Genomic DNA, 56,241 nt, shown 5'->3' with positions numbered 1-56,241 from the left:
AGGGCCACGGGCACGGCGGGATGGATGGCGGCCAGCGGTGTGGCGGCCAGGAAGCCGAGCATGCCGCCGGCTTTGCGGAGGCCGTTGAAGCCGTCGGCCACGGTGGGCTGGCCGCCCAGGATGTGCGCCATCCCGCAGCCGGCGAACGTCATGATCAGGAAGCCGATGCCCACCCTGTTGTTGCCCCGGCCATCGGAAGGCTTCCGGAACAACCGGAAGGCACAGACGAAAAGCATGAGCGGAAGCAGCAGGGAAATCCAGCCGAAGGTGCCGTTCACCACGGCGTAGACGGCGTCCGGGAACCAGCCCGTCAGCCCCCACCAGGCGAACGTGGCGATGAAGACCCCCAGCGCCAGGTTGAACAGCGCGGCGCCGTCGCGGCGGTCCCCGGCAGGAAGGTCACTGACATCGTGGCCGATGCGGCGCACTCCCCCGCCCACCACATGGCCAATTCCCAGCCAGGCTCCGCCCACCACTCGCAACAGCCAGGGCTCGTGGTGTTCGACGGCGGGAAGCTGGCGGGTGCGGGCGGTAGTGGATGAGCCGCCGCGCCCTGCCTTGCCGGCGGTGGAGCCGGTTCCGCGGCCGGTGGAGCTCCCGGGTTTGCTGCCGGAGCTGCCCCTGCCGGTACCTTTGGGCGCGGAAGTAGTACGTGTGGCCATAGTAGCCACGCTACCGGAAGCATGCTGTGATTCCGGGGATATCGGGGCCGGGACGGTCCCCAACCGCGGCTAAATGCGTCCGGCCCGCACTCCTGCCTGCAACGGGAGAACGGGCCGGAGCCGGCGGCAAGGACGGTCAGGCCTCGAGCACCACCGGGATGATCATGGGCTTGCGGCGCAGCTTGCGGTTGACCCACGTGCCCGCAACCCGGCGGACCACCTGCTGGAGCTGGTGGCTGGTGTGGTCGGCGTGGTTCTGGACTGCCTCTTCCAGTGCCGCATTGATCTTGGGGATGATGTCGTCGAACACCGAATCATCCTCGGCAACGCCGCGGGCATGGATTTCGGGCCCGGACACCACCTTGCCGGTGGCGCGGTGGACCACCGTGATGATCGAGATAAAGCCTTCGTCGCCCAGGATACGGCGGTCCTTGAGGTCCGCGTCAGTGATTTCACCCACGCTGGAGCCGTCGACGTAGATAAAGCCGACCTCCACCTGGCCCACAATGTCTGCCTGGTGGTCACGAAGGTCGATGACCGTGCCGTTGTCCGCGAGGATGACGCTGGCGTCCGGGACACCGGACTCGATGGCGATCTTGCCGTTGGCGATCAGGTGGCGGGTTTCGCCGTGCACGGGCATCGCGTTGAGCGGCTCGAGGATGTTGTAGCAGTAGAGGAGTTCGCCGGCCGCTGCGTGCCCCGAGACGTGGACCTTGGCGTTGCCCTTGTGGATGACGTCGGCGCCCAGCTTGAGGAGGCCGTTGATGATCCGGAATACCGCATTTTCGTTGCCGGGAATAAGGCTGGAGGCCAGGATGACGGTATCGCCGTCGCCCACCACCACCCGGTGGTCGCCGTTAGCCATCCGGGACAGGGCGGCCATGGGCTCGCCCTGGGAGCCGGTGGACATGAGTACCACGCGATTGTCCGGCAGGTTGTCGATGTTCTTGATATCCACAACGAGCCCGGCCGGGACGTCCAGGTAACCCAGTTTTTCCGCGATGGCCATATTGCGGACCATGGAGCGGCCCACGAAGGCAACCTTGCGGTTGTGCTTGGCCGCGGCATCGAGGACCTGCTGCACGCGGTGCACGTGGGACGAGAAGGACGCCACGATGATGCGCTTGGTGGCCTGCCCGAAAAGCCGCTCCAGCGTGGGGCCGATTTCCTTCTCGGCGGTGGTGAATCCGGGCACGTCAGCGTTGGTGGAGTCGGACATGAAGAGGTCCACGCCCTCTTCACCGAGTTTGGCGAAGTGCCGAAGGTCGGTGATGCGTCCGTCCAGCGGCAGCTGGTCCATCTTGAAGTCGCCGGTGTGCAGGACCGTGCCGCCGGCGGTACGGATGAACACGGCGAGGGCGTCCGGGATGGAGTGGTTGACGGCGACGAACTCGCATTCGAACGGCCCGAATTTCTCCACCTGGCCCTCTTCGACCGTTAGCGTGTACGGCCGGATGCGGTGTTCCTGCAGCTTCGCCTCGATCAGGGCGAGGGTCAGCTGCGATCCCACCAGCGGGATGTCGTTGCGGAGGCGCAGCAGGTAGGGCACTGCGCCGATGTGGTCCTCGTGGCCGTGCGTGAGGACCACGGCCACGACGTCGTCCATCCGGTCCTCGATGTAGGAGAAGTCCGGCAGGATCAGGTCAACGCCGGGCTGGGTCTCCTCAGGGAAGAGGACGCCGCAGTCCACGATGAGCAGTTTGCCGTCGATTTCGAACACGGCCATGTTCCGGCCGATCTCCCCCAGCCCGCCAAGCGGGACGATCCGCAGGGTGCCCTGGGGCAGTCGTGGAGGTGTAACAAGGCCGGTAAGGGCAGTTTGGGTCATAGTGCACTTCTTTCCAGGCGGAAGGATGCTGGTCTTAGCCTCAGGAGAAGACCAGCCCAGCTTCCGCCAAATCCCCGCGGATGGTTTCGATCTCGGCTTCGTCCGGCTCCACGAGGGGCAAACGGACAATCGAGTTGGGCAGGACTCCCTGCCATTTAAGAATCTGTTTGGCCGCCACGGCGCCCTGGACGCGGGTCATGGTTGCGCGCACCACAGGCTGCAGCTCGAAGTTGATCTTGCGTGCAGTCCCAAGGTCGTTGGCGTTCACGGCGTCGATGAGCTCACGGAAGCGGCGGGTGGCAACGTGGGTGGTGACACCGACAAGGCCGACGGCGCCCAGCGCCATCCAGGGAAGGGTCAGCCCGTCATCGCCCGAGTAGAACAGGAGGTCGGTTTCCGCCATGACGCGCGTGGCTGCAGTGAGATCCGCCTTGGCGTCCTTGACGGCGACGATGTTGGGGTGCTGTGCCAGCCGGATCATGGTGTCGGCTTCGATCGGGATGGAGGAGCGGCCGGGGATGTCGTAGAGCATGACGGGTACGTCCACGGCGGAGGCGATGGTCTCGAAGTGGGCGCGGACGCCGGCCTGGCTGGGCTTGTTGTAGTACGGGGTCACCAGGAGGAGGCCGTCGACGCCGAGGGCAGCTGCCTGCTGGGAAAGGTGGACCGAGTGCGCGGTGTCGTTGGTGCCGGTACCGGCAATGATGGCCGCCCGGCCGCCCACGGCGTCTTTGACGGCGCGGAACATACCGAGGTTCTCTTCGTCCGTCAGCGTGGAGGTCTCGCCGGTGGTGCCGGTGACCACCAGGCCGTCACAGCCGTCGTCGACCAGCTTGCTGGCCAGCGCTGCCGCCTGATCGTAATCCACTGCGCCGTCCTTGGTGAACGGCGTGACCATGGCGGTCAGGAGGGTACCGAGGGCAGGGATGTGCGCGGAAGAGTCAGCCATGGAAAAAACGTTACCCTGTCCCTGGCTGGTTAGGACAATGCCACGGGCGTGACGAGCGTCAAATACTGCGCCGCCCTGGCCGTGGCGCGTCCACTCCGGCATGGCAATAGCGGCCGAGAGCGGACTGCCGGAGGCCCTCTGCCCAGGATGCGAGCCGCTGCGCCGCCCGCACGTAGTGGAACAACTCCGTGGGCGTCAGGGCGTCGAGATCCGTTTCCGCAAGCCGGCGCGCCAGTTCCGCTCCCTCCGGCTGGGCAGCAAGGCTGATGCCTTCCCGCTCCCACGCGACATCCTCGGCCGGCCGCCCGGAGACAAGCTGGCGGAACAGGTAGTCCACGACTCCCGGGCTCATAGCCCTCAGCGGCCCCGCTGCGGCGTCAGGATCTCCAGGTGGACGGCCGGCCGGGCTGGGTCCGTCCGACAGGCTCCCCGGCTGCAGGTTTCCCGGCTGCAGGTTTCCCGGCTGCCGGCGCCCCTGGGGTGCGGGCGCTCCCGATGATGTCATCTCCATACAGCCATGCTATTCGAACATATATTCGAATACAAGGCCCGCGGTCCCTCGACCTCAGCCTCGAGCACTGTCGTTCCCTGCTTGGCAGCAAGGCCGCCACTGCATGTGAGACGATCTGCTCATGACGTCCCGAACCCCGGCCACCCGGTCCCGCAAGGCCCCGGGCCGGCAACAACCGGGACGCCTTCGGGGAATCGACGCGGCCCGGGGCTTGGCGCTGCTGGGCATGATGGCCACCCACCTGCTGCCGACGTTCGAATCGAATGCAAACCTCACGCCAACCTGGATCGGCCTCACCTTCTCAGGGCGGGCCGCAGCTCTCTTCGCCGTGTTGGCCGGCGTTGGACTTGCCCTGTCCACCGGCAAGAACAAGCCGTTCGACGGCACCGAACTCTCCGCGGCCCGTCGGGGCGTGGCGCTGCGCGCCCTGGTGATTGCCGCCGTCGGACTTACCTTGGGCGGCCTGGAAGTGAATGTGGCCATTATCCTGGTCCACTACGCCGTGCTGTTCCAGTGCATCCTCCCCTTCCTGGGGCTTGGCGCGAAGCCGCTGTGCGCATGGGCTGCTGGCTGGATCCTTGCCGCGCCGGTGCTGGCATACCTGTTGCGGCCCTGGTTGCTTGCCCCTGAACCACCCCTGAAGCTGGGCCACAACCCAAGCTGGGAAGACCTGGGAACGCCTTTCCGGCTGCTCGCGGACGTTTTCTTCACCGGTTACTACCCTGTGTTCCAGTGGCTGTCCTACCTGCTGGTGGGGCTCGCGATCGGCCGCCTGGTCCTCGCCAAGGCGCTGGTCCCCGTGCTGTTGCTGGTGGGCGGAACGGTGGTGGCCGTGGCGGCCAAGACCCTGGGTACCGCGGCTATGGAGGACTGGGGCGGCCGGGCAGCGCTGGAGAAGGCCCTCAATTCACCGGGTTACCCGCTGGGCAGCGTTCTGCAGGTGAACCTGACCGGCATTTCCCAAGAGGGATCGTGGTGGTGGCTGGCGTCGGCCGCACCGCATTCGGCCACTCCGCTTGACCTGCTGCACACCTCAGCTGTGGCGGCGGCCGTCATCGGCGCATGCCTGCTCCTGGGGCGCCTCGCTGAGTGGGTGGACCTGGACCTGCTGCTGCCGCTGCGGGGAGCCGGCGCCATGACGCTGACCCTGTACACCATCCACGTCTGGGTGGTGTCCGGCTTCTACCTGAAGCCCCTGCCCGCCGGCTGGACCGAGGACGGGATGTTCTTTGCCCAGGCTGCCGCCGCCATCACTGTCGGCATTGTCTTTGCCCGGCTGTCGTGGCGCGGCCCCCTGGAGTGGGCAGGCCATGCGGCGAGCCTGGTGGGCCGGGGCGGCCTCAAGGCCTTGTCCTGACACGGGTTTTGGACCTGGCCTGCGGGCGTCACCTGGAATGAAAAGGAACCCGTGGCCCACCACAAGGTGGGCCACGGGTTCCTTCCTTTATCCGGGTGCCTGCGTGGCCTGCTAGTGCGGAGTCAGCGTGAAGGTGGCCGTCTTGTCGCCATAGTCATCGTTGACAACAACCTGGACAGGCCCCTTCGTCACGTCAAACGCGATGACGCCCTGGCGCAGGTCGCCGGCACCTACCTCATCAGAGGGCAGGGCCCCCAGCCCATCGTCCAGGTAGACCAGTTCACCCTCTTTGCCCTCGGCGTCATAGACCTTGAAATTCGATGGGCTGGAGAAGCTGCTTCCGGTCAGCGTCTCCCACGAAACCTTGACCGCCAGGAAACCGCCATTCTTCGGCTGCATGTAGGTCATGCCGGGTATTTCGGCCGTGTAAATGGAGTCGAGGACGCTAACCTTCACCGTGTTGCCTTCAGACACCGTGGCCACGAAAGAGTTTGCACCGGAACCGCCCGGCGTGGTTCCACCCGGCGGGGCGGAACCGCCCAGTGTGGATCCATTTGACGGGGCGGGCGCAGCCTGGGAGGCCGACGGAAGCTGGGGAGCCGCCGTGATCTTTCGGTGCTCAAGGGCGGCAGCGACCATGGCCATGGACATGATGGTCAGCAGGATTCCGGTGATAATGCTCACGAGCCAGACGACGCCGGTGATGATCCAGGCCTTCTTTTTGTTCTCCGGGTAGCCCGCCAGCGGGCGCCCATCCTTGTCCCTGGTGTTTCCCGTCAATGTCACGACCAAATCCACGATGGCCCAGATGCCAAGGCCGCCGGCCGTCAGCAGTTTGGCGACGCCGGAGCCGATCTTGCCAAGGTAGAAGCGGTCCGCACCGAATGTACCCAGCAGGAGCGACAGGATCCAGGTGGTCATAAAGGACTTCCGCGGCCCGCCGGCGGAGGGAGCACTGCCGTGGGGCCCCGGGTGGTATTCCGCCTGCGGGCCTGTGGGGTACTGCCCGCCAAAGGTGGGCTGTGCCCCAAACGTGGACGGTGGCGGAATTGGCGGAGCGGCAGGTCCGCTCTGCGGCGGGCGGGGGAAATTCGGGTGGCTCATGGATGGTCCTTCTGTCCAGGGATGCGGCTGCCCGGGATCGTTGCCCGAGGAGCCGCTGAACCACGCCCATGGCATGGACACCGCCAACCTCATGCTTTCCCCCAAAGCTAAAGAGTTTTACTGAATGAACCTACCGGGGGCGGCACAGAACTGCGATGGGCAGAAATGCCCATCGCAGGAAGCCAGCCACGGCGAAGCCTGGAACAAGCCTCGCGAAGGACCGGTTCTAGGACGCGGTGGTGTAAAGCCTCATGGCGTCACGCATGGATGCCCGCGCACGTTTGCGGTCCCCGGCGGCATCGTAGGCGCAGCTCAACCGGAACCAGGAACGCCAGTCGTCGGGAGCTGCCTCGGCTTCGGCCCGGTATTTTTCGAACTCGGCATCCGCTGCGGCCCGGACTATGCGGCCGCCCGGCGTGCGTGGGAGTTCGTCCACCGGAAGGCCGCCTTCAGCCTCGAGGACCTTGGCCATCTGTTCTGTGCGGGCACCGAACATCAGCTCGCGAATCAAAGCCCAGGCGCCAACAATGGGCAACACCAGGTAGGCGGCGCCGATGGCCTTGGCGGTCAGGTTGCTGTCCGTCAGGAGCAGGAGGGAGCGCTGGAAGGACACCACCAGGTAGAAGACCAGCAACAGCGTTACCGCGCCCACCCAGATCTTGGTTCGGTTCATCCGGAAGCCGGCAAGGAAACTGTTCAAGGCCTAGAGCCCCAAATCCAGGTAACCGTCCAGGCCGACGGTCAGGCCCGGGTGTGCCGCGACGTTACGTACGCCCAGGAGCACCCCCGGCATGAACGAGGCGCGGTCGAAGGAATCGTGGCGGAAGGTCAGCTGCTCACCGGGGCCGCCCAGCAGCACTTCCTGGTGTGCAACGAGGCCGCGGAGCCGGACGCTGTGGACCCGTACGCCGTCCACTTCACAGCCGCGCGCCCCCCCACGTTCGCTGGTGGTTGCATCGGGGCTGGGCGGAACGTGCGCTGCACGGCGTTCGGCGGCGATCAGCTCTGCGGTACGGACCGCGGTCCCGGAAGGAGCGTCCACCTTGTCCGGATGGTGCAACTCGATGATCTCCACCGACTCGAAGTACTTGGACGCCCTCGCAGCGAAGGCCGAGGCCAGCACCGAGCCGAGGGCGAAGTTGGGTGCGATGAGCACGCCGGTGTCCGGGTGCCCTGCCAGCAGGGACTCCAGCGCGGACAGCCGCCCCGCGTCCCAGCCCGTGGTTCCCACCACGGCGTGGATGCCATGCTCGACGGCGAAGCGGACGTTCGCTTCGGTGCTTTCGGGAACCGTCAGGTCCACCATGTACCGGGCACCTGAGGCTTGCAGCTGCTCCAGCGAGTCACCCCGTCCCAGGGCTGCGACGAGCTTCATGTCGGGCGCGGCATCGATGGCCTTGACGGCCTCGGCACCCATGCGTCCATTGGCGCCAAGGACGGCCACCAGCTTGGGAACGGAGTGTTGTTCGGTCATGGCATTAACCCTACCGGCGCCGGTGGTGGGTGCAGGAACCGGGCCGCCTGCATTACCTCGCAATCCGGAGAACCGCCCGGCCGGTGCGGGACAGCCTGGACCGCTGCCCGGCATGGTGCAGCGTCAGCTGCCGGCGCCAACCCATTCCACCGTGCCGTCCGAGAAGAACTGTTCCTTCCAGATGGGCACCTGCTCCTTGATCCGGTCCACCAGCTCGGAGCAGACGGCGAACGCCTGCCCGCGGTGCGCAGCGGATACCGCGCATACCAGGGCCGGGTCCCCGATTTCCAGCATTCCGATCCGGTGCGCCGCCCAGATGCGGACGGGCTGCCCGGTCCCGGTCGCCCGCGCGGCATCCCCGGCAGTGTCCTGCTCGGCAACCAGGCGCGCGACGACGTCGGCAATCACTTGGTGCGCCGAGGGGTGCGCACTGTAGCTGAGGCGCTCGACGGCCTTGCCGCCGTCGTGGTTGCGCACCACACCGCTGAAGCTGACCACTGCGCCGGCCGTGTCGCTTTCCACCGCGGCGATGGCCTGGTCCACGGAGATGGGGTCCGGGCTGAGGACGGCCCGTACTACCTCGAATGCTTCAGTGCCCATGTCCACCTTCCAACTGGTCGCAGAGATGCCCGATCACCGGGTCCAGGACGGTAAGGCCGTCCATGACGCCCTTCGGAGACCCGGGCAGGTTCACGACGAAGGTCCGGCCTGCGGCCCCGGCGTGCCCCCTGCTGAGGGCGGCCAGCGGGGTCTTGGCGGCACCGGCGCGCCTGATCGCCTCCATGATGCCCGGTATTTCCCGGTCCAGCAGCGGCAGGGTGACGTCTGGCGTCCGGTCGTCCGGGCTGAGCCCGGTGCCGCCACTGGTAATGACGACGGCGGGGTGCTGGGTGAGGAGCGCGCGGATGGCAGCGCCCACGGAATCGCCGTCGGGAACCACCATGGCCGGGAACACGTCGAAGCCGTGCTCGGTAAGCCAGTCGGTGATGATGGGCCCGGTTTCGTCGTCGTAGATGCCCGCGGCGGCGCGGGTGGAAGCGATCACGACGCCGGCCTTCCGCCCCTGCGCGTCGCCGTGCCGGTGGGGTTCGGCGGCGCTGAAGGTTGTGGTCACAGGGCCCAGTCTCCGCTCTTGCCGCCACTCTTGGCCAGCACCTTGATGTCGGTCAGGACGGCATGTTTGTCCACGGCTTTGATCATGTCGTAGACGCTGAGGGCTGCCACCGATGCCGCGGTCAGGGCCTCCATTTCCACGCCGGTGACGCCGCGGGTCTTGACGGTGGAGCTGATGGCCACGGCGTCGACGGCGAGCTCGAAATCGACGGTGACTTTGGAGAGGGGCAGCGGATGGCAGAGCGGAATAAGCTCCGGGGTCTTCTTGGCGGCCATGATGCCGGCCACGCGGGCAACAGCCAGGGCGTCTCCTTTGGGGAGCCCGCCGGTACCCAGCAGCTGCATGACTTCGGCTGTGGTTCGTACCGTGGCGGTGGCCGTAGCCTCGCGGGTTGTTTCTGCCTTGCCGGAAACATCCACCATCTGGGCGCTGCCGTCCTTGCGCAGGTGGGTCAGTGCGGGGGTCTGTTCTGCGTTCACAGCATCCATACTTCCACCTCGTCGCCGGCGGCGAGGTCCGTTACGCCGACAGGCACGTGAACCAGGACGTTCGATCCCGCAAGGGCGTGCATCAGGTGCGAGCTCTCGCCACCTTCCAGCCGTACCATCCCGTCCGGCTGCAGGATTCCACGCCGGACCTGGTGCTTGGAGCCGGGGGACGCGAGCGGCTGGGCGAGCCGGGCCCGCAGGGGCAGCCTGGGTGCCGGTGCCCCGAGCAACGCCGACAGGGCTGGACGGAGGAACATCTCGAAGGACACCAGGCAGCTGACCGGATTGCCGGGAAACCCAAGGAAGGGGACGCCGTCGAACATGCCGATCCCCTGGGGGCCGCCCGGCTGCATGGCGACGTGCAGGAAGTCGACGGGCTGGTCCGCCATGGCCTGCCGCACCACCTCATACGCGCCTTTGCTGACCCCGCCGGTGGTGACGATCAGGTCCACGTCTTGGCCCGCGGTTCGCAGCAGTGCCTGGAGTTCTGCCGGGTTGTCGGTGGAAATACCCGCGCGGCGGACAGTGACGCCCGCCTGCTTCATGGCCCCTTCCAGGAGGGTTCCGTTGGAGTCGTAGATCTTGCCCTCCGGCAGCGCACGGCCCGGTTCAACTACCTCGTCCCCCGTGGTGACGAGCAGGACGGTCACGGCCCGGTAGACCTCCACCGCAGACATGCCAAGGGCTGCGAGCAGCCCCAGCTGTGCCGGCCCCAGGCAGGTCCGGGCGGCCAGGGCCCGCTCCCCCGTTGCAATGTCGCTGCCGGCCGCGCGGACGTACGTCCCTGGCGCGGTGGCAGGCAGTTTCACTGGTCCGGTGTGGCCGGGTTCCAGGAAGCGGTCCGGTGCGGCCTTTTCGATGGGCACGACGGCGTCAGCCCCCGCGGGGATCATGGCACCGGTCATGATGGGCACCGCACTCCCGGGCTCAAGCGGCTGCGGGCTTGACCCGGCGGGAACGGGGGGCATGATGCGAAGGTCGGCGCCGCCGTCGGGAATGTCCGCGGAACTGACGGCATAACCGTCCATCTGGGAATTGGCGAAAGGCGGAAGGCTGAGCGGCGCCAGGAATCCATGCACCAGCGCCCGGCCCAGGGCATCAGGAAGGGGAACAACTTCAGCACGGGATTCTGCCGCGAGCGGGGCCAGAAGATGCGTGACGGCAGCCAGATGCCCGGCAACGGAGCGGGCACGGTGGGCCGTGCCCGCTGGGGTGGCGTGCGTGCTGGTCATGGATACGCCTTTGGTCGCGGCCTTCAGGATTTCACGTCCACTCTAACGGTGTGGAATCCCGTGGCTCCATCGGGTGCCGGCGGCCGCGATGTTTCATCCTGGGGCTGGCCGTTCAGGTCCGTGGCGCGGACCTGGACCTCGTACTGCCCGGGGGTGAGGTCGACGCCCAGCTTCCACTGGTACCAGGTGTCCAGCGAGATGCCGGGGGCCAGCTCAGCTTCCTGCCACGGCCCCCTGTTGATCCGCAGTTCCACTTTCCGGATGCCCGTGTGCTGGGCCCAGGCAACGCCCGCCAGCACCACTGTTCCTGCGCTGACCGGGCGCCCGCTGCGGGGCACGTCGATGCGCGACGACGTCTTGATGGGCCCGCGCGCGGACCAGCCGCGCGGAGTCCAGTACCCGGCGTCGTCGGCGAACCTGGTGACCTTGAGTTCCGTGACCCACTTGGTGGCGGAGACGTAACCGTAAAGGCCTGGGACTATGAGCCGGACCGGGAATCCGTGCTCCAGCGGCAGCGGTTCCCCGTTCATGCCCACCGCCAGCAGGGCGTCCCTGTTATCGGTGAGGACCTCCAGCGGCGTCCCCGCGGTCCAGCCATCGGAGCTTCGGGAGAGGACCATGTCCGCCCCCTGCTGGGGAACGGCCAGGGCCAGCAGTTCGCGCACCGGCCAGCCGAGCCAGCGGGCATTGCCGATCAGGTCCCCGCCCACGTCGTTGGAGACACAGGCGATGCTGACGTGGCGTTCGGTCAAGGGCTTTGCCAGGAGGTCGGCGAAGGAGAGCTGGACTTCCCGGGCTACCATGCCGGTGACTTTGAGGACCCAGGTGTCCGGGTTGACGGCGGGGACGGACAGGGCTGTGTCGATCCGGTAGAAATCCGGGTTTGGCGTAACCAGCGGCGGCATGCCGGCCACTCCAGGCTCCGCAGCAGCCGGAATGGGCGGGGCCGGTGACGCCGGCGCGGGAAGGACAATGCGTGCCCTGGCTTCACTGACAGCAAGGGCGGCTCCCCGCCAGATACCCGCCAGCACTCCGCCCAGGGCAGTGGCGGCGGCGGTGATGGCAAGGGTCTGGAGGAAGTTCCGGCGGGACCCGGCGGCTGCGGCGCTGTCCCCGGGTGCGGCGGTTTCCCACTCCTGCAGCCTGCGGACCAGGAACCGCAACAGCAATGCGGCAACTGCCGCGGCCAGGAGCGGAAGCGTGAGGGCCACAGGGGTCACCTGGGACCGTGTCAGGACCGCTGCAGTTCCGGCCAGGCCGAAGATTCCCATCACAGCGGCACCAGTGAACCGCCGGCGGCGCTCAAGGACACCGGCAAATGCGGCCAGCACGGCAATGCCCAGGGCCATGCCCGTAAGGAGCGCAGCCTTGTCAGCCGTGCCGAAAAGGGAGATGGCCCAGTCCTTGACACCGGGCGGGACGGCATCGATGACGGCCCCGCCCACGGCGGTCAGGGGGGAAAGGGAGGGACTGATAAATCCGGCGAGCAGCTCCCCTGCTGCTACGCCGCCGGCCGCTGCAACTATCCCGGCAGCCGCGGCCCGCCCGGCCCCGGCGCGCGGGACTGCCGGTTGCCGGCCGGGACTTTCCGGGCGCTCCCCAAGGCCGGCGCCGTCGTCGTCCGTCCCATGCTCTTGCCGGGGAATCTTCACAACTTCAGCATATGTTCGTTGGCGGTCCCCGGCGCCGGTGCAGCCCATTGACCGGGACCTGGCCGATTCCGGGCCCCGGGTGTGATGCGCGGCGCAACGTGGCGTAGCCTGAATTCATGAGTGTCCAGCTAGGCATGCCCCAGCCGCGCGAGGAAGCAGCACCGGCGATGCCGGGCGTTCCCGCACGCCGGCCCGCGGATGCACCGGCGGGGCTCGCGGACCGGTATGGCCGCCGCGCCACGGACATGAGGCTCTCCCTGACGGACAAGTGCAACCTCCGCTGCACCTACTGCATGCCGGCGGAAGGCCTTGAATGGCTCGCCAAGCAGGCAGTAATGTCCGCCGCTGAAATCATACGGATCGTCAGGGTCGGCGTGGAGCAGCTGGGAGTCCGCGAACTGCGACTGACGGGTGGCGAGCCGCTGGTCAGGCATGACCTGGTGGACATCGTCGGAGCACTGCGGGCCAACCACCCGGACCTGCCCATCTCCATGACCACCAACGGCGTGGGCCTGGCGAAGAAGGCGGCGGCGCTCAAGGATGCCGGGCTGACCCGCATCAACGTGTCGCTGGATTCCCTGCACGAGGAAACCTTCGCCAAGCTCACCCGGCGCCCGTTCCTAAACCAGGTCCTGGCCGGCGTGGACGCTGCCTGGGCCGCGGGCCTGGGCCCGGTCAAGTTGAACGCGGTCCTGATGCGGGGCATCAACGACGTAGCGTCGCCGCAGCTGCTGGCCTGGGCGCTGGAGCGCGGGTACGAGCTGCGGTTTATTGAGCAGATGCCGCTCGACGCCGACCACGGCTGGACGCGCCGCAACATGATCACCGCAGCCGAGATCCGCGGGCTGCTGTCCCGGGATTACGTCCTCAGTCCCGATCACCGGGCCCGAGACGGCGCGCCTGCGGAGCGCTTTGAAGTACGACGGCGGGTGGCAGGCCCCGCGGACGGCGGCGGTTCCGCTGACGGTCCCGGTTCCGCGGACGGCGGCGGTTCCGCGGACGGCCCCGGTTCCGCGGACGGCGGCGGTTCCGCGGACGGTCCCGGTTCCGCGGACGGCCCCGTCCTGGGGACGGTGGGGATCATCGCCTCCGTCACCGAACCTTTCTGCTCCGACTGCCGGCGGACCAGGATCACTGCCGAGGGCAAGATCATGGGCTGCCTCTTTTCACGCGAGGAGTTCGATCTGCTGGGGCTGCTGCGCGCCGGGGCCAGTGACGTCGAGTTGGCGCAGCGGTGGCAGGACGCCATGTGGATCAAACCAAAGGCCCACGGCATGGACCACGTGGGACTGGACGCTCCGGACTTCGTCCAGCCGGACCGCAGCATGAGCGCCATCGGGGGCTGACCCAAATGCTTGTACGTTATTTTGCTGCCGCACGCGCTGCAGCAGGCTTCGAGGAAGAAAAGTTCCACCTGCCGGAGGGCGCCACCGTGGCGGACCTGCTGGCAGCCGTTGCCGCAGTGGAGCGCGCCGAGCCTCCGGCCGGGACGCCGCCGCTTCCCCGCCTTCTTTCGCGGAGCAGCTTTCTGCTCAATGAGGTGGCCGTGCGGGACCAAACAACCGTTCTTGGCCCCGACGACGTGGTGGACGTGCTGCCTCCCTTTGCGGGCGGGTAAAACAGCCGGGGTCTGCTGCCCCAAATCTTGAATGTCACACCCTCGTTGGATGATGTCCTTATGGGAATCGGCAGCGGTGTTGGGGTGGCTTTGGCGGTGGTTTCTGCCTCTGTCGCAGCCCTCGATGCCCTGGAGCGTGAGGATGCTTTCCTTGCTTCCGGGGCTGCTGTTGGTGCAGGTGTTGACTTGCTGCAGCGGCGGTACCAGATCCGGCTGGAACGGCTGGAGCTTGCATCCCGGCTGGAAGCGCGGCTCTCCGCGCTGAAAGCCCGGGACGCTGCCGAAGCCGTGGGGTTCCAGCAGGCCATGACCCCGCCGGACGCCTCCGTGCAGGACCGCACCTACGCGCAGATGTCCGTTGTGGAGGAGATCGCAGGCGTCCTTACTATTAGCTCCGCAGCATCCGGAGCGTTCGTGGATCAATCCCGGCAGGTCTGCTCCCTGCCGCCGGTCTTCGAGGCCCTGTCCACCGGTGCCATGTCCTGGCAGCACGCCAAAATCATCGCAGATGAGACCGAAGGCCTCACGCCTGAAGGAGCGGTGTCGTTGGTTGCACATTTCTTCGACCCCGATGCGCCGAATCCCGCCCGCGGCGCAGCCCCCGGCGAACTCATTCCGTCGCGGTTCCGGGCCAAGGTCCGTGGCTGGCGGGAACGGCACCACCCCGAATCCATCGAGAAACGCCACGCCAAAGGTGTGGCCGACAGGCGGATGGAATACACCCCGGACCGCGACGGCATGGCCTGGCTCTCCCTCTACCTGCCCGGCGACACCGCCTGTGCCATCTGGAACCGCACCACCGCCACCGCCCGCGGACTCCAAGGCCCCAACGAACACCGCACCCTCACCCAACTCCGCCCCGACATCGCCGCATCCCTGCTCCTCGGCGCAGGGAACACCGCCACAGCCGGTAGCGGAAGCAGCGAAGACATGGGCGCTGGCATCACCACTGGCATTGGGAAGGTTCCTACGCTCAGAGCCGACGTCCTGGTGACAGTGCCGGTGTTCTCCCTTCTCGGCCTGACCGATGAGCCCGCCATGCTGGACGGTCTGGGACCGATCCCGGCCTCCATGGCACGTGCGCTCGTCGCCGACGGGGCCAACTCGTTCTACCGTGTCCTTGTCGATCCGAGGGACGGAGCACCACTGGAGATCGGCCGGAAAAACTACCGGCTTACGGAAACCATCAAACGCTGGATTCGGATGCGGGACCTCAAATGCACCTTCCCCGGCTGCACCAACCGCACCCCCGACAACGAAACCGACCACCTCAAAGCCTGGGAACACGGCGGAACCACCGGGACCAGCAACCTCGGACAGCTGTGTCCGAAGCACCACCGGCTCAAACACCACAGCCAATGGACACCAGACCCGGCAACCGAGAAAGATCCACCCGGCTGGACCTCACCCACCGGACGACACTACAAAGCCGAACACCCCGACAGCGAAGCAACTCACTGGCCGTCGTTGCTGGGCCTTTCCATGGCCTTGACGGGATTCGACGAGATACCTGAAAACTTCAACGCGGTGCCGGGAAACGTAGGCCGGCAAGGCGGCGAACTGCTACAGGGAGCCTTTGTTTACCCAGACGACATTCCCGTGGATGACGCTATCTGGGAAGATTTCTACTCGAGCCCGTTCGTACTCCCGTCCGACCCGCTGAAGGACTGCTGGACAACGATGCAGCCCTGGCCCTAAGTTGAGTTTGTCCCCTAAGCCATCGCCCGGCTAGTGCCCCAGCGCCATGGCCAGCAGTGATGCCCGCTATGGATTCCTCAGCCTTGGAAAGGCTGCTTGAACTTGTCCTGCACGGTGTAAGTCGTAACCCATCGGGCAGCGCCCAGACCCATGGACTTCCCCACGTGGAAGTCGCCAAAGACGCGCATCATGGGGCCTGTGTACCGAGCCATGGTCCAGACCGGGTGGACCGGGTGGACGCATTTGAGACTCGGTGGACGAAGCTCATGCCTTGCGGAAGACCGAGCGCATGAACGGCCTGTAGGCAGGGCTTCTTCCGTCCACTGCGGCTTCCGCACCTGCCGCGCCGCCTCCGTCGTCCTTTGTGGCCGAACGCAACTCGGTAACGTGGGTCAGCACACCGTCATCAAGCAAGAGGGAGTGGCGTGTCCAGCCGGCGTCGCTGTGGCGCTCCACGCGGAGGATGCCGTTGCGCCAGGTGCAGCGGGCGGCCGTGCCGGGCGGCACGCCGGTGCTGTCGACGTAGTACCACAGCACGTCATTGTGGACCGGATCGACCGTGAAGATGCCGTGGCCTTCAAAGTGGCTGCCGTCCGGTTCAACGTGGCGGTAGCTCTGCACCACGCCGAGGCCGCCGGCCACGTTGCTGTAGGTCACCTCGGCGTCTACGCTGCGCTCGGGCCCCCAGGGGCCTGCAGCGACCCGGGTGTGTCCCCGCCAGTGGCCCAGCAGTCCGGACAAGGCAGGATGTGCATGCTCCATCCCCGCACCGTCCATCGCCACGCCACCCCCTGCCGAAGATCACCTCACCCTCAGAATGGACTCTGCAGGGCCGCGACGCCAGCTTCGCTAAAGCCCGAAAGTCTCGGTCTCCTCGAACGGGCCAACCACCGTGACGGTCCTGGGGGCGGCAGCCAGTTCGGCAGCCAGTTCCTGGACCTGTTCCGCCGTAACGGCCTTGATGAGGCGCAGTGTCTCGTCGATGTCCTGGTATTCACCGGAGACCAGTTCGGCCCTGCCCAGCCGGGACATCCGGGAGCCGGTGTCCTCCAGGGCCAGGACAATTCCACCACCGAGCTGTCCCACTGCCTTGCGGAGTTCCTCGTCGGAGATTCCACCTTCGGCGAGCTTGTCCAATTCCACGCCCAGCAGGTCCAGCACCTGCCGGACCTTCGACGGCGTGCAGCCGGCATACATGCCGAAGTAGCCGGCGTCGGCGTAGGACGAAGCGAAGGAGTAGGTGGAGTACACCAGGCCGCGTTTCTCACGGACTTCCTGGAACAGCCTCGAAGACATGCCGCCGCCAAGCACCGCGTTCAGCACACTCATGACGTAGCGGCGTTCGTCGGTGGCAACGATCGTGGGGCAGCCCATGATGATGTTCGCCTGCTCCACCGCACGCTTGACCACGTGCAGCCCGGCCGTCCCCGTGATCAGTGCCCGCTCGGTGGAACGCCGCTGCACCGGCGCCGCGTCCGCCTCCAGGGACCAGCCCGCAGTCTCGAGGGCATCCACCACCAGTCCGCAGACGACGTCGTGGTCCAGGCCGCCCGCGGCGGTGATGACCAGTTCCTCCGGCTTGTAGTACCTGCGGTAGTGCTCCCACACGGAGTCACGGGCCACGGCCTTAATGGCTGCGGGGGTGCCGCCGATGGGACGCCCCAGCGGGTGGCTGCCGAGGACCGCGGCGACGAAGTGCTCGTGGGCAACATCGGTGGGGTCATCGCTGTCCATGGCGATTTCTTCCAGGATGACGTCCCGCTCCTGCTCCATCTCCCCGGGGTCCAGCACCGCGCCGGTGATCATGTCCGCAATCACGTCGATGGCCATGGGCAGGTCCGAATCCAGGACCCTGGCAAAGTAGCAGGTGCTTTCCTTGGCCGTGGCGGCGTTCGATTCGCCGCCCACCTCGTCAAAGGCGGAGGCAATCTCCAGGGCCGTACGCCGCTTGGTGCCCTTGAACAGCAGGTGCTCAAGGAAGTGGGTGGATCCGTGCTGGCCCGGAGCTTCGTCGCGCGACCCGACCCCGACCCAGAACCCGATGGTGGCTGACCGCTGGCCCGGCATCGCTTCAGTCAATACCCGCACTCCCCCTGGCAGCACGGAACGCCGGACCTCGGACCCTCCGTCGGAGCCGTGGACCAGGGAGTCGCCGGCGTGGTTCTGCTCAAGCGGCAGGGGTACAACAGTCATTGATGCCTTTCAGGACGGGCAACCGGATCTGGCTGCCATCGTAACAGCGGCGGGACCGGTGGATCATCCACCGGTCCCGCCGATTCATGCCTTGCCGGGAAGCCCGGACTGTTAGACCTCAGCGCCTTCAGCAGGCTCCGTGGCGTGGGCGCGCTCGGTGTCGGCCTGAGCCTCTTCCTCGGCTACCACCGGGGAAAGCGAAAGCTTTCCGCGGTCATCGATCTTGGTGATCTCCACCTGGATCTTCTGGCCGACGGAAACGACGTCATCCACGTTGTCCACGCGCTTGCCGCCTGCGATCTTGCGCAGTTCGGAGATGTGCAGGAGGCCGTCCTTGCCCGGGGTCAGCGATACGAAGGCACCGAAGGTGGTGGTCTTGACGACCGTACCCAGGTAGCGCTCGCCGATTTCCGGGACCTGCGGGTTCGCGATGGCGTTGATGGCGGAGCGTGCTGCGTCGGCAGACGGGCCGTTGGTGGCGCCGATGTAGACGGTGCCGTCGTCCTCGATGGAGATGTCGGCGCCGGTGTCTTCCTGGATCTGGTTGATCATCTTGCCCTTGGGGCCGATGACCTCGCCGATCTTGTCCACGGGGATCTTCACGGCGATGACGCGCGGCGCGAACTCGGAGAGCTCGTCCGGGGTGTCGATGGCCGAGTTGATGACCTCGAGGATGTGGAGGCGGGCTTCGCGGGCCTGCTTCAGGGCTGCGGCCAGGACCGAGGCCGGGATGCCGTCAAGCTTGGTGTCCAGCTGGATGGCCGTGACGAACTCGGAGGTACCGGCCACCTTGAAGTCCATGTCGCCGAAGGCATCTTCGGCGCCGAGGATATCGGTGAGCGCGGCGTAGCGGGTCTGGCCGTCCACCTGGTCGGAGACCAGGCCCATGGCGATACCGGCAACGGCGGCCTTCAGCGGCACGCCGGCGTTCAGCAGCGACAACGTGGAGGCGCAGACGGAACCCATCGACGTCGAACCGTTGGAGCTGAGAGCCTCAGACACCTGGCGGATGGCGTAGGGGAATTCCTCACGGGACGGCAGCACCGGCATGATGGCGCGTTCTGCGAGGGCACCGTGGCCGATTTCGCGGCGCTTGGGCGAGCCCACGCGGCCGGTCTCACCGGTGGAGTACGGCGGGAAGTTGTAGTTGTGCATGTAGCGCTTGCGCGTCACCGGCGACAGCGAGTCGATCTGCTGTTCCATCTTGAGCATGTTCAGCGTGGTGACGCCCATGATCTGGGTCTCGCCGCGTTCGAAGATGGCGGAGCCGTGGACGCGGGGCAGGACCTCGACCTCGGCGGTGAGCTGGCGGATGTCCGTCAGGCCGCGGCCGTCGATGCGGATCTGGTCCTTGAGGATGCGCTGGCGCACAACGTGCTTGGTGACCGAGCGGAAGGCTGCGGACAGTTCCTTCTCGCGGCCTTCGAACTGGCTGGCGAGGCCGGCGATGACCTCGTCCTTGAGAGCGTCGGAAGCGTTGTCGCGTTCCTGCTTGTCGGCGATCTGGAAGACGGCGGCAAGCTTGTCCGCTGCGGCAGACTCGACGGCTGCATAGGCGTCGTCTTCGTAGTCCAGGAAGACGGGGAATTCAACGGTGGGCTTGGCAGCGCGTGCGGCGAGGTCTGCCTGGGCGTCGCACAGTGCCTTGATGAACGGCTTGGCAGCTTCCAGGCCCTCGGAGACAACCTCTTCGGTGGGGGCGGTAGCGCCCTGTTCCTTGATCAGGTTCCAGGCGTTGTCCGTGGCCTCAGCTTCGACCATCATGATGGCGACGTCGTCACCGGCAACGCGGCCGGCCACAACCATGTTGAACACGGAGTTTTCCAGCTGGGAGTGCTTGGGGAAAGCAACCCACTGGGTGCCGTTTTCGTCGGCGACCAGGGCAACGCGGACGCCGCCGATGGGGCCGGAGAACGGCAGGCCGGACAGCTGCGTAGACATGGAGGAGGCGTTGATGGCCACCACGTCGTAGAGCTCGTCAGGGTTGATGGCCAGCACGGTCACGACGATCTGGACTTCATTGCGCAGGCCCTTGATGAAGGCGGGGCGCAGCGGCCGGTCCATCAGGCGGCAGGCCAGGATGGCTTCCGTGGACGGGCGGCCTTCACGGCGGAAGAACGAACCCGGGATGCGGCCGGCAGCGTACATGCGCTCTTCGACGTCGACCGTCAGCGGGAAGAAGTCGAAGCCTTCACGCGGGTGCTTGCCGGCCGTGGTTGCCGACAGCAGGGCGGTGTCATCGTCGATGTACACCATTGCTGCGCCGGCGGCCTGCTTGGCAAGGCGGCCGGTTTCGAAGCGGATGACCCGCTTGCCGAAGCGGCCATTGTCAATGACGGCTTCCGAGAACTGGATTTCGGGACCCTCCACAGAGAGTCACCTCCGTTTCTGTTTTACGGAAGTCCAGCCGCATCAACCCAGGCCAGCATCTGTCTACTGGCCCTGCACCCGGTCGTCGATCGAGACCCACGGGCGTGGCTTCTGTCAACGAAGCCGTTCCCGGGGATCACTACCGAGGACCGCGAATGCGTGATGCGGTTGATCCTCCTGTTTAGTTTTAGGTTGTGAACGGAGCAGCCCGGTCCCGGATGGAGCCGGGCCGCTCCAAAGTCCGACTAGCGGCGCAGGCCGAGGCGCTCGATGAGCGCGCGGTAGCGGTTGATGTCAGTCTTCTTCAGGTAGCCAAGCATGCGCTTGCGACGACCGACCATGCCCAGCAGACCGCGCTGGGTGTGGTAATCGTGCTTGTGCTCCTTCATGTGCTCAGTCAGATCCTTGATCCGCTGGGTCAGGACCGCAACCTGGACCTCGGGTGAACCGGTGTCACCTTCGGCGGTTGCGTATTCCTTGATGATGGACTGCTTTACAGCGGCGTCAAGTGCCACAATAACTCCTTGGGATGTGCCGTGAGGGCCCGGATCAGAAACTCACTGCCGGGTCTGCCGCGTACGTCCAACCCGGAAAGCCGGAAGGGGCCGCCAACAACAGGAACCAGCCGCCACGGACTGCAGCCGGATCCATCGTCCAGTTTACCGGCACGGACCTAACCTTGTCGAAACACGCGCGGCGGCAATGCCACCGCGGTCAGTCCTGCAGGCGGTCCCGGATGGCGGCCATGCCGTCAAGCACCTCGGCGAAGCTGGTGCTTAGGGGTGACAGTCCCACCCGGATGCCGTGCGGCGAGCGGAAGTCGGGGATGACGTCGCCGTCCCAGAGGGCTTCGACGGTGGCTTTGGTGAAGTCCGGATGGTCCACCGTGATGTGGCCGCCCCGCTCCCCCGGACTCCGCGGCGTGGCCAGTTCAGCTCCCAGGGGCGCCAGCCACGCGTCGAACACCTCCACTGCGAAGGCGGTCAGGTCTGCCGACTTCGAGCGGACGGCTGCCATGCCGGCCTCTTCGAGGAGGTCCAGGGTGCCCTGCATGGCGATCATGCCGAAGATCGCAGGGGTTCCGCTGAGGAAGCCGCCGATGCCGGGGGCCGGTTCATAGCCGGCAGCCATCTCAAAGGCATCCTTGCGGCCCATCCAGCCCCAGATCGGCTGGTTCAGCGAAGGCAGGTGCCTGGCGTTCACATAGGCGAAGGCAGGTGAACCGGGGCCCCCGTTGAGGTACTTGTACGTGCAGCCCGCGGCGAAGTCCACCCCCGCCCCGTCCAGGTCGATCTCCACCGACCCCGCCGAATGGCAAAGATCCCACACCACCAGGGCGCCGGCGTCGTGCACTGCCGCGGTGATGCCCGGAAGGTCCGCAAGGTGGCCCGAGCGGTAGGCGATCTGGCTGAGGAGGACGACGGCGGTGCGCGGCCCGGTGGCCTGGCGAACCTGGTCAAGGGTCACCCCGGCGGCGGGGTCGGGTTCGATCCAGCGGAGGGTCAGGCCTTCCTCGAGGGCGATGCCCTCCACCAGGTAGCGGTCGGTGGGGAAGTTTTCAGTGTCCAGCACCAATTCGTTGCGGTCCGGGTCCTGCACTGCGGCAAGGGCAGCACGGAGCAGCTTGTACAGCACCACTGTGGTGGAGTCGGCGATGATGGTCTGACCGGGCGCCGCACCCAGGACGGCCCGGCCCAGCTGGTCCCCGATGGCCTGCGGCATGGCGAGCCATCGTTCGTCCCAGCCACGGATGAGGCGGCCGCCCCAGTCGTCCCGGATGAAGGCGGCGACATCGTCCGCGGTCCGTTTCAGGGGCCGGCCCAGCGAGTTGCCGTCCAGGTAGGACAGGGGCGTGTCCGTGCCAATGAAGTGGTCGCGGTAGTGCGCCAGGGCGTCCCGGCGGTCCAGCTCGTCGGCGCGCTGCCGGAGTTGATCCGCCGAAACCACGGTGGCGTTCTCCTGCTGGGTGCTCATTGTCCGATCTCCGTCCTGACAGCGAATAGTTCCGGGAAGAACGTCAGTTCCAGGGCCTTCTGCAGGAAGGTCACACCGCTGGATCCGCCGGTGCCGGTCTTCATGCCGATGGTCCGCTGGACAGTACGCAGGTGCCGGAACCGCCAGAGCTGGAAGTTGTCCTCCAGGTCCACCAGTTCCTCGCATGCCTCGTAAGCAGCCCAGTTGTCCGCCGCATTCTCGTAGATGTACTTGAAGAGCGGGACCAGTTCCGGGGTGAACTCGTGGGCGCGGGTCACGTCCCGTTCCAGGACCGCCGGCGGGACGTCGAACCCCTGCCGGGCAAGGTATGCCAGGAACTCGTCATAGATGCTGGGGGCGGCCAGCAGCTCCGCCAGCATGGCGTACGCCTCCGGGTCGGATTCGAAGACCGGCAGCATCCTGCGGTTCTTGTTCCCCAACACGAATTCGACGGCCCGGTACTGTGCGGACTGGAAACCTGAGGAGTTGCCCAGGAAGCCCCGGAACTGGGAATACTCGGTGGGCGTCAGGGTGGCCAGGACAGACCACTGCTCGGTGAGGGTCTTCTGGATGTGCTTGACCCGGGCGATGCCCTTGAGCGCCGAGCCGAGGTCGTCCGCGCGGAGCCAGGCCGCGGCGCTGCGGAGTTCATGGAGAACCAGCTTGAGCCACAGCTCCGTGGTCTGGTGCTGGATGATGAAGAGCAGCTCGTCGTGGTGTTCGGGCTGGCTGACCGGCTGCTGCGCGCTGAGCAGTGTGGGAAGCTGCAGGTAGGAGGCGTAGCTCATCCGCGAGCTGAAGTCGCGGACGATCCCCTTATCCAGCTTGCGGGTGTTCTTCTCGACGGACACGTACTGCCTTTCGTTGTTGTCAGCCCGGCCGATGCTGCAGTCAGTGGCCGCCCAGGAGCTGGTGGGTCTTTGCCACATCCAGCAGCATTTGTTCCACGAGGGCTTCAGGGCCACGGTAAGCCACCATGCCGCGAAGCCGCGCCACAAATTCCACGATCACTGTCTGGCCGTACAGATCGAAGTCCTCCACGGCCTCCTGCGGCCTGTCGATCACGTGCGCCTCAACTTGGCGGCTGACGCCGTCGAAGGTGGGGTTGGAGCCTACGGAAATAGCTGCCGGCCAGCGCTTGCCGGCCTGGTCCACCAGCCAGCCGGCGTAAATGCCATCCGCGGGGATCAGGCCCGTGGCATCCGAGGAAAGGTTTGCCGTGGGAAAACCAAGCGCCCTGCCCCGGGCGGCGCCGTGGACCACCTCGCCCCGCATCCGGTGCGGCCGGCCAAGGACCGAAGCGGCAGTGGTGACGTCTCCAGCCTGCAGGGCTTCGCGCACCCAGGTGGAGGAACAGCGGCGGTCCGTGCCGTCGTCGTCGTGCAGGGGGTAGCCCTCAGCCCCGAACTCGCTGATCACCTGCACATCGAAGCCGAATTTTTCGCCCAGGGCCTTCATTGTGTCCAGGTCGCCCGAGTTGCCGCGCCCGAAGCGGGCGTCGTGGCCGATGACCACGTGGCTGGCGTGCAGGCAGTCCACAAGGTACTGCTCCACGAACTCCTCGGCCGTGAGGCTGGCGAGGTCCAGCGAGTACTTGACCACCAGGATGGCGTCCAGGCCCAAACCGCCCAGCGCCTCCAGCTTGTCCTCCAGGCCCATGATCAGCTCCGGCGCGGCTTCGGGCCGGTGGATTACTGCCGGATGGGGGTCGAAGGTGACAGCCACGGCCTTGGCGTGGGAAAGGCGGGCCGACCGGATCAGCTGGGACAGCACCTGCTGGTGGCCGCGGTGAACGCCGTCGAAGTTGCCGAAAGTGACAACAGATGGGCCGAAGTCCGCCGGGACGTCGGACGGATCGTTCCAGATGTAAACCATCACCCTCGCCTTAAGCTGCCTGAAAGCATCAACGTTCCGTCAGCCCTTCCGGCCGCGGAACTCTTCAAGGTTACCCGGATTCACTGCCCGGCTTTGCCCGTCACTGCGCGGCTTTGGCCTGCGAGGGGCGGCGCCGGTACAGCCACACCAGTCCCAGGATGGGCAGGAGCAGGGGGATGAAGCCGTAGCCGCGGCCGAACAGCGACCAGACGGTCTCGTGCGGGAACTGCACGGAGTCCAGGACGCTCAGGGCCCCCACCACCAGGACGCCGGCCAGTTCAACCAGCACCGCCGCTACCGAGACTTTGAACCACGTGGTTCCGGCTTTAGCCAGCGACACAGTGGCCAGGATGTAGACCAGGGCGGCGAAGGCGGACAGCAGGTAGGCCAGGGGCGCCTCTGAGAACTTGGTGAGGATCTGATAACCGGCGCGGGCAGTGGCCGAGATGGCGAAAACCCCGTACACCGCAATCAGGAGGCGGCCGGGCCCGGTGTTGCGGGTGTTACGGACAGGGGTGCCTCCGGTGGCCGGCTGGGCCTGCTGGTCTTTCATTTCTGCTGCTTCTTCCACTTCAGTACCAGATCTGGTTCATTCGGGCAGCCATCACCAGCGCTGTGACGCCGACGGCGGCCAGGACAAAGTTGCTCCACCGTGTGCGCTCCAGGATGGACCAGTAGATGGCTGCGGGTGGCAGGAGCATTGCGGTGGCCATGTAGCCCCAGAACTCCCAGGCTTCCCCCGCGATCGGTTCGCCGGCGATCACGCGGACGATCGACCCCACCAGGTACACCACCAACGCCACTTCAACGGCCACGACGGACAGGATGGTGACGTCGTTCGGCGCCTTCTTCAGGATTCCGGCGCCCAGGCAAACCAGGGTGGATACCAGGCCGACGACGAGGATGATCCAAAAGTATGCGTCCATGCCTACGGCTCCGCGGGGGCGGTTGCGGCAGCACCGTTGCCGGGGGCGAAGACGAGGACCGGCTTGGCATAACTGCCCGCGTCGGCGAGAAGGGCCACCAGGCTGCCGTCGGGGGCGAAGGCCGCCGCAGGGTGCTCCGCCGTGGCGGCGCCGGGAGTGCCGGGCGCCGCGCCGGCCGCGATCCGCCGGCCGAAGGAGACCTCCGCAGCTTCCTCGGCGGTGAGCTCGCGATTGGGCATCAGTACCCTGGCAGCGAGGGACATGTCCAGTACATTGAGGTCTTCGGCGAGCTGTTCGAGGGTGCGTGCCTGGTCAAGGGCGTACGGGCCCACCTTGGTCCGGCGCAGCGCCGTGAGGTGGCCACCCACCCCCAGGGTGTTGCCGAGGTCCCGGGCCAGGGCGCGGATGTACGTGCCGGAAGAGCATTCCACCGTCACGTCCAGGTCCACAACCTCCGCCGTGTCCCTGCGGACAGCATGGACCTCGAACCGATGGATGGTCACGGGGCGCGCGGCGAGCTTGACGTCCTCGCCGGACCGCACGCGTGCGTAGGCGCGTTCGCCATTGACCTTGATCGCGCTGACGCTGCTGGGCACCTGCTGGATGTCACCCGTAAGCGCCGCGACGCCGTCGTCAATGTCCTCATCGGTGATCCCGGCGGCGCTGGTGGTGGCAGTGACCTCGCCCTCCGCGTCATCCGTTACCGTGGACTGGCCCAGCCGGATGGTGGCGGTGTAGGTCTTCGAGGTGCCGACGATGTAGGTCAGCAGCCGGGTGGCTTTGTTGATGCCGAGCACCAGCACGCCGGTGGCCATGGGATCGAGGGTTCCTGCGTGCCCCACTTTCCGGGTCCCTGCGAGGCGCCGCATCCGGCCAACCACATCATGGCTGGTCCATCCCTGCGGCTTGTCCACTATCACCAGTCCAGAAAGCACGCCTCCCAGTATATGGGCGCAGGTTGGGGCACCTGTGCAGGCAGGCAGCGGGACGCGGACGACGGCGGTGGCCCACCCCGGCAGGGCCCGTCGCCGGGCCCGGCCGAGGGCGGGTCGGGGGCGGCTAGGATGGCAGACATGCCTGAGCTTGCCGCCCATGTCCGCGACGTGCCCGTCAACCAGATCCGCGAGATCACCGAGGCCGCCTGGCGTACGCCGGGCGCCGTGGTGCTCAGCATCGGGGAGCCAGGCTTTCCCCTCCCCCGCCACGTCCTGGACGCCGGCATCGCCTGCCTGGACCGCGATGAAACCAACTACACGCCCAACGCCGGGATCCCCGCCCTCCGTGAGGCGTTCGCTGCCAGGTTCCGGGACGAGCAGGGCGTGGACGTCGGCGCGGAGCGGGTGTATGTGGTGTCCGGCGCCCAGCAGGGCCTGCACTTCGCCATGAGCCTGCTGCTCTCCCCCGGCGATGAGATCCTGATCCCCAACCCGGGCTACCCCACCTTTGCCATGACCAGCCGGCTGCTCAACGCTGTTCCCGTGGGTTATCCCCTGCACCCGGACCACGGCTTCCAGCCACGGGTTGCCGACGTGGAAGCCCTCATCACCAGCCGCACCCGGGTGTTGGTGCTCAATTCCCCCTCGAACCCGCTCGGCGCCGTGCTCAGTGCGGACCTGGTGCGGGAGCTGGTGGACCTGGCCCGCCGGCACGACATCTGGGTGATCTCGGACGAGTGCTACGAGGCGTTCACATACGATGTGCCCCACGTCAGCCCGGCGAGGTTCGACGGCGGCACAGCGTCAGATGCCCGCGTGTTCACGTCGCTGACACTGTCCAAGACGTACGGCCTGACGGGGCTGCGGATCGGAGCGCTCATCTGCCCGCCGGGGCTTGAGAAGAAGATGGACAACGTCATGGAATCGATCGTCTCCTGCGTGGCGTCGGCCCCGCAGTACGCGGCGCTCGCCGCCCTCACCGGCCCGCAGGACTACGTCCGGCACGCGCACCAGCACTACCGCGAGAACCGGGACGCCGCCTCCGCGGTCCTGGCTGCAAAGGGGATCCACTTCCTGCCGGCGCAGGGAGCGTTCTACCTGTGGGCGGATATGTCGCATGTGACCGGCGGCGACGTGCGGGCCTGGGTCCGGCGCTTCCTTGCGGACTCCGGTGTTGCGCTGGCCCCGGGGACCGCCTTCGGGTCCATCGGCGAGGGGTGGGTCCGGATCGCATTGTGCGGCCGGAAGCAGGACCTGTTGGAAGGGCTGTCCCGGCTTCCTGCCGCCCGGCTGTAGACCCAGCTCCGGGCGGCCGCCGGCAGTGTCAGCTGTGTTTTCCGGCGAGGGCCCCGTCCAGCCAGGAACGGAGGACCTGAGCCGGTGCCGCGCCGGCCTGGCGGGCCGCGACCTTGCCGTCAACGATAACCATCAGCGTGGGGATGGCCTGCACGTCGAAGCGCCGCGACAGGCCGGGCGACTTGTCCACGTCCACCTTGACCAGCTTGATCTTCCCTGGCCGTTCCCGGGCCAGCTTGTCCAGGACGGGGCTCACCATCCGGCAGGGTCCGCACCAGGCCGCCCAAAAATCAACCAGCACCGGAACGGACGATTGCTCCGCCACGGCAGCGAAGTCGCTGTCCCCTGCGGACACGATCCACGGCAGGTCTGCCTTGCAGTTGCCGCAGCGTGGATGGCCCGCAGCCTGTGCCGGCACCCGGTTGGTCTTCCCGCAGGCGGGACAGCTGGTAAGCGTGGATTCCATGGCTAGTATTCCTTCCTGCTGTCAAAAGCGCGCCACGTCTGGAAGGGCACGTCCGACGTCGGGATGACACCCCGGGTGACCGGCATCAGCTGCGGCGCAGCGCCGCTGAAGTAGTCGTAGAAGAGTGCGTCATCAAAGCCTGCCGCCGCGGCGCCGTGGCGGTCCGCGGCGTAGTAGACGTGGCCTATCCTGGCCCACAGGGCAGAGGCAAGGCACATGGGGCACGGTTCGCAGCTTGCGTAGAGGACGGAGCCGGTGAGGTCGAAATCAGCCGTTGCCGCCGCCGCGGCCCGGATGGCCACCACCTCCGCGTGGGCGGTGGGGTCATTGTCCCGGGTCACCCTGTTGACGCCCGCGTGGACGCGCCTGTCGGGTGTCACCACCACGGCGCCGAAGGGGCCGCCGCCCTCGCCGACGTTCTGTGTGGCCAGGTCTACGGCCTGTTCAAGGTACTGGACCTGCAGCACCTGCTGGGCTTGTTGAAGCTGCTGGGACTCTTCAGGGTGGCTGGACGGGCTTTCGACGGGGTCCGGGGTGCTCATAGCACGATCCTAGCCACGGCGGACCCATCGGGGGTTTGGAAAGGGGGGCCAAAAGGGGGATTCCCGCCACCACTACCAACCGGTAGGAGCCTACGCTTGCGCCCGGGGGATCCTTTTTGCCTCTGCCGAGGCTTCACATCCCGCCCGCAAGGGCCCCGCACCCCGGAGCACCCAATGAAAAAAAGACTCGCACTCTTTGCCTGTATGGCGGCCTCGGCCGCTGCCATAGCGTCCGCAGGCCCCGCCTCAGCTTCCACCAAGGCACCGGACTACGACGTGCTGGCAGGCGGCCTCGTCTCGCCGCTGCATGTCACCGCCGGACCCGGAAAATCGGTCCTGGTGTCCCAGGATTTCGCCGGGAAGCTCACCCGCATCGACCGCGGCGGACCCACCGAAGACCTTTCCACCGACACTTCCCAGGGCTGGGAAGTGGCCGGGGCCGACACCCGCGGCAACACAACGTACTTCCTTGAAAGCGTGGGCGCCGGCCAAGGCGACCCCGCCGGACTGCACGGCTACCTGAAGTCCATCGACTCCAGGGGCGACGTGGACACCATCGCCAATTTTGCCGATTACGAGCGGAGCCACAACCCCGACGGCGACCAGCACTACGGCTTCGGCGACGACGTCAGCGCCCAGTGCCTCGCCAATTGGCCAAACTTCCCGCCCGCCACCTACAAGGGCATGGTGGATTCCCACCCGTACGCCTTGGCGGTCCGCGACAACACTGCCTATGTTGCGGATGCAGGCATGAACGCCGTCCTCAAGGTGAACCTGAAGAACGGCGACATTGACACCGTGGCCGTCCTGCCTCCACGGCCGGCAGTAATCCCGGCGGGGCTGCGGATTCCCACTGACATGATGGGGAACACTGTGGAGGTGCCCGCCTGCGTGGTGGGGCATGAGTATGCCTTTGAACCGGTTCCCACGGATGTCGGGATCGGACCTGACGGGATGCTGTACGTAACGTCGCTGCCCGGCGGCCCGGAAGGACCTGAACTGGGTGCCCGCGGCGCGATCTTCAAGATCAACCCGTGGAATGGCGACACCGACCTCTGGGCAGAGGATATCCTCAGCCCCACGGGCCTGGCAGTGGCAGCCAACGGTGACGTCTATGTTGCTTCGCTGTTTGGCGGCGAGATCCTCAAGTTCACCTGTGACGGCAGCCGTTCCCAGTTCCTGGCGGTGAACATGCCGGCAGACGTGGACATCAGCGGCCATGCCCTCTACGCCACCATTGACGCCCTGGGTGATCCGTCCCAGCCGCCCGCGGGCAAGGTGGTCAAGGCCGATCTCAGGTAGCGGCAGGTTGCCCACACCGTGAGGGATGGGTTAAAAAGCACAGGGCCCGGGATACCCTCCCGGGCCCTGGTCTGCTTCTTACTTGTTGCCGTCCTCGTCAAGGTCCTCATCGTCGGTGAGGTCCAGGTCCTCTTCGTCGAAATCGTCCTCGTCGATGTCCACGTCGGCGGACGCGTCGGACTTGTAGGGGTCGGCGTCGCCCGCGTGCCGGGCGTTGGCCGCAAGGGCAGCAACCTCGGCGTCACGCTTCTTGGCCTCCCGCAGCAGTTCCTCGAGGTTGGAGGCAACCACGGGAATCTGGTCGGCCACGAATTCGAGGGTGGGTGTGAGGCGTACGCTAATGTTCCGGCCAACCTCCTGCCGAAGCACGCCCTTGGCCTTCTCAAGCCCCTTGGCAGCATCGGCCTGGACAGCCTGGTCGCCGAGAACAGTGTAGTAAACAGTGGCATGCTGCAGATCATTGGTCACACGGGCATCGGTAACAGTAATGCCCTCCAGCCGGGGATCCTTAACCTTCCGGCCCAGAGCCTCAGCAACAACAACCTTAATCCGCTGCGCCAACTTGGCAGCACGTGCCGGATCAGCCATGAACAAACTCCTATAAGAAGAAAAATGGGGGTACGACGGCGGCGCAGAGGCTGCCAACGCACGTTTAGTTGTCAGCCACGCACTTAAACGCGGGCCAACGACGATGCCGGAGAGTTTTGGGGGCGCCCGGGAGTGGCATCGGGCCTACCGGAGCTGGGCGGCAAAGGATCGCAAGATCCTTTGCCGCCCAGCGTAGGGGCGGGGCGCCCCCAAAACTCGGAGGCTCCCCGCCACTGGTTCGGGACAGACTAGACGCGCGGCTTCTCGCGCATCTCGAAGGTCTCGATGATGTCACCTTCGGTGATGTCGTTGTACGACCCAAGACCGATACCACATTCGAAGTCCGTGCGGACCTCGGTGGCGTCGTCCTTGAAGCGCTTGAGCGTCTCAACGGTGAGGTTGTCACCGATGATCTTGCCGTCGCGGCTGATGCGCGCCTTGGCGTTGCGGCGGATGATGCCCGAGCGGACGATCGAGCCGGCGATGTTTCCGAACTTGGAGGAGCGGAAGACTTCGCGAACCTCGGCGGTACCGAGCTGGACTTCTTCGTATTCCGGCTTGAGCATGCCCTTGAGTGCCATCTCGATGTCATCAATTGCCGCGTAGATGACGGAGTAGAAGCGCATGTCCACGCCTTCGCGGTCTGCCAGTTCGGCAACCCGCTCGGCGGGCTTGACGTTGAAGCCAATGATGACGGCGGAGTCCACCGTTGCCAGGTTGACGTCGTTCTGCGTGATGGCACCGACACCGCGGTGGATGACGCGCAGCTGCACGCCTTCGCCGACGTCGATCTTGAGCAGCGCGTCTTCGAGGGCTTCCACGGCACCGGACACGTCACCCTTAAGGATGAGGTTGAGGGTGTCGATCTTGCCTTCGGCGACGGCCTGGTCGAAGTCTTCCAGGCTGATGCGCTTGCGGCGCTTGGCCAGGGCGGCGTTACGGTCGGCTGCTTCACGCTTCTCGGCGATCTGGCGGGCGGTGCGCTCGTCAGCGGTCACGAAGAAGGTGTCGCCGGCGCGCGGCACGTTGGACAGACCCAGCACCTGGACGGGGCGGGACGGGCCGGCCTCGGTCAGGGCGCTGCCGTCGTCGTCGAACATCGCACGGACGCGGCCATGGGCCGTGCCTGCCACGATGGTGTCGCCGACGCGCAGGGTACCGGACTGCACCAGAACGGTGGCAACGGCACCGCGGCCCTTGTCCAGGTTGGCTTCGATCGCGATGCCGCGGGCGTCCTTGTTCGGGTTGGCGCGCATGTCCAGGGCAGCGTCCGCGGTGAGCAGGACGGCCTCGAGCAGCTCGTCGATGTTGAGGTTCTGGCGTGCAGAGACCTCCACGAACATGGTGTCGCCACCGTATTCCTCGGGAACCAGGCCGTACTCGGTCAGCTGGCCGCGGACCTTGTCCGGGTTGGCGCCTTCCTTGTCGATCTTGTTCACGGCCACGACGATCGGCACGTTGGCCGCCTGGGCGTGGTTGAGGGCCTCAACGGTCTGCGGCATGACGCCGTCGTCCGCTGCGACCACCAGGATGGCGATGTCGGTGACCTTGGCACCACGGGCACGCATGGCGGTGAACGCCTCGTGGCCCGGGGTATCGATGAAGGTGATCTTGCGGTCATTGCCATCATGGTTGTGCGTGACCTGGTAGGCACCGATGTGCTGGGTGATGCCACCGTGTTCGCCGGCCATGACGTCGGACTTGCGGATTGCATCGAGCAGGCGGGTTTTACCGTGGTCAACGTGGCCCATGACGGTGACTACCGGAGGACGTGCCTCGAGGTCTTCGTCGCCTTCGGCTTCCAGCTCGGCTTCGAAGTCGATGTCGAAGCCGGAGAGCAGCTCGCGCTCCTCATCCTCCGGCGAGACGACCTGGAGCTTGTAGCCCAGCTCTTCACCCAGCAGGGCGAAGGTTTCTTCGTCCAGCGACTGGGTTGCCGTGGCCATTTCACCAAGGTGGAACAGCACGGTCACCAGTGCGGCGGGGTTTGCCTCGATCTTGTCGGCGAAGTCCGTGATGGACGAGCCACGGCGAAGCCGGATGACGGTGTTGCCGTCGCCGCGGGGTACGCTCACGCCACCCAGCGACGGAGCACTCATCTGCTCAAGTTCCTGGCGCTTTGCGCGCTTGGACTTGCGCTGCTTGCCACGGCCTGCGCCGCCCTTGCCGAAAGCACCCTGGGTGCCGCCGCGGCCGCGGCCGCCCTTGCCGAAGCCACCGCCGGCGGGAGCACCACCGCCGGCACCGGGACCGCCGGTGCCGGGAGCGCCACCGGGGCGTCCGGGACCGCGGCCGCCGCCGCCGGGACGGCCTGCACCTGCGGGGGCGGGACGTTCAGTGCGGTTGGGCATCATGCCGGGAGTGGGACGGGGACCGCCGGGACGCGGTGCACCCGGACGGGGTCCGCCTGCGCCTGCTGCGGGGCGGGGGCCACCGGCACCGGCTGCGGGACGCGGCCCACCGGGACGCGGTCCGCCTGCACCCGCTGCGGGGCGCGGGCCACCGGGACGGTCGCCGTCAGTGCGGCTGCCGCCGGGACGGGGCATGCCCTGCGAGGTGGCGAACGGGTTGTTGCCCGGACGGGGGGCGCGCTCACCGTCTCCGCCGCGGCCCCGGGGCATGCCCTGGGAGGTGGCGAAGGGGTTGTTGCCCGGACGGGGGCCGCCGGGACGGGCACCTGACGTGCCCTGTCCGGATCCACCGGGACGGGCGGAGGGAGCCGGTGCCTCGGCCTTGGGGGCCGGACGTGCACCGGGCTTGGCACCCGTGGACGGCGTACCCGAAGACGGAGCCGCGGGGGCGGCAGGCGCGGCGGGAGCCGGAGCTGCCTTGGCGGCCGGCTCGGCGGGAGCAGCCGGAGCCGGCGTTTCGGCCTTGGGGGCCGGAGCCTTGGGTGCAGCCGGGCCGGGCGAGGGGGCTGAAGGACGGCTACCTGCTGCGGGAGCCGTTGCCTTGGGGGCAGCGGCGGGCGCTGCGGCCGGGGCCGCCGACTTGGCGGCGGCGTCGGGGAAAGCGTTGCGCAGTTTCCGCACAACGGGGGCCTCGATTGTTGACGAGGCGGAGCGAACGAATTCGCCCAGTTCCTGCAGTTTTGTCACTGCATCTTTGGAAGTTATACCGAGCTCTTTGGCGAGCTCATGTACGCGGACCTTGGCCACATTTCTCCTGTCTCGGTCCGCACCGAGCCAGGCACGAACCGTCTACTTCTTACTGCGGACCCCAGCCGCTGTTGATGCGAAGGGGCCCATTGCAGAGCGCAACAAAGTTGTCATCGTTACGCACTCATCGCTGGGAACTCATCGGGTTTCCATCAGATTTCTGACCCGCTTTCAGGTTGGACGGTTGGTGTTGCAGCCACCGGAGCGGCGTCAACGTTCGGGCCTGGCGTGATCCAGTGTTCGACGGCGGCGGTCCCGGTTGCGCCCTGAAGGGCACGTCCGAATGCTCGCCGCTTGATCGCCAGAGCCAGGCACGATGCGCTGGGGTGCAGCCATGCACCCCGGCCAGCCATCCGGCGTCGTTCATCCACCAGGACAGCGGTTGACCCGCTGCCTTCGGCGACGAGCCGGAGCAGCTGCGACCGCGGGCCTTTCTTCCGGCATCCGATGCAGGTACGTTGGGGCTGATTCCCGGTGGAAAGCACTTCTGCCACGGTCATCGTCCTGACGTTCTTTCTGCTGGCCGCAGGTTTTACCGCCTCCGCAGTCACGGATACGGGCACTCCCAAGGCACACGGCTACCGGCCGTTAGGCGCGGTCTTATCTATTCTAGCCCCTCCGGGCCGTTCTGCCCGAAACCGGGTGGCTGCCGCGGGGCAACAGCCACCCGGTGGGGACGTTACTTGTCGCGGTTGCCCGCGGCGTCGGAGACGATATCGATGCGCCACCCCGTCAGCTTGGCCGCGAGGCGGGCGTTCTGGCCCTCCTTGCCGATGGCCAGGGACAGCTGGTAGTCGGGGACCACAACCCGGGCGGAGCGCGTGGCTTCGTCCGTGATGGTGACTGAATTCACGCGCGACGGCGAGAGGGCGCTGGCAATGAAGGTCGCCGGGTTCTCGCTGAAGTCGACGATATCGATCTTTTCGTCGTTCAACTCGGTCATGACGGCACGGACGCGGGAACCCATTTCACCGATGCAGGCGCCCTTGGCGTTGATTCCGGGGGTGTTCGCCTTCACTGCGATCTTGGTGCGGTGCCCGGCCTCGCGGGCCAACGCCACGATTTCCACGGAGTGATCGGCGATTTCGGGTACTTCGAGTTCGAAGAGCTTCCGGACCAGGCCCGGGTGCGACCGGGACAGCGTGACGGACGGACCCTTAGTGCCGCGGTGCACATCGATGACCAGGGCACGCAAGCGGTTGCCGTGGATGTACTTCTCACCGGGGACCTGCTCGGGCGGCGGCAGGAGGGCCTCGAGCGAGCCGAGGTTGACCTGGATCATGTGGGGGTTGTTGCCCTGCTGGATGGTTCCGGATACCAGTTCGCCTTCACGGCCCTTGAATTCGCCCAGAACGTTGTCGTCCTCGACATCGCGGAGCCGCTGCAGGATGATCTGCCGCGCCGTGCTGGCGGCGATGCGGCCGAACCCCTCGGGGGTGTCCTCGAATTCACCGATGGGAGCGCCGTCGTCGTCAATTTCTACAGCCCAGATGGTGACGTGCCCGCTCTTGCGGTCCAGCTCGGCGCGCGCCTTTTCGAAGGCGCCGGGAGACTTGTGGTAGGCCACCAGGAGCGCCTGCTCGATGGTGGGGATCAGGAGGTCCAGCGGGATTTCACGCTCACGCTCCAAAAGTCTCAGTGCGCTCATGTCAATATCCATCAGGCCTCCTCGGAAGGTCCATTGTGTTCAGGTTCCAGACCGTCCTCCGGGAGGTGGCTGAATTCGATCTCGACTTTTCCGTTGCGGATCCTGTCGAAAGGAAGCTTTATGGGTTCACCCTGCCGGGGCTTCATGCCCTTCTTGACCGGCACTTCGGGGACAAGAGTGACTCCCGCGCCGTCCACGGCCTGGATCCGGCCGGTGACGTTTTCGCCCTGGATGACATTGACCTTGGCCATCCGGCCACGGGCGCGGTGCCAGTGCCGGGGTTCCGTCAGGGGACGCCCGACGCCGGGCGAGGACACTTCGAGGTCGTAAGGACGTCCGTCGTCATTGGGGTCGTTGTCCAGTACGTCGGAGAGCACCCTGGAGATGTCCGCGATGACATCCAGGCTGACCCCGCCGGTTTCCTCCTCCGGCAGGTCCACCACTACGTGGACCACGCGGTGGGACCCGGGAATGATGGCCACATCCTCGAGGTACAGGCGGTTGGCCTGGACTGCCGGTTCCAGGAGGGCGCGGAGCCGGGCAGCTTCGGGGTTGTGGGCCGGTGCGGATCCGCTTCCCGTACCGGTGTGGTCTGGTGAAGCCGTGGCTTCTGCATTGCTCACGATGCCGGCCGCCCTCCCTATAGATGATGTGGTGTTTACTAGCGTAGCTATTTTACCGGCCCAGTGGTGCACCGGGGTGCCCCCTCAGCGTGACACCATAGTCTGTTGTGAAAGACCCCCGCCAGGACACCAACCCCCGCATGCGCCTGCTCCGATTTTGCGTCTTTGCCCTTGCTGCCCTGGTGGTCCTGAGCCTCGGTTTCGCCCTGATTCCCGCGGAAAAACCTGCCCCGGCCGAGCCTCCGTTCTCCGAGCAGGCCCGGGCAGCAGCGCTCAGCGCGGCCCTGGATCTGCGGGCCGCCGGATTACAGCTCGCCTCCACCGGCGCCGCGGATTCCGCCGCCTTGGACCCCGTTGTGACCTTGCTGACCATCCAGGCCAGGGCGTTGATCTCCCCCCCGGCCGGGCCCACTCAGAACCCGCCGGCTGGGTCGCCGCAGGCAACTGCGTCCCCGGCTTCCAGCGCCAGTCCCGGAAGCGCGCCAGAGTTCGTCCAGGCCCTGGCCAACAGCGGGACAGCCCGCCTCAAGGATGCCGAAACGGCTGACGGCGGCATGGCGCGGCTTCTCGCAGGCACCGGCACGGCACAGCTCCTCGCGGCCGGGCGCCTTGCTGCTGCCGCCGGGGTGCCCGCGCCGCCGGGAACGGCAGCACCGGACGCGGAGGGACCGGGCACCGCAGCAGCCTCTTCTCCATGCCCGCCCATTTCGCCCACACCCGCCCCGGAAGGCACACTCCCCGGCACTCCCCCAGACACGCGCCAGGCGCTGGCCGCCGCGGTATCCGCGGAACAGCAGGCCGTCTACGGCTACCAGGCAGCGCTCCCCCGCCTCGCTCCCGCTGAAGCCGGCCCGGCGTCGGAATTCCTGCGCCTGCACAAAGAACTCGCTGCCGCCGCGGAGGAACGCCTCCGGCTGGACTGCGGTGCGTCCGTGCCACAACAGCCGGGGTACGTCCTCGACCCGGGCTTCCTGGCTTCCCCGGCGGCGGCGTTGGGCAAGCTTGAGGCCGCGACGCTGGTGTCCTACGGGGATGTGGTGGCGGTCTCGCAGGGCCAGGACCGGAAATGGGCCCTGGCGGCCCTTCAGTCCGCGGCAGGCCGCGCCCTGCGGTGGGGCGCAGACCCCGGGCCTGTTCCGGGCCTCACCCTGGACGCCGGCCAATTGCCTGCCCTTCCCGCTGGAGCCCTTCCCACGGGTGCCGGCCCGGCGCCGTCGCCCGCTGCACCCTGACCCGGCCGTGGTCCGCGGGTCTCCCCCGCCTTGAACGTCCCGGAAGGAAGGCCCCTGGAGGGTGGCATTGGGCGGGCGGGGGTGGTTTGCTGAAGGGATGAACGCCGACGAACCGGCTGACGCCCTGGGAGCCAGTGCAGCCAGCCCGGGCCTGGACCGCCACCTTGAAACGGAACCGCATGGCGACGACACTGCCCACCGGCTGAACTGGCTTCGCGCCGGCGTCCTGGGCGCCAACGACGGCATCGTCTCGGTTGCCGCGATCGTGGTGGGCGTGGCCGGGGCCACCGCCGAGCTGGGCCCCATCATCACAGCAGGCGTAGCCGGGGTGGTGGGCGGTGCCGTGTCCATGGCGTTGGGCGAATATGTTTCGGTCAGCAGCCAAAGCGACAGCCAGCGGGCGCTGATCGAGAAGGAACGCCGCGAGCTGGCCGAAGATCCGGAAGCGGAACTGGCCGAGCTGACCGCCATCTACCAGGCCAAGGGCCTCACCCCCGAAACGGCGGTCAAGGTTGCCAAGGAGCTTACGGCCCACGATGTCCTGGCAGCACACCTGTCGGCTGAGCTCAACATCGACGAGGCGGACATCGTCATGCCCTGGCATGCCGCATTCGCCTCGGCAATAGCCTTCACCATCGGGGCCATCCTGCCCATGCTGGCCATCCTGCTTCCGCCACCCGGGATCCGGGTCCCGCTGACCTTCATTTCAGTCCTGGTGGCTTTGGCCTTGACGGGTGCCCTGGGCGCCTGGATTGGCGGCGGCTCGAAAACCCGGGCAGCCGTCCGCGTGGTGGTGGGCGGGGCCCTGGCACTCGCGGCCACGTTCGTGATCGGCAACCTGCTCGGCGCCTCCGGTGTTGTCTGACTCCGTGCTGCCTGATTCCGTGCTGCCCGACGTTCCCATCCCCCCGGACCTCTCTGCCCGGTACACACGCAGCAGTGCGGGCCGCGCCTGGCTGGGCAGCCTCCCGGCACTGCTGGCGTCCCGCCTGGAGCAGTGGCACTTGGAGGTTGACCTGGCTCCGGGCAGCTTCCCCTGGAGCGGCCACGGCGGCCTCGTCATTCCTGTGCGGCAGGAAGATGGCCTGCCCGCAGCCCTCAAAATCGCCTTTCCCCATGATGAGGCCAAGGTGGAGCGGCATGCGCTGGTGCTCTGGGGTGGCCGCGGCGCTGTTGTGCTGCTGGCCTCGGATACCGGATCGTGCGCCATGCTCCTGGAGCGCCTCGACGCCGAGCGGTCGCTGGCGGACCTGCCGCTGGACCATGCAGCGCAGGTGTGGGGCGGCTTGATGCGGCAGCTGCTGCTCGCCCCGGACCACCGCCCGGAGTGGCAGGAATTCACCCACATCGCTGCCCGGGCCGAACAATGGAGCGACGACCTGCCCGCAGACTGGGAACAGCTGGGCCGGCCGCTTCCCCGATGGCTGTTGGAAGCGGCCCTTGAAGTGTGCCAGACGCGCGGCGCGGTGGGACGCAGGTCCGCCCGTGATTTCCTGGTCCACACGGACCTGCATTTCCTGAACATCCTGGCCCGGCCGGGAACGTCGGGGGCACTGCCGTTCCCGGCTGGCTATGCGGCGATCGACCCGCAGCCAATGATCGGCGAGCCCGAGTTCGCGGTGGCGCCTCTGCTGTGGAACCGCCTTGCCGACCTGCCTGCCGACCGGCCCGGTCCTGCGCTCCTCAGGCGCTGTCATGACTTCAGCACGGCCGCCGGCCTGGATCCGGACGTGGCGCGGGAGTGGGCCATCGCCAGGGAGGTCGAAAATGCGCTGGGGTACGCCGGGCAGGGCCACCGGGCCGATCTGGCCCGGTCACTCTGGGTGGCCAGCACCCTCGCCGGGAACACCTTGGACGGCCTGCCGCATCCCCATTCGCTGCCGGAACCTGGACAGGGCGGATAGGCTCCGCGGCAGCCACCGGAGGGGGTCCCCCACCGCGGAACGGTCAGGAGTCCTTCACTGCCGCCAGGGCTGACCGGACAGCGTCCACCGCCGTGGCCACATCCTCCCCCGCGGTATGCCAGTTGCTCACCGAAACCCGCAGGATGTCGCGGTCCCGCCAGTGCGAACCTGACATCCACACCTTTCCCTCTTCGATGATGCGGGCGGTGACGGCGCGGGTGGTGTCGTCGTCCCTGAACGCCAGGCACACCTGGGTGTAGCCGACGTCGTTGAGTACTTCCACGCCGTCCAGGGCTGCCAACCCCTCCGCGATGGCCGTTGCTGCAGCGGCCAGGCCGCCCACCTGGGCAGCCACTCCTTCGCGGCCCAGGCTTTTAAGGGCTGCCCATACCGGCACGCCCCGTGCCCTTCGGGACAGCTCCGGGACCTTTTCGAAAGGGTCGCCCGGGCCTTCGGCATCGTGCACCAGGTAACTGGCGTGCAGGCCCATCGCGGCCCGCAGCGCCACCGCGTCCCTGACGATCGCTATGCCGCAGTCGTAGGGCACGTTCAGGGTCTTGTGGGCGTCCGTGCCCCACGAGTCGGCTTCTTCAAAACCCTGGGTGAGGTGCCGCAATTCGGGGGCCGCGGCGGCCCACAGCCCGAAGGCACCATCGATGTGCACCCACGCGCCATGCTTGCGTGCGACGGCGATGGCCTCGGGAAAGGGGTCGAAGGCGCCGGAGTGCAGGTTGCCCGCCTGGAGGCACACCAGCGCGGGCCCGGTGCCTTCGGCAAGGGCCACGTCCAGGGCTGCCGGGACCACGCGGCCCTGGCTGTCGGCGTCGACCAGCGTTGGCTTGCCAAGGCCCAGGTAGCGCAGGCCAAGGTCCACGGTGTCGTGCCGTTCCCGTCCCACGAAGCAGCGGATCCGGGGTGCGCCGGAGAGGCTGTCCCGGTCCAGGTCCCAGCCGGCGTCGGCAAGCAACCGCCAGCGGGCGGCGGCCATCCCCGTGAAATTTGCCATGGTGGCGCCGGTGACGAATCCGACGTCGGCCGCGGACGGCAGCCCCAGCAGCTCCAGCACCCACTGTCCGGCGGCTTCCTCGATGGCAGCGGTGGCAGGGGTGGCGTAGCGGAGCCCGGCGTTCTGGTCCCAGGCGCTGACCAACCAGTCCGAGGCCAGGGCAGCGGGCAGGGTCCCGCCAATGACCCAGCCGAAGAAACGGCCGGAGGGCATTGCCATCAGCCCGGGCTCGGCTTGCTTGGCCAGGAAATCGATCACATCCGCGGCCGGCATGCCTGCTTCCGGCAGCGGCCCGCCAAACACTTCCGCGAGTTCGGAGGCATGCAGGCGGGGCCCTACGGGGCGCTCCGGGAGGCTCGCCAGCCAGGCCTGCGAATGCCTGGCTGCAGCCGCCAGTGCCGCGGCATACTCGTCCTCGCCGGGTGCCATACCCTGCATGCTACGCCGGGCGGGCCGCCGTCACGAGGACCAATGTCCGGGGCTGGATCAGGCGAAGTTTTCCTGCCAGACGTCGTAGCCGAGTTTGATGATCAGGGCCCCGACAACCATCAGGAAGACCACCCGGACAAATTTGCTGCCCTGCTGCACTGCAGTCCGGGCGCCAAGGTAGCCACCGGCCATATTCGCTGCCCCGAGCACCAGTCCGATACCCCACAGGATGGACCCGTGCGGGAGGAAGAACAGCAGGGCCCCCGCGTTGGTGGCCATGTTCACGATCTTGGCTTTGGCGCTCGCTTCCAGGAAGGCATACCCCATGGCGGACACCAGGGCGATGACCAGGAACGAGCCTGTCCCGGGACCGATGAGCCCGTCATAGAAGCCGATCACCGCACCGATGAGGCAGGCGACAACATAGTGCCTGTGGCCATCGTGCCGCAGCGCCGTCAACTCACCGACGCTGGGCCTGAGGGCGGTGAAAAGCGCGACGGCGACCAGCGCCACCACGATAATGGGCTTGAAGACCCCGGCCGGCAGGGTGGCCGCCAGGCTAGCCCCGCCGAAACTGCCCGCAAGGGCTATGACGGCCATGGGCACCGCAGTCCGGAGGTCCGGCCCCACCCTCCGGTAGTAGGTGGCGGCGCTGGTGGCGGTCCCGAAGATGGAGCCCATCTTGTTGGTGGCCAGCGCCTGGACGGGTGCGATGCCTGGAACCAGCAGCAGCGCGGGCAGCTGGATGAGGCCACCGCCGCCCACCACCGCGTCAACCCAGCCGGCTGCGAATCCAGCCACCACGATCAGGATGATGGTGGTGAGCTGGATCGACTCGAAGCCGGAGATCACTGGTTGCGGACGGCGTTGACCACGTAGTCGACGGCCTTGTCCACCTCGATGTTCTCGGCTTCTCCGCTGCGGCGGTCCTTGATCTCCACCACGCCGTCCACCAGGCCGCGTCCCACTGCCAGGATGGTGGGGACACCCAGCAGTTCGGCGTCGCCGAACTTCACACCGGGCGAGACCTTGGGGCGGTCGTCGTAGATGACCGAGAGGCCTGCCGCCTCGAGATCTGCTGCGAGTTTCTCCGCTGCCTGGAAGATCTCCTCGCCGCGGCCCACCGCCACCACGTGCACATCGGCGGGAGCCACCGTGCGGGGCCAGACCAGGCCGCGGTCATCGTGGTTGGCTTCGGCCAGCGCCGCCACGGCCCGGGTTACTCCGACTCCATAGGAGCCCATGGTGACAACTACCTGCTTGCCGTACTGGTCCAGCACCTTCAGGTCAAGGGCTTCGGCGTATTTACGGCCCAGCTGGAAGATGTGGCCCATCTCGATGCCGCGGGCGGTCTCAAGGGGACCGGAGCCGTCCGGGGAGGGGTCACCGGCGCGGACTTCGGTGCATTCGATGGCGCCGTCCCAGCTGAAGTCGCGGCCGGCAACCAGGCCGAAGACGTGCTTGCCGGCCTGGTTGGCCCCGGTGATCCATGCGGTTCCGCTGACCACCCGCGGGTCCACGAGGTACAGCAGCTTGGTGGTGCTTTCGGCCCCGAGGAGCGCCTGGTCCAGGGAAAGCCCCGGGCCCAGGTAGCCCTTCACGATCAGCGGCTGCTTCTTGAGGTCTTCCTCGCCGGCCTGCTCAAGTCCGATCTCACCCGCGATGGGCAGGAAAGCGCCGATGTTCGCTTCGACGCGCTTGAGGTCCACTGCCCGGTCACCGGGAACCCCGATGACCACCAACTGCCGCTCACCCGTGGGCAGTGTGACGGCGAGGACCACGTTCTTAAGCGTGTCAGCGGCAGTCCAAGGGCCGCCGTCGGCCTCTGCCCTGGGGGCAATCACGTTCGCCGCGGCGACGAGGGTCTCGATGGTGGGAGTGTCCGGGGTGTCCAGGACTTCTGCGGCCGGGGCATTGGAGAAGTCGATTTCGTCAGGGACCACCGTGGTGACGGCCTCGACGTTGGCCGCATAGCCGCCTGCGGAGCGGACAAAGGTGTCCTCGCCGATCTCAGTGGGGAACAGGAACTCCTCGCTCTTGGACCCACCCATCGCTCCCGCGGTGGCTGCCACCGGCACAACTTCCAGTCCCAGGCGTTCGAAGATCTTCAGGTAGGCGGCACGGTGGGCTGAGTAGCTGGCGTCCAGGCCTGCATCGTCGACGTCGAAGGAGTAGGAATCCTTCATGATGAATTCGCGGCCGCGGAGGAGCCCTGCCCGGGGGCGCGCTTCGTCGCGGTACTTGTTCTGGATCTGGTAAAGGCTCAGCGGCAAGTCCTTGTAGGACGAGTACAGGTCCTTGACCAGGAGCGTGAACATCTCCTCGTGCGTGGGAGCCAGGAGGTAATCAGCGCCCTTGCGGTCCTGGAGCCGGAACAAACCTTCGCCGTATTCGGTCCAGCGGTTGGTCGCTTCGTACGGCTCCCGGGGAAGGAGTGCCGGGAAGTGGACTTCCTGGGCGCCGATGGCAGTCATTTCCTGACGGATGATGTCCTCGACTTTGCGCAGGACGCTCAGCCCCAGCGGCAGCCAAGTGTAGATGCCGGGGGCTGCGCGCCGGATGTAGCCGGCGCGGACCAGGAGTTTGTGGCTGGCGACCTCGGCATCGACGGGGTCTTCGCGCAGCGTGCGCAGGAAAAGCTGGGACAGTCGTAGGACCACGGGTGGTATCCGTTTCTGGGGAGGTGCTGGGTCAGCAGGGCCGGACAATTTCGTCTGGGTACTAATCTACCGGCACACAACCTGCGGCACGGACTGGCCGTGGCGGAGAGCCGCCGGAGAGCGCCCCGGGACACCGTCAGCGGAAACAGTAGAGCCACGCCCGGGAATACAAAGCCCCTGGCCCCCCAATAGGGCTGGTCATCGCATCCGGGCGTGGCTCAACGCCGTTATCGCTGAGTACTGATGAGGACTGGTGAGACCGCCCACCCCACTTCCAGCGCAGCTAGGTCGAACTTATGTGATCGCGCACACGTTTGACAAGTGTTTTTATTTTCGGAATCTGTTGACCCGCGGCGGCGTCCGTCCTATCTTCTAATTCATCAGGTGATGAATTAGCTGGACATCCTGCCCGGCCGCACACCTGGTGCAGCGCCGGAGGCAGCCGTGTCGCATTCTGTATTACCCATGACCGTGAACCGGGGCGGCGACGTCGCCGTTGCTGCGGCCGCCCTCACCGTCAGGCTGGGCCGGCAACCCGTACTCCACGCGCTCGACTTCGCCCTCCCAGCTGGCCAAATCACGGGTTTGCTGGGGCCTTCCGGAAGCGGCAAAACCACCCTGATGCGGACCATCGTGGGTGCGCAGCGCATCTCCGCCGGAACCCTCACTGTCCTGGGACGTCCCGCCGGGACCCCCTCGTTGCGACGGGAGGTGGGTTACGTCACCCAGTCCCCCAGCGTCTATCCGGACCTCACGGTGGAAGCGAACGTGCGCTACTTCGGGGCGATGCACCAGAAAGGCAAGGCCGACGTGGCGGAGGCCATAGCCGCCGTCGGACTTGGACCGGTCGGCCGCCGTAAGGCCGCCGATCTGTCCGGCGGTCAGCTTAACCGGGTGTCCCTGGCCTGCGCCCTGGTGGCCCACCCCCGGCTGCTGGTGCTCGACGAGCCCACCGTAGGCCTCGATCCTGTCCTGCGCGCCGACCTCTGGGACCGGTTCCGGGCCATGGCAAAGGCAGGAACAACACTCCTGGTGTCCAGCCACGTCATGGAGGAAGCCAGCCGCTGCGACACGCTGCTGCTGCTGCGGGAAGGCCGGCTCCTGGCCCAGCTCACCCCCGCCGAACTCAGCGAGTGCGGGCACAGCAGCAACCTGGAGCAGGCCTTCCTGTCCATCATCAGGGAGCAGGAAGCCTCCGACGGCGGGAGCCCGCCGAAGGAGGCCGTCACCGGGAGCGGGGACAGTGGCGTGACGGGACAGCACAGGAGCGTGCGGTGATGGATGTCCGGATGATGCTCGCCACGGCACGACGGGTGCTCAGCCAGCTGCGCCACGATCGACGCAGCATCGCCTTGATCCTGGTGGTTCCTGCTCTGCTGCTCACGGCCGTGTACTTCCTCTACGAAAACGAGACCCTGCCGCCCGGCATGCCGCGGACGTTCGACCGGGTGGGCTTAATGATGCTCGCCATCTTTCCCTTCGTGGTGATGTTCCTGGTCACCTCGATCACCATGCTGAGGGAGCGGACGTCCGGAACGCTGGAGCGGCTGCTCACCACGCCCGTGCACAAGGCAGACCTGCTGTTCGGGTATGGGGTGGCCTTTTCCCTGATGGCTGCCCTGCAGTCGATGGTGGCTACGGCGGTGGCTTACTGGGTCTTCGGCCTGGACATTGCGGGAGCACCGGGTTACGTGGTGCTGATTGCTGTCATCAACGCCATCCTGGGCGTCGCGCTGGGCCTGTTCTGTTCGGCCTTTGCCAGGACAGAGTTCCAGGCCGTGCAGTTCATGCCGGTAGTGGTTGTTCCGCAGATCCTCCTGTGTGGCCTCTTCGTTGCGCGCGACCGGATGAACGGCTTCCTGGAAGCAATCTCCAACGTTCTGCCCCTGACTTTTTCCGTCGATGCCCTTCAGGAGATCGCTGCCCACGCAGAGGCCACCGCCCGGCTTTGGCAGGACGCGGGCGTCATGGCAGCCATCTCGCTGGGCGTCTTGGTCCTGGCCGCACTCACCCTGCGGCGGCGGACCGCGTGAGGCCGCCCGATCCCCCCGGGGGTTCGCCGCGGCCAGACGACACGGCCACGGCCCGCAGGGGACGCCGAAGCGGCACACCAGGGTCCCGTGAGGATATCCTCGACGCCGCCAGAATGCTCTTTGCAGAGCACGGCTTTGAGGGCACCAGCATGCGCCAAGTGGCACGGGCAGCAGGAGTGGATCCCGGGATGATTCACCATTTCTTCACCGGCAAGGACGAACTCTTTGCCCTCAGCGTGGAACTGCCGGCAGACCCGGAGCAGGTGCTGGCCGGCGTCGCGGAGGCGGACCCCGCCACGCGGGCGGAACTGATTGTGCGCACGGTGCTCCGGTTGTGGGAAAGCCCCGCCCAGGCGGGCCTGCTGGCCTTCCTGCGCGGCACGATCGGGTCCAAAGCCAAAACCGCACTCCTGCGGGAGATGGTGGCACGGAGGGTGATCAGCAGGATCATGGCGTCCGTTCCCGGGAACCCTGACGAGGTGGCGTTGCGCGGAAGCCTGGTGGCAACCCAGGTGGTGGGCCTGATGATGGTCCGTTACGTAGTCCGGCTTGAGCCGCTCGCGTCCGCCGAGCCGGAGGACGTGGTGCGGCTCGTGGCCCCGAGCGTCCAGCGATACCTTACCGGCCCCCTCGCCTGATCGCCCCGCCTGGCTTCTATTTTATGGAGGCAGCAGCGGAGTCCAGGAGCGCCCCTGCCCGGTGCACGGCATCGGCCTCGCTTTCGCCGCCGGACGCAACCGAGGTGAGCACCACACCCTGCTGGACCACCTGGGCCGTGACCGTGGACTGGGTACGGCCGTCGGGCAATGCACTGTCCGTGCGGTAGGCAACGGCGCCGGGCAGCCCGCTCACCCCTTCCACGGGTTTGATGGTTACCGCGACCTCCACGCCGGAGGCGGTCATGGTCATGGAGGCGCACTTCGCCAACTGATCCGGCTGGTCCTTGACCTTGGCCAGGAAGTTTTGATCCAGGCCGGCCACCAGGGACAGGGCCGTAACGGCGCCGGTACCGGTGTCCGTACTCACGCCCATCGCCAGCGCAGCACCATCCACTGATGGCACCGTGCCCGCGGCGGCGAGTTCCTTGCACTCTGCCGGCTTCACGTCGATGGAGGCGATCATGGCCTTGGTCTGCTCCAGCGTGGTGGTGATATCTCCGCTGGGCAGGACGGACAGCCTTCGGTCGGCCGAGTCCCGCACCTGGCTCACGATGGCAGCCAGCTGTTCGGCGGTATACGCCTTGGTTGTCGGCGAGGGGGTTGGCGTCGGGGTGGGGGCTTCCGCTGTGGTTTGGGACGCTCCCGCTGTCGGAGTCGTGGAGTCTGCGGCCTGCGGCGAGCCCGGACCCCCACAGGCAGAAACTGTCATCGCCAGTAAAGCCGAAGCCCCGAAAGTTCCCAGCACAAACGTCTTCACTTGTCCCCCAATATTCTGCTTGCTGCCGGCAAGAGCCGGCTAGAAGAGAACTGTAGCGAAGGTGCCCACCTGGCGGAAGCCTACCCGTTCATAGGTGGACCTGGCCCTGGTGTTGAATCCGTTGACGTACAGGCTGGTTACCGGCGCGATCTGCTGGGCCTTTTCCACCACCGCCGCCATATAACCCGCGCTGAGCCCCTGGCCCCGGAAGGCTGGGTTCATCCAGACTCCCTGGATCTGGGTAACGTCGTCCGTGACCGTGCCAAGCTCGGCTTTGAACACCACCTCCCCCGCGTCGTCGAGATGGACCATGGAATGTCCCTGCCTGATGAGGCCCTCGACGCGGCGGCTGTAGAACTCCCTGCCGCCAAGGTAGGGCGAATACCCTACTTCTTCCTCGAACATAGCGGCGCAGGCGGGCAGGATGCGGTCGAAGTCGGCGAGATTGCCCAGGGCCAGTCCGGGGTTGGGTTGCTCCAGGGGCGGTCCGTCGATGACCATCAGTGGCTGGTCTGCCCGGACTTCGTGGGCCCGGTGGCCCAGCTCCGCGAGCTGGGCATGGAGCGCCAGTACTGCGTCTGCCGGACCGAAAGCGGACGCGTAGCGGCGCCCCGAGCTGTTTGCGGCCTCCGCCACCATGGGGGCCAGGGCGGGGTCGAGCTGGACCGGAACCAGGTTTGCCCCGGCCCAGCATGCACCCGCAAGGATGCCGTCGTGGAAAACCCCGATGACGCCGGCGCCACCACTGGTGGGCGCCGCCGTCCCCGTGGCGCGAAGGTGTGCCAGGATGAACACGTTGGTGACCGGATCCTGCCGGGCCAGCGTTTTCAGCGCGGGAGTGTCCTGGCCTTCGAGGGTCCGGACAGAAAGCCCCGCGGGGTCCGGCGCGTCCCTACGAGACGCTAACCACGGGGCTACCCTTGACAGCATCTTCGCCATCGGCCTCCCCCATCTCTTCCGCGATACGCATAGCTTCTTCGATCAGTGTCTCAACAATTGCGCTCTCGGGAACAGTCTTGATGACCTCGCCCCTTACAAAGATCTGGCCCTTGCCATTGCCGGAGGCAACACCAAGGTCAGCTTCACGGGCCTCGCCCGGGCCGTTAACAACGCAGCCCATAACCGCCACACGCAACGGGATCTCCATCCCTTCCAGTCCGGCGGTGACCTGTTCCGCCAGGGTGTACACGTCCACCTGGGCACGGCCGCAGGAAGGGCAGGACACGATTTCCAGTTTGCGGGGCCGCAGGTTCAGCGACTGGAGGATCTGGTTGCCCACCTTGATCTCCTCCACCGGCGGTGCGGAGAGGGACACCCGGATCGTGTCGCCGATACCCCTCGAGAGGAGCGCCCCGAAGGCCGTCGCGGACTTGATGGTGCCCTGGAAGGCCGGCCCAGCCTCGGTGACGCCCAGGTGAAGGGGCCAGTCGCCCTTCTCTGCGAGCATTTCGTAGGCGGCCACCATGACAACGGGGTCGTTGTGCTTTACGGAGATCTTGAAGTCGTGGAAGCCGTGTTCCTCGAAAAGGGACGCTTCCCAGACTGCTGATTCGACCAGCGCTTCGGGGGTGGCTTTGCCGTACTTCTTGAGGATGCCTGGTTCCAGGGAACCGGCATTGACCCCGATGCGGATGGAGGTGCCGTGGTCCTTGGCGGCCGCGGCGATCTCCTTGACCTGGTCATCGAACTTGCGGATGTTTCCGGGGTTCACACGCACTGCCGCGCAGCCGGCCTCAATGGCCGCGAAGACGTATTTTGGCTGGAAGTGGATGTCCGCGATGACCGGGATCTGGGATTTCCGGGCGATGATGGGCAGCGCCTCGGCGTCATCGGCAGACGGACAAGCCACCCGGACTATGTCGCAGCCGGACGCCGTGAGCTCGGCGATCTGCTGCAGGGTGGCGTTGATGTCCGTGGTGGGCGTGGTGGTCATGGACTGCACGCTGATGGGGAAATCAGACCCTACGCCTACCGAGCCGACTTTGATCTGGCGCGTCTTGCGGCGGGGGGCAAGGACGGGCGGTGGTGCTGACGGCATTCCCAGGCTGACCGAGGTCACGTGGACTCCTTGAGTTGAAAGGGTAAAAAGTGGCTACGCGGCAATCCCGGCCAGCATGCCGGTGACCGGAGACCATTCAGTGATGCGGGTCCCGGCGATCACGCCGGCTTCGGCAAAAGGGTCCTGCTTGAGGATCGAGTTGAGGGCGGCCTCGTCTGCCGCCTTGAAGATCAGCAGGGCACCCGCGCCGTCGCCGTAGGGCCCGCTGGCCACGATGACGCTGTCCTGGGCCAGGCCGCCCGTCCATTCCCGGTGCGCGGGCCGGACCTGATTGCGGGTTTCGGTGGAGTTGGCGGCATAAACGTACTCAACGGCAAAAACTGTCATACCGCTACCCTATCGCCATGGCCGGGTTGGTACCGTCTCCATCCACAATGCCGGGAGAGGATCCGGGCGCGAAGAGGACCTTGCGAGGGGGCAGGGCTTCCGGGGCATATCGCCTGGCTCATTTCGGCATGGCGCGTGGGTAGGACTCAGTGCAGGAAGAGGACCTTGACCGCGGCAGCAGTTCCGGCCGCCCAGAGCATTGAGGTAAGGGTGCCGATGATGAAGCGTTCAGCGGCAACCGGCGTCTCCTTCAGCTCCGCGAACCTGCCCAGGCCCTTGATGGCCACGATGTAGGCGATGGCCACAGGCTGGCCGGTGAGGATGGCAAGGCACACCCCCAGCCGCTCCAGTACGCCTATGATGGCACCGCCGCGCAGGATGCGCTGGCTGGGAAGAGCAGGTCCGGCCGCGGGCCCGTTCGACGCCCGCTGGCCGGGACGGGCGGTCAGCTCACTGTCCACCGCTTGGTTGCCCGCGTCTGCGGCTGGGACTGCACCCCCGTCCGGTCCTCCAAGTCCGGAAGGAGAATTGTCCACAGTGATGTCAGCGGATGGGTCCTCTTCCGCCCTAAGGGCCTCCTCCGCCGCCTTGGCGGCATCCGCCTTGTCATCGATGGTCCGGGCGAGCTTGAACACCAGGGCCGTGACGGGCCAGCCGGCAAAGCCCGCCACCACCATGGCCAGTGCCACCCAAAGTGCGGTCACGTGTCTCCCTCAATCCTGTCCGCCGGCTCTTCCCGGGCCGAAACATCCTCCTGGGCATGTACATTCTGGTGAGCCGCCGCATCCTCCCGGGGTTGGCCAACCCGCGAGTCGGCCAAACCAAGAAGCATGGACGCGGCCGGCCGGGCTGCCCATTCCTCCTGCCATCCGGAGCGAAACACGGTACGGCTCACCGACTGCTCCGAGATTCCGAGTTCAAGCGCCACATGCTTCTGGCTTCCGTGCCGGCCCGGGCTTTTGCCAGGCACAGCCTGGCGGCGCAGGGCATCCACCACCCGCCATTGGGCTTCGGTGCGGTCCTGGACAAGCCGGCCGAGCAACCTGAGCACGGCCTCCGCATTGGCACATGCCTGCACTCCTTCCCCCGCAGTGACGCCCCTGGCTGCTTCTCCTGCCATCATGCCGGGCACCACCGACAACGGCACTTGGGAACCGGCGGCCTTGGCAAGCTCAACTGCCTTACGGGCAGCAACGAAGGCGGTTCCGGTCCCCTCCCGGGGGCTGGCATGTGGCGGCAGGGATACGCTTCCGACGCCGATCCCGACGTACCAGTGTCCGCCGCGGAGCGCGTGCAGGGCAATCTCCACCACAGCGGGAGCATCCCGCACCACCCCTTGGATTTCATCTCCTACGGAACGTTCGAAGACGGGCTGTTCCGCTCCAGCAAGTTCAAGGTGGGCAATCTGGGCGAGCAGGGCCGGGACGCGGTCCTGGTTGCCGGTGCTTCCGCGTTGGTCAATGGTCATGACGAACATTTCTCAACCATAGCCAGTTGAGTTCGGTCAATCAATCAGATTTGGCTAATTTTCCAAATTCAGCCGGTCCCGGATGAATCAGCCGAAGAGGTTGACCGGTTTAACAATGTCCGCGTAGATCAGCAGCGCGCTCATGCCCATCAACAGCGCCGCGACCACGTAGGTGACGGGAAGCAGTTTGGCGATGTCGAAGGCCCCGGGATCCGGCCGTCCGCGCAGCTTTGCCACCCTCCTCCGTGCACCCTCATACAGCGCACCTGCAACGTGGCCGCCGTCCAGCGGCAGGAGCGGTACCAGGTTGAAGACCGCAAGTGCGAAGTTCAGGCCGGCCAGCAGGCCAACGAGGGTTGCCACCCGGGACTGCAGCGGTACGGCCTCCATGGCTGCCACCTCGCCGGCCACCCTGCCGACGCCTACCACGCTGATGGGGCCGTTGGGGTCGCGTGGCTCTTCGCTGAACGCGGCCTTTGCCACCCCCACCACACGGGCGGGGAGGTTGAAGACGACGCCGGCCACCTGGCGGATGTTCTCCCCCGCCATGGGCAGGACGGACGACGCCGGCTGGGGCACCAGCGCCGTCTGCGCGCCGATGCCAAGGAACCCGACGTCCTGGTATTGAAGGTTGCCGGCGGCGTCGGTGGCCTGCCGACCATCGGCTCCCATCACTGGCCGGGCCGACAGGACGGGGGTCACGGTGGTGGACACCGGGCTGCCGTCGCGCTGGACCGTAATGGCAACTTCCTTGCCGGCGGACGCGCGGATCCATTCCGTCAGCTGGTCCCACCTGGTCACGGGCTTGCCGTCGAAGGAGGTGATGGTGTCGTTGGGCTTCAGTCCGGCCGCAGCCGCGGGCGTCAGCTGGCAGTCGGCGGAGTTGGGATCGACGGTTCGTCCCGCGGCTACCTGGCATTTCGACACGTCGGAAATGGTGGTGGTGGCCGTGGCAACACCGAAACCCATCAGGAGCACGGCAGTGAGCAGCACGCCAAGGATCATGTTCATGGCCGGGCCGCCCAGCATCACGATGACCTTTTTCCACACCGGCAGCCGGTAGAAGACCCGGTTGTCGTCGCCGGGCCCTACTTCCTCGTGGGCCATGGAACGGGCCTCGGTGGCCAGGGTCTGGAACATGCCGGTGCTGGAAGGCCGGACCGAGCCGTCCTCCTTGTTGGGCGGGTACATGCCGATCATGGAGACGTAGCCGCCCAGCGGTACGGCCTTTACGCCGTATTCGGTTTCGCCCTTCCGGCGTGACCACAGGGTGGGCCCGAACCCGATCATGTACTTGGTGACGCGGACCTTGAAGAGCTTCGCGGGCACCAGGTGCCCCACTTCGTGGAGCGCGATGGACACGGCGATGCCAAGAGCGACGAAGACGACGCCGAGGATGAAAAGTAGGACAGGGGTCATGGAGGTGCTGCTGCTTCCTAGAGACTGCTGACTGCTAAACGTTCGTGGGCGCGGGCGCGTGCCCAGCTTTCAGCATCCAGCACGGATTCCACCGTCAGCCCGGAGGAACCTGAGTGTTCGCTGAGCACGCTGTCCACGGTATCGACAATGTCGGTGAACCGGATGCGGCCGGCATGGAACGCCGTGACCGCCTCCTCGTTGGCCGCATTGAAGACCGCGGGGAAGGTGCTCCCCTGTTTCGCGGCGTCCTTGGCCAGCGCGACGGCGGGGAAGGCTTCCGTGTCCAGCGGTTCGAAGGTCCACGTGGCGGCCTGGGTCCAGTCGCATGGGCTGGCGGCGTTGGGCACGCGGCCCGGCCAGCCAAGCCCCAGGGCGATGGGCAGGCGCATGTCCGGCGGGGAGGCCTGGGCGATGGTGGAGCCGTCCACGAACTGGACCATGGAATGGACCACGGACTGGGGATGCACCACCACCTCGATCCGGTCCAGCGGAATATCGAACAACAGGTGCGCCTCGATGACCTCCAGGCCCTTGTTCACCAGGGTGGCCGAGTTGGTGGTAACCATCATGCCCATGTCCCAGGTGGGATGGGCCAGGGCCTCCTGCGGGGTGACACCGTGGAGTTCCTCCCGGGTCCTTCCGCGGAACGGACCCCCTGAAGCCGTGAGGATGAGCTTGTCCACTTCACTGGCCGTGCCGGAGCGCAGGCACTGGGCAATGGCGGAGTGTTCCGAGTCCACCGGTACGATTTGGCCTTCCTTGGCCGCGGCCTTGACCAGGCTCCCGCCCACGATCAGTGACTCCTTGTTGGCGAGGGCCAGGGTGGCGCCGGACTTGAGTGCGGCGAGCGTTGGGGCCAGGCCGATGGACCCGGTGATGCCGTTGAGCACAACGTCCGCTTCGATGGCGGCGATCCGTGCGGAAGCATCGGGTCCGGCCACGATCTCCGGCCGGTACTCCGGGCGGCCTGCCGCGGCGGCGGCTTCGCGGATCAGCGACTCCAGCCGCCCAGGGTCTCCCCCGGCAATTCCCACGGCCGCGGCGCGCGTATGGACCGCCTGCCGGGCCAGGAGTTCCAAATTGCCGCCCCCGGCGCTCAGTGCCACCACCTCAAAAAGGTGCGGGGCGCCGTCGACGACGTCAATCGCCTGGGTGCCGATGGAACCGGTGGATCCGAGGAGGACGATTCTGCGTGGCTGCATTGGTTAAGTATCCCGCACCCTTCGGGGGCCGCCGCGCCGCCGTCCGGCCCCGGCACCGCTGACCTCCCGCTGCGCCTTGACCCCCGGACGGCCGGGCGTAACGTGGACTGCGTGGACTGGCTCGCGTGGCTTGATGCGCCGGAGTACGAATTCGCCCGGCAGGTGCTGCAACGGGGCGTGGCGGCGCTGTATTTCGTTGCGTTCCTGTCCACGCTGAACCAGTTTCCCGCACTGCTCGGCGAGCGCGGCCTGCTGCCGGTGCCGGAGTTCCTGGCCGCCTTCACCCGGTTTCGCCGCCCCACACTGTTCCGGTGGCGCTACTCCGACGGGCTGCTGCGCGGGCTCTGCGCGGCCGGCTTGGCGGTATCGGCGCTGCTCGTGGCAGGTGTCCCCCAGATGGGTCCGCCCTGGATTCCGCTGATTGCGTTCCTGGCCCTGTGGCTGCTGTACATGTCCATCGTGAATGTGGGCCAGACGTTTTACGGGTTTGGCTGGGAGATGCTGCTCCTGGAGGCAGGCTTTACCGTTGGTTTCCTCGGCTCGAACCAGACGGAGCCGCCCCGTACCGTCCTGATCCTGATCGTGTGGCTGGTATTCCGGCTGGAGTTCGGTGCGGGGATGATCAAGATCCGCGGCGGCAGCGAGTGGCGGGACCTGACGGCGCTGTATTACCACCACGAGACCCAGCCCATGCCCGGACCGCTCAGCCGGCAGGCGCACCTCCTGCCCAAGCCGCTGCACCGGATCGAGGTGGTGGGCAACCACATCGCCCAGCTGGTGGTGCCGTTCCTGCTGTTCGCGCCCCAGCCCGTGGCCGGCGTCGCGGCGGGAGTGGTGGTGGTGACCCAGCTTTGGCTGGTGGCCAGCGGAAACTTCGCCTGGCTGAACTGGATGGCAATCGTGCTGGCGTTCGCGGCGGTCAGCGATCCTGTGGCGCATGCCGTGATACCTGCCATCCCTGCCGACTGGAATGCCGCCACGGGCGCCCGGCCGGAAACCCCGTTGTGGTGGCTCGCCATCACCCTGGCGGCATCAGTTCTGCTGGTGGTGCTCAGCTACTGGCCGCTGCGGAACCTGTTCTCCCGCCGGCAGCTGATGAATGCCAGCTTCAACCGGTGGCAGCTGGTCAACGCCTACGGCGCGTTCGGCACGGTGACCAAGCAGCGCATCGAGATCGTGGTGCAGGGCACACTGGACGAGGACCCGGACGGCGGTGCGGACTGGCGGGAATACGGCTTCAAGGGCAAGCCCGGCGAGCTGCGGCGGATCCCGCGGCAGTGGGCCCCGTACCACCTGCGGCTGGACTGGCTGATGTGGTTCCTGCCACTGCGGACCGTGCACGAGGAATGGTTCTACGCGTTCCTGGGCAAGCTCCTGGCGGCCGACCGGCAGATGCTGCGGCTGCTCCGGCATGACCCGTTCGACGGCGCCGCGCCGCGCTGGGTGCGCGTGCGCAGTTTCCATTACCGCTTCGCCAGCCGGAAAGAGTTTCGGGAGACAGGGAACCGCTGGGTGCGGACGCTTCTGTCCGAGCCGATCCCGGCCACATCCCTGCGCCGGCCGAAGGGCCGGCAGCGGTAACTATGCGTCCACGGCGGCGCGGCGGACTATCTCCTGGGCGTGCTTGAGGATGGGGCCGTCAATCATCTTCCCCTGGTACTTGAATACTCCCGACCCTGCCGACGCTGCAGCATCGAGCAGGGCACGGGCCGCAGCGACCTCGTCATCCGAAGGTGCGTAGGCCTTGCGGACCACGGCTGCTTGGCTGGGATGGATGCAGGCCTTGGAACTGAAGCCGGAGGCCACGGCGTCGGCCGCTTCAACGGCGAGTCCGTCGAGGTCGGGGATGTTGACATACACGGCGTCCACCGCTTCCTTGCCGTAGGCGCGCGCTGCCAGCAGTACTGATGAGCGGGCATGCAGCGCCACTGCCCGGTAGCCGCCGTCGTCCTTCCGGCTTGACGTCCCTCCCAAGGAGGCCAGCAGGTCCTCGGCCCCCCACATCAGTCCCACTACGTTGGGGGCAGCGGCAATGGCCGGGGCGTTGAGCACTCCTACGGCTGTTTCGCACAGCGCGATCACCTGGTAGCCATCCAGCGCCTTGAGCTGTTCGACCGATTCAGCCTTGGCCAGCATCACGGTCCGGTAGGGCGTATGGGCCAGGCAGTGCAGGTCCTTCTCGAAGTCATCGGTACCAACGGGGTTGACCCTGACAATGGTGCAGCTGGGTTCCAGCTCCGGTTCCACGCCTGTGGTGCCCAGCTGGGCGAGGATCGCCCCACGGGCCCGCTGTTTGTCCCCCGGCGCCACCGCGTCTTCAAGGTCAAGGATCACGGCGTCTGCCCGGGCAGCGGCCTTCTGGTAACGCTCCGGACGGTCGGCGGGGCAGAAGAGCAAGGCGGGGCCCATCACAAAAGTCATATTGCTATTCTCCGATGTTTTGGCTGCCCTGCGCGTCCAGGTGCGCCTGCCGGGTCCACATCAGGCAGCTGCGGGTGGCACGGGCCACCACCGTTTCGTCCTGGTTCCGGCCGGTGTGTTCCATCGTCACGATTCCCTGGCCCGGGCGCGAGGCCGACAGCCGCTTGCCGGTGATGACCGTCTCCGTGTAAAGCGTGTCCCCGTGATAGAGCGGGTGCGGGAAAGAAACGTCCGTCAGGCCCAGCTGGGCGATGATGGTCCCTTGAGTCAGCTGCGTGACGGACTGGCCAACCATAGTGGCCAGGGTGAACATGGAGTTCATTAGCCGCTGCCCAAAAGGCTGCCCGGCACTCCAGGCCGCGTCCAGGTGCAGCGCCTGGGTGTTCATGGTCAGCGTGCTGAACAGCACGTTGTCAGTTTCCGTCACCGTCCTGCCGGGGCGGTGGGCGTAAACAACGCCATCCTCCAGTTCGTCGAAGTACAGCCCGCGCTGCTCGACAACGCGCCGGCCGCCGCCGTCCGCTGGGTCGAGGCCCGTAGCGTTGTTGCCGGTCATACGGTAAGTTCCCGGTCTTCCTCGAACAGGTCGGCTCCGGTGGCGGCCACCACGTCTTCGACGGAGACGTTGGGGGCCAGTTCCCGCAGGACCAGCCGCGGCGTGCCCCCATCTTTGACGACGTCGATAACCGCCAAGTCTGTGATGATCCGGTCCACGCAGCCCTTGCCGGTCAGCGGCAGCGAGCATTGCTGGACGATCTTGGGATTGCCGTTGCGGTCAACGTGCTCCATCATCACGATCACCCGTTTGGCACCGAACACCAGGTCCATGGCCCCGCCCATTCCCTTGACCATCTTTCCCGGGATCATCCAGTTGGCCAGGTCACCGTTGACGGCCACCTCCATGGCGCCCAGCACGGCGAGGTCCACGTGGCCGCCCCGGATCATGCCGAAGGACGTTGCGGAGTCGAAAAAGGCCGCTCCCCTGTTGACGGTCACGGTTTCCTTGCCGGCGTTGATCAGGTCCGGGTCCAGGGCGTCTTCAGCGGGGTAGGGCCCGACGCCGAGGATTCCGTTCTCGGAGT

General features: G+C 66.8%; 56 protein-coding genes (2 of these 56 cut by a window edge). 13 read left to right on the top strand and 43 right to left on the bottom strand.

Going from position 1 to position 56,241, the window contains the following annotated elements:
* From J7I84_RS04665 to J7I84_RS21435, 4 genes are all read right to left on the bottom strand, one after another.
* Window positions 1–662: the beginning of a DNA translocase FtsK gene (locus J7I84_RS04665; RefSeq protein WP_214941190.1), read on the bottom strand. The gene continues 2,233 nt to the left of window position 1, outside the view; 662 of the gene's 2,895 nt are visible here — the first part of the coding sequence; its start codon is at window positions 660–662; the stop codon falls past the left edge of the window.
* Window positions 663–798: 136 nt separating this feature from the next.
* Complete coding sequence (locus J7I84_RS04660; RefSeq protein WP_214941187.1) at window positions 799–2,490, bottom strand: ribonuclease J; 1,692 nt, start codon at window positions 2,488–2,490, stop codon at window positions 799–801.
* A gap of 40 nt (window positions 2,491–2,530) precedes the next feature.
* Entirely contained in the window at window positions 2,531–3,439 is a 909-nt protein-coding gene (gene dapA, locus J7I84_RS04655) for a 4-hydroxy-tetrahydrodipicolinate synthase (RefSeq protein ID WP_214941184.1), read from the bottom strand.
* Window positions 3,440–3,497: 58 nt separating this feature from the next.
* On the bottom strand, window positions 3,498–3,950 hold the full coding sequence (locus tag J7I84_RS21435; protein WP_251046033.1) for a hypothetical protein: 453 nt from the start codon (window positions 3,948–3,950) through the stop codon (window positions 3,498–3,500).
* 121 nt (window positions 3,951–4,071) lie between these two features.
* On the opposite strand from J7I84_RS21435, the gene J7I84_RS04645 reads away from it, so the two are divergent.
* Entirely contained in the window at window positions 4,072–5,307 is a 1,236-nt protein-coding gene (locus J7I84_RS04645; protein ID WP_214941181.1) for a heparan-alpha-glucosaminide N-acetyltransferase domain-containing protein, read from the top strand.
* 111 nt (window positions 5,308–5,418) lie between these two features.
* Here the strand turns inward: J7I84_RS04645 and J7I84_RS04640 are convergent, their stop codons facing one another.
* The 8 genes from J7I84_RS04640 to J7I84_RS04605 form a co-directional block, all read right to left on the bottom strand.
* Window positions 5,419–6,411: a TM2 domain-containing protein gene (locus J7I84_RS04640; RefSeq protein WP_214941178.1), complete on the bottom strand. Its 993-nt coding sequence runs from the start codon at window positions 6,409–6,411 to the stop codon at window positions 5,419–5,421.
* 226 nt (window positions 6,412–6,637) lie between these two features.
* A complete protein-coding gene (locus J7I84_RS04635) occupies window positions 6,638–7,111 on the bottom strand; it encodes a hypothetical protein (protein WP_214941175.1) in 474 nt (157 codons plus the stop codon).
* A gap of 3 nt (window positions 7,112–7,114) precedes the next feature.
* Window positions 7,115–7,885 (bottom strand): 4-hydroxy-tetrahydrodipicolinate reductase, encoded by a 771-nt coding sequence (gene dapB, locus J7I84_RS04630; RefSeq protein WP_214941172.1) that lies wholly within the window; start codon window positions 7,883–7,885, stop codon window positions 7,115–7,117.
* A 123-nt stretch (window positions 7,886–8,008) separates the two neighbouring features.
* Window positions 8,009–8,485 (bottom strand): molybdenum cofactor biosynthesis protein MoaE, encoded by a 477-nt coding sequence (locus tag J7I84_RS04625; protein ID WP_214941169.1) that lies wholly within the window; start codon window positions 8,483–8,485, stop codon window positions 8,009–8,011.
* Window positions 8,475–8,999 (bottom strand): MogA/MoaB family molybdenum cofactor biosynthesis protein, encoded by a 525-nt coding sequence (locus J7I84_RS04620; RefSeq protein ID WP_214941165.1) that lies wholly within the window; start codon window positions 8,997–8,999, stop codon window positions 8,475–8,477. The genes J7I84_RS04625 and J7I84_RS04620 overlap by 11 nt, the downstream gene beginning before the upstream one ends.
* Window positions 8,996–9,487, bottom strand: a complete 492-nt coding sequence (moaC, locus tag J7I84_RS04615) for a cyclic pyranopterin monophosphate synthase MoaC (RefSeq protein ID WP_214941162.1) — start codon at window positions 9,485–9,487, stop codon at window positions 8,996–8,998. The genes J7I84_RS04620 and moaC overlap by 4 nt, the downstream gene beginning before the upstream one ends.
* A complete protein-coding gene (gene glp, locus J7I84_RS04610; RefSeq protein ID WP_214941160.1) occupies window positions 9,475–10,719 on the bottom strand; it encodes a gephyrin-like molybdotransferase Glp in 1,245 nt (414 codons plus the stop codon). The genes moaC and glp overlap by 13 nt, the downstream gene beginning before the upstream one ends.
* Before the next feature lie 23 nt (window positions 10,720–10,742).
* Entirely contained in the window at window positions 10,743–12,371 is a 1,629-nt protein-coding gene (locus J7I84_RS04605) for a molybdopterin-dependent oxidoreductase (protein ID WP_311381062.1), read from the bottom strand.
* A gap of 116 nt (window positions 12,372–12,487) precedes the next feature.
* Between J7I84_RS04605 and moaA the strand changes: the two genes are divergently transcribed.
* Genes moaA through J7I84_RS04590 form a run of 3 tightly spaced genes read left to right on the top strand, consistent with a single transcriptional unit; the run spans window position 12,488 to window position 15,687 of the window.
* Complete coding sequence (gene moaA / locus J7I84_RS04600; RefSeq protein ID WP_396020026.1) at window positions 12,488–13,717, top strand: GTP 3',8-cyclase MoaA; 1,230 nt, start codon at window positions 12,488–12,490, stop codon at window positions 13,715–13,717.
* Window positions 13,718–13,722: 5 nt separating this feature from the next.
* Complete coding sequence (locus J7I84_RS04595; RefSeq protein ID WP_214941155.1) at window positions 13,723–13,989, top strand: MoaD/ThiS family protein; 267 nt, start codon at window positions 13,723–13,725, stop codon at window positions 13,987–13,989.
* A 60-nt stretch (window positions 13,990–14,049) separates the two neighbouring features.
* Complete coding sequence (locus tag J7I84_RS04590; RefSeq protein WP_214941152.1) at window positions 14,050–15,687, top strand: HNH endonuclease signature motif containing protein; 1,638 nt, start codon at window positions 14,050–14,052, stop codon at window positions 15,685–15,687.
* 264 nt (window positions 15,688–15,951) lie between these two features.
* Here J7I84_RS04590 and J7I84_RS04585 read toward each other — a convergent pair whose 3' ends face one another.
* The 10 genes from J7I84_RS04585 to truB form a co-directional block, all read right to left on the bottom strand.
* Window positions 15,952–16,449, bottom strand: a complete 498-nt coding sequence (locus J7I84_RS04585; protein WP_214941149.1) for a DUF1579 family protein — start codon at window positions 16,447–16,449, stop codon at window positions 15,952–15,954.
* Between the two features lie 87 nt (window positions 16,450–16,536).
* On the bottom strand, window positions 16,537–17,880 hold the full coding sequence (locus J7I84_RS04580) for a pitrilysin family protein (protein WP_214941147.1): 1,344 nt from the start codon (window positions 17,878–17,880) through the stop codon (window positions 16,537–16,539).
* A 111-nt stretch (window positions 17,881–17,991) separates the two neighbouring features.
* Complete coding sequence (locus tag J7I84_RS04575; protein ID WP_214941145.1) at window positions 17,992–20,250, bottom strand: polyribonucleotide nucleotidyltransferase; 2,259 nt, start codon at window positions 20,248–20,250, stop codon at window positions 17,992–17,994.
* Window positions 20,251–20,495: 245 nt separating this feature from the next.
* Window positions 20,496–20,765, bottom strand: coding sequence for a 30S ribosomal protein S15 (rpsO, locus tag J7I84_RS04570; protein WP_214941143.1), 270 nt, complete (start codon window positions 20,763–20,765; stop codon window positions 20,496–20,498).
* Window positions 20,766–20,964: 199 nt separating this feature from the next.
* Window positions 20,965–22,224 carry a kynureninase gene (locus J7I84_RS04565; protein WP_214941141.1) on the bottom strand — a complete coding sequence of 420 codons (1,260 nt, stop codon included), beginning with the start codon at window positions 22,222–22,224 and terminating at the stop codon, window positions 20,965–20,967.
* Window positions 22,221–23,075, bottom strand: coding sequence for a tryptophan 2,3-dioxygenase (gene kynA / locus J7I84_RS04560; RefSeq protein ID WP_214941139.1), 855 nt, complete (start codon window positions 23,073–23,075; stop codon window positions 22,221–22,223). The genes J7I84_RS04565 and kynA overlap by 4 nt, the downstream gene beginning before the upstream one ends.
* 40 nt (window positions 23,076–23,115) lie before the next feature.
* The gene (locus J7I84_RS04555) at window positions 23,116–24,099 is read right to left on the bottom strand and encodes a bifunctional riboflavin kinase/FAD synthetase (RefSeq protein ID WP_214941136.1); all 984 of its coding nucleotides are present in this window, start codon (window positions 24,097–24,099) and stop codon (window positions 23,116–23,118) included.
* A 100-nt stretch (window positions 24,100–24,199) separates the two neighbouring features.
* Entirely contained in the window at window positions 24,200–24,652 is a 453-nt protein-coding gene (locus J7I84_RS04550) for a hypothetical protein (RefSeq protein WP_214941133.1), read from the bottom strand.
* 19 nt (window positions 24,653–24,671) lie between these two features.
* Window positions 24,672–25,025 (bottom strand): hypothetical protein, encoded by a 354-nt coding sequence (locus J7I84_RS04545; RefSeq protein ID WP_214941130.1) that lies wholly within the window; start codon window positions 25,023–25,025, stop codon window positions 24,672–24,674.
* Between the two features lie 2 nt (window positions 25,026–25,027).
* A complete protein-coding gene (gene truB, locus J7I84_RS04540; protein ID WP_214941127.1) occupies window positions 25,028–25,960 on the bottom strand; it encodes a tRNA pseudouridine(55) synthase TruB in 933 nt (310 codons plus the stop codon).
* A 138-nt stretch (window positions 25,961–26,098) separates the two neighbouring features.
* Here truB and J7I84_RS04535 point away from each other — a divergent pair, with 138 nt between their 5' ends.
* Window positions 26,099–27,256: a pyridoxal phosphate-dependent aminotransferase gene (locus J7I84_RS04535; protein WP_214941124.1), complete on the top strand. Its 1,158-nt coding sequence runs from the start codon at window positions 26,099–26,101 to the stop codon at window positions 27,254–27,256.
* A 28-nt stretch (window positions 27,257–27,284) separates the two neighbouring features.
* On the opposite strand, the gene trxA is transcribed toward J7I84_RS04535, so the two are convergent.
* Both trxA and J7I84_RS04525 read right to left on the bottom strand, forming a co-directional pair.
* Complete coding sequence (gene trxA / locus J7I84_RS04530) at window positions 27,285–27,722, bottom strand: thioredoxin (RefSeq protein WP_214941119.1); 438 nt, start codon at window positions 27,720–27,722, stop codon at window positions 27,285–27,287.
* 2 nt (window positions 27,723–27,724) lie between these two features.
* Entirely contained in the window at window positions 27,725–28,264 is a 540-nt protein-coding gene (locus tag J7I84_RS04525) for a nucleoside deaminase (protein ID WP_251046030.1), read from the bottom strand.
* A gap of 174 nt (window positions 28,265–28,438) precedes the next feature.
* Here J7I84_RS04525 and J7I84_RS04520 point away from each other — a divergent pair, with 174 nt between their 5' ends.
* Window positions 28,439–29,566 carry a ScyD/ScyE family protein gene (locus tag J7I84_RS04520; protein WP_214941116.1) on the top strand — a complete coding sequence of 376 codons (1,128 nt, stop codon included), beginning with the start codon at window positions 28,439–28,441 and terminating at the stop codon, window positions 29,564–29,566.
* A 78-nt stretch (window positions 29,567–29,644) separates the two neighbouring features.
* Here the strand turns inward: J7I84_RS04520 and rbfA are convergent, their stop codons facing one another.
* From rbfA to rimP, 5 genes are all read right to left on the bottom strand, one after another.
* Entirely contained in the window at window positions 29,645–30,154 is a 510-nt protein-coding gene (rbfA, locus tag J7I84_RS04515; protein WP_214941113.1) for a 30S ribosome-binding factor RbfA, read from the bottom strand.
* 248 nt (window positions 30,155–30,402) lie between these two features.
* Window positions 30,403–33,312, bottom strand: a complete 2,910-nt coding sequence (gene infB, locus J7I84_RS04510; RefSeq protein ID WP_214941110.1) for a translation initiation factor IF-2 — start codon at window positions 33,310–33,312, stop codon at window positions 30,403–30,405.
* 152 nt (window positions 33,313–33,464) lie between these two features.
* Window positions 33,465–33,812 (bottom strand): YlxR family protein, encoded by a 348-nt coding sequence (locus J7I84_RS04505; protein WP_214941107.1) that lies wholly within the window; start codon window positions 33,810–33,812, stop codon window positions 33,465–33,467.
* A gap of 179 nt (window positions 33,813–33,991) precedes the next feature.
* Complete coding sequence (gene nusA / locus J7I84_RS04500) at window positions 33,992–34,972, bottom strand: transcription termination factor NusA (RefSeq protein WP_214941104.1); 981 nt, start codon at window positions 34,970–34,972, stop codon at window positions 33,992–33,994.
* The gene (gene rimP, locus J7I84_RS04495; RefSeq protein ID WP_214941101.1) at window positions 34,972–35,583 is read right to left on the bottom strand and encodes a ribosome maturation factor RimP; all 612 of its coding nucleotides are present in this window, start codon (window positions 35,581–35,583) and stop codon (window positions 34,972–34,974) included. The genes nusA and rimP overlap by 1 nt, the downstream gene beginning before the upstream one ends.
* A 107-nt stretch (window positions 35,584–35,690) precedes the next feature.
* Between rimP and J7I84_RS04490 the strand changes: the two genes are divergently transcribed.
* From J7I84_RS04490 to J7I84_RS04480, 3 genes are all read left to right on the top strand, one after another.
* A complete protein-coding gene (locus J7I84_RS04490) occupies window positions 35,691–36,815 on the top strand; it encodes a ferritin-like domain-containing protein (RefSeq protein ID WP_311381061.1) in 1,125 nt (374 codons plus the stop codon).
* Between the two features lie 97 nt (window positions 36,816–36,912).
* Window positions 36,913–37,680, top strand: coding sequence for a VIT family protein (locus tag J7I84_RS04485; RefSeq protein WP_214941098.1), 768 nt, complete (start codon window positions 36,913–36,915; stop codon window positions 37,678–37,680).
* 4 nt (window positions 37,681–37,684) lie between these two features.
* Window positions 37,685–38,719, top strand: a complete 1,035-nt coding sequence (locus J7I84_RS04480; protein ID WP_311381060.1) for an aminoglycoside phosphotransferase family protein — start codon at window positions 37,685–37,687, stop codon at window positions 38,717–38,719.
* Window positions 38,720–38,762: 43 nt separating this feature from the next.
* Here J7I84_RS04480 and J7I84_RS04475 read toward each other — a convergent pair whose 3' ends face one another.
* The 3 genes from J7I84_RS04475 to J7I84_RS04465 are packed head-to-tail and all read right to left on the bottom strand — an operon-like array spanning window position 38,763 to window position 42,814.
* Window positions 38,763–40,154, bottom strand: a complete 1,392-nt coding sequence (locus J7I84_RS04475; protein ID WP_214941095.1) for a pyridoxal-dependent decarboxylase — start codon at window positions 40,152–40,154, stop codon at window positions 38,763–38,765.
* Window positions 40,155–40,211: 57 nt separating this feature from the next.
* On the bottom strand, window positions 40,212–41,006 hold the full coding sequence (locus tag J7I84_RS04470) for a TSUP family transporter (RefSeq protein ID WP_214941092.1): 795 nt from the start codon (window positions 41,004–41,006) through the stop codon (window positions 40,212–40,214).
* Window positions 41,003–42,814, bottom strand: a complete 1,812-nt coding sequence (locus tag J7I84_RS04465) for a proline--tRNA ligase (protein ID WP_214941090.1) — start codon at window positions 42,812–42,814, stop codon at window positions 41,003–41,005. Before J7I84_RS04465 ends, J7I84_RS04470 begins: the two co-directional genes overlap by 4 nt.
* Window positions 42,815–43,279: 465 nt before the next feature.
* Between J7I84_RS04465 and J7I84_RS04460 the strand changes: the two genes are divergently transcribed.
* From J7I84_RS04460 to J7I84_RS04450, 3 genes are read left to right on the top strand one after another with little or no spacing between them, the layout of a single operon-like run.
* Window positions 43,280–44,092, top strand: coding sequence for an ABC transporter ATP-binding protein (locus J7I84_RS04460; protein WP_214941086.1), 813 nt, complete (start codon window positions 43,280–43,282; stop codon window positions 44,090–44,092).
* Window positions 44,092–44,847 carry an ABC transporter permease gene (locus tag J7I84_RS04455; RefSeq protein ID WP_396020032.1) on the top strand — a complete coding sequence of 252 codons (756 nt, stop codon included), beginning with the start codon at window positions 44,092–44,094 and terminating at the stop codon, window positions 44,845–44,847. The genes J7I84_RS04460 and J7I84_RS04455 overlap by 1 nt, the downstream gene beginning before the upstream one ends.
* Window positions 44,844–45,485, top strand: coding sequence for a TetR family transcriptional regulator (locus J7I84_RS04450; RefSeq protein ID WP_214941083.1), 642 nt, complete (start codon window positions 44,844–44,846; stop codon window positions 45,483–45,485). The genes J7I84_RS04455 and J7I84_RS04450 overlap by 4 nt, the downstream gene beginning before the upstream one ends.
* A gap of 16 nt (window positions 45,486–45,501) precedes the next feature.
* On the opposite strand, the gene J7I84_RS04445 is transcribed toward J7I84_RS04450, so the two are convergent.
* From J7I84_RS04445 to dxr, 8 genes are all read right to left on the bottom strand, one after another.
* Window positions 45,502–46,215, bottom strand: coding sequence for a hypothetical protein (locus J7I84_RS04445; protein WP_251046028.1), 714 nt, complete (start codon window positions 46,213–46,215; stop codon window positions 45,502–45,504).
* A gap of 87 nt (window positions 46,216–46,302) precedes the next feature.
* On the bottom strand, window positions 46,303–47,193 hold the full coding sequence (locus J7I84_RS04440) for a DUF4081 domain-containing GNAT family N-acetyltransferase (RefSeq protein ID WP_214941381.1): 891 nt from the start codon (window positions 47,191–47,193) through the stop codon (window positions 46,303–46,305).
* Window positions 47,156–48,322 carry a flavodoxin-dependent (E)-4-hydroxy-3-methylbut-2-enyl-diphosphate synthase gene (gene ispG / locus J7I84_RS04435; RefSeq protein ID WP_214941078.1) on the bottom strand — a complete coding sequence of 389 codons (1,167 nt, stop codon included), beginning with the start codon at window positions 48,320–48,322 and terminating at the stop codon, window positions 47,156–47,158. Before ispG ends, J7I84_RS04440 begins: the two co-directional genes overlap by 38 nt.
* Window positions 48,323–48,355: 33 nt before the next feature.
* On the bottom strand, window positions 48,356–48,649 hold the full coding sequence (locus J7I84_RS04430; RefSeq protein WP_214941075.1) for a YciI family protein: 294 nt from the start codon (window positions 48,647–48,649) through the stop codon (window positions 48,356–48,358).
* Window positions 48,650–48,795: 146 nt separating this feature from the next.
* Entirely contained in the window at window positions 48,796–49,353 is a 558-nt protein-coding gene (locus J7I84_RS04425) for a hypothetical protein (RefSeq protein WP_214941073.1), read from the bottom strand.
* The gene (locus tag J7I84_RS04420) at window positions 49,350–50,126 is read right to left on the bottom strand and encodes a MarR family transcriptional regulator (protein ID WP_251046027.1); all 777 of its coding nucleotides are present in this window, start codon (window positions 50,124–50,126) and stop codon (window positions 49,350–49,352) included. The genes J7I84_RS04425 and J7I84_RS04420 overlap by 4 nt, the downstream gene beginning before the upstream one ends.
* Before the next feature lie 78 nt (window positions 50,127–50,204).
* Window positions 50,205–51,536: an RIP metalloprotease gene (locus tag J7I84_RS04415; protein WP_214941070.1), complete on the bottom strand. Its 1,332-nt coding sequence runs from the start codon at window positions 51,534–51,536 to the stop codon at window positions 50,205–50,207.
* 17 nt (window positions 51,537–51,553) lie between these two features.
* On the bottom strand, window positions 51,554–52,738 hold the full coding sequence (gene dxr, locus J7I84_RS04410) for a 1-deoxy-D-xylulose-5-phosphate reductoisomerase (RefSeq protein ID WP_214941068.1): 1,185 nt from the start codon (window positions 52,736–52,738) through the stop codon (window positions 51,554–51,556).
* Between the two features lie 111 nt (window positions 52,739–52,849).
* Between dxr and J7I84_RS04405 the strand changes: the two genes are divergently transcribed.
* Entirely contained in the window at window positions 52,850–54,319 is a 1,470-nt protein-coding gene (locus J7I84_RS04405; RefSeq protein WP_214941065.1) for a lipase maturation factor family protein, read from the top strand.
* On the opposite strand, the gene J7I84_RS04400 is transcribed toward J7I84_RS04405, so the two are convergent.
* The 3 genes in view from J7I84_RS04400 to J7I84_RS04390 are tightly spaced (at most 4 nt apart) and all read right to left on the bottom strand, a layout consistent with a single transcriptional unit that may run on beyond the window.
* Complete coding sequence (locus J7I84_RS04400; RefSeq protein ID WP_214941062.1) at window positions 54,320–55,159, bottom strand: CoA ester lyase; 840 nt, start codon at window positions 55,157–55,159, stop codon at window positions 54,320–54,322.
* A 4-nt stretch (window positions 55,160–55,163) separates the two neighbouring features.
* Entirely contained in the window at window positions 55,164–55,715 is a 552-nt protein-coding gene (locus tag J7I84_RS04395) for a MaoC family dehydratase (RefSeq protein ID WP_214941059.1), read from the bottom strand.
* Window positions 55,712–56,241: the 3' portion of a CoA transferase subunit B gene (locus J7I84_RS04390; RefSeq protein WP_251046026.1), read on the bottom strand. The gene runs 253 nt beyond the window's last position; 530 of the gene's 783 nt are visible here — the last part of the coding sequence; the start codon falls outside the window, past its right edge — the gene reads right to left on this strand; the stop codon is at window positions 55,712–55,714. The genes J7I84_RS04395 and J7I84_RS04390 overlap by 4 nt, the downstream gene beginning before the upstream one ends.

Origin of the sequence: Arthrobacter sp. ISL-85 (genome assembly GCF_018613675.1) — a bacterium.
Classification (GTDB): domain Bacteria; phylum Actinomycetota; class Actinomycetes; order Actinomycetales; family Micrococcaceae; genus Arthrobacter.
This window is presented reverse-complemented; position numbering and strand designations above follow the sequence as displayed.

Excerpts from the sequence above, each read along its gene's own strand:
- trxA (WP_214941119.1), bottom strand. The coding sequence starts at position 27,722 with ATGGAATCCACGCTTACCAGCTGTCCCGCCTGCGGGAAGACCAACCGG.
- J7I84_RS04660 (WP_214941187.1), bottom strand. The coding sequence starts at position 2,490 with ATGACCCAAACTGCCCTTACCGGCCTTGTTACACCTCCACGACTGCCC.
- J7I84_RS04415 (WP_214941070.1), bottom strand. The coding sequence starts at position 51,536 with ATGACCCCTGTCCTACTTTTCATCCTCGGCGTCGTCTTCGTCGCTCTT.
- moaA (WP_396020026.1), top strand. The coding sequence starts at position 12,488 with ATGAGTGTCCAGCTAGGCATGCCCCAGCCGCGCGAGGAAGCAGCACCG.
- glp (WP_214941160.1), bottom strand. The coding sequence starts at position 10,719 with ATGACCAGCACGCACGCCACCCCAGCGGGCACGGCCCACCGTGCCCGC.
- J7I84_RS04565 (WP_214941141.1), bottom strand. The coding sequence starts at position 22,224 with ATGAGCACCCAGCAGGAGAACGCCACCGTGGTTTCGGCGGATCAACTC.
- J7I84_RS04535 (WP_214941124.1), top strand. The coding sequence starts at position 26,099 with ATGCCTGAGCTTGCCGCCCATGTCCGCGACGTGCCCGTCAACCAGATC.
- J7I84_RS04485 (WP_214941098.1), top strand. The coding sequence starts at position 36,913 with ATGAACGCCGACGAACCGGCTGACGCCCTGGGAGCCAGTGCAGCCAGC.
- dapB (WP_214941172.1), bottom strand. The coding sequence starts at position 7,885 with ATGACCGAACAACACTCCGTTCCCAAGCTGGTGGCCGTCCTTGGCGCC.
- J7I84_RS04400 (WP_214941062.1), bottom strand. The coding sequence starts at position 55,159 with ATGACTTTTGTGATGGGCCCCGCCTTGCTCTTCTGCCCCGCCGACCGT.
- J7I84_RS04505 (WP_214941107.1), bottom strand. The coding sequence starts at position 33,812 with ATGACCGTGGCAGAAGTGCTTTCCACCGGGAATCAGCCCCAACGTACC.
- J7I84_RS04640 (WP_214941178.1), bottom strand. The coding sequence starts at position 6,411 with ATGAGCCACCCGAATTTCCCCCGCCCGCCGCAGAGCGGACCTGCCGCT.
- J7I84_RS04475 (WP_214941095.1), bottom strand. The coding sequence starts at position 40,154 with ATGGCACCCGGCGAGGACGAGTATGCCGCGGCACTGGCGGCTGCAGCC.
- J7I84_RS04395 (WP_214941059.1), bottom strand. The coding sequence starts at position 55,715 with ATGACCGGCAACAACGCTACGGGCCTCGACCCAGCGGACGGCGGCGGC.
- dapA (WP_214941184.1), bottom strand. The coding sequence starts at position 3,439 with ATGGCTGACTCTTCCGCGCACATCCCTGCCCTCGGTACCCTCCTGACC.
- J7I84_RS04420 (WP_251046027.1), bottom strand. The coding sequence starts at position 50,126 with ATGTTCGTCATGACCATTGACCAACGCGGAAGCACCGGCAACCAGGAC.
- J7I84_RS04440 (WP_214941381.1), bottom strand. The coding sequence starts at position 47,193 with ATGCTGTCAAGGGTAGCCCCGTGGTTAGCGTCTCGTAGGGACGCGCCG.
- J7I84_RS04550 (WP_214941133.1), bottom strand. The coding sequence starts at position 24,652 with ATGAAAGACCAGCAGGCCCAGCCGGCCACCGGAGGCACCCCTGTCCGT.
- J7I84_RS04430 (WP_214941075.1), bottom strand. The coding sequence starts at position 48,649 with ATGACAGTTTTTGCCGTTGAGTACGTTTATGCCGCCAACTCCACCGAA.
- J7I84_RS04455 (WP_396020032.1), top strand. The coding sequence starts at position 44,092 with ATGGATGTCCGGATGATGCTCGCCACGGCACGACGGGTGCTCAGCCAG.
- nusA (WP_214941104.1), bottom strand. The coding sequence starts at position 34,972 with ATGGATATTGACATGAGCGCACTGAGACTTTTGGAGCGTGAGCGTGAA.
- J7I84_RS04585 (WP_214941149.1), bottom strand. The coding sequence starts at position 16,449 with ATGGAGCATGCACATCCTGCCTTGTCCGGACTGCTGGGCCACTGGCGG.
- J7I84_RS04445 (WP_251046028.1), bottom strand. The coding sequence starts at position 46,215 with ATGACAGTTTCTGCCTGTGGGGGTCCGGGCTCGCCGCAGGCCGCAGAC.
- J7I84_RS04580 (WP_214941147.1), bottom strand. The coding sequence starts at position 17,880 with ATGACTGTTGTACCCCTGCCGCTTGAGCAGAACCACGCCGGCGACTCC.
- J7I84_RS04590 (WP_214941152.1), top strand. The coding sequence starts at position 14,050 with ATGGGAATCGGCAGCGGTGTTGGGGTGGCTTTGGCGGTGGTTTCTGCC.
- J7I84_RS04525 (WP_251046030.1), bottom strand. The coding sequence starts at position 28,264 with ATGAGCACCCCGGACCCCGTCGAAAGCCCGTCCAGCCACCCTGAAGAG.
- J7I84_RS04520 (WP_214941116.1), top strand. The coding sequence starts at position 28,439 with ATGAAAAAAAGACTCGCACTCTTTGCCTGTATGGCGGCCTCGGCCGCT.
- J7I84_RS04645 (WP_214941181.1), top strand. The coding sequence starts at position 4,072 with ATGACGTCCCGAACCCCGGCCACCCGGTCCCGCAAGGCCCCGGGCCGG.
- J7I84_RS04460 (WP_214941086.1), top strand. The coding sequence starts at position 43,280 with ATGACCGTGAACCGGGGCGGCGACGTCGCCGTTGCTGCGGCCGCCCTC.
- J7I84_RS04625 (WP_214941169.1), bottom strand. The coding sequence starts at position 8,485 with ATGGGCACTGAAGCATTCGAGGTAGTACGGGCCGTCCTCAGCCCGGAC.
- J7I84_RS04595 (WP_214941155.1), top strand. The coding sequence starts at position 13,723 with ATGCTTGTACGTTATTTTGCTGCCGCACGCGCTGCAGCAGGCTTCGAG.
- rbfA (WP_214941113.1), bottom strand. The coding sequence starts at position 30,154 with ATGGCTGATCCGGCACGTGCTGCCAAGTTGGCGCAGCGGATTAAGGTT.
- dxr (WP_214941068.1), bottom strand. The coding sequence starts at position 52,738 with ATGCAGCCACGCAGAATCGTCCTCCTCGGATCCACCGGTTCCATCGGC.
- J7I84_RS21435 (WP_251046033.1), bottom strand. The coding sequence starts at position 3,950 with ATGGAGATGACATCATCGGGAGCGCCCGCACCCCAGGGGCGCCGGCAG.
- J7I84_RS04555 (WP_214941136.1), bottom strand. The coding sequence starts at position 24,099 with ATGGTTTACATCTGGAACGATCCGTCCGACGTCCCGGCGGACTTCGGC.
- J7I84_RS04545 (WP_214941130.1), bottom strand. The coding sequence starts at position 25,025 with ATGGACGCATACTTTTGGATCATCCTCGTCGTCGGCCTGGTATCCACC.
- moaC (WP_214941162.1), bottom strand. The coding sequence starts at position 9,487 with ATGGATGCTGTGAACGCAGAACAGACCCCCGCACTGACCCACCTGCGC.